Below are 57671 nucleotides of genomic sequence, written 5' to 3'. Positions count from 1 at the left end.
TGGAACAGCGCGTAGGTGAGCACGTCCTCGACCTCGTGGTCGCCGAACTTCAGGTTCTTCTCCTTGGAGAGGGCGCGCAGTTCTTCGGTGAGCTTGTCCATCTCGGCGGTGAGAAGATCGGCCGGGCGGCAGGTGATCGGCTCGGCGCCGGCCAGCACCTTCTGCTGCAGCTCCTTGTTGACCGGGGCCGAGGTCGCGCCGTACTCCCCTTTGAGGACGGCGGCGGTCTCCTTGGTCATCGACTTGTAGCGCTCGCCGGTCAGGACGTTGATGACGGCCTGGGTGCCGACGATCTGAGAGGTCGGGGTGACCAGCGGGATCATGCCCAGGTCCTCGCGGACTTTCGGGATCTCGGCCAGCACCAGGTCCATCTTGTGCCCGGCGTTCTGCTCCTTCAACTGGCTCTCCATGTTGGTGAGCATGCCGCCCGGAACTTGGGCTGTAATGATGCGGGCGTCGACCCCTTTGAGGGAGCCCTCGAACTTGGCGTATTTCTTACGCACCACGGTGAAGTAGTCGGCGATTTCCTGCAGGAGCACCGTGTCGAGGCCGGTGGACTTGTCGGTGTCGGCGAAGATGGCGGCCAGGGTCTCGGTGGGGGAATGACCGTAGGTCATGCTCATGGAGGAGATGGAGGTGTCGACGTTCTCCACCCCCGCCTCGATCGCCTTCACGTAGGCCGCCGTGGACATGCCGGTGGTCGCGTGGCACTGCATGTGGATGGGGATCTTGATCGCCTTCTTGAGCGCCTTGACCAGGTCGTAGGCGGCGTAGGGGGCCATGAGGCCGGCCATGTCCTTGATGCAGAGCGAGTGCGCCCCCATGTCCTCGATTTTCCTGGCGAGATCCACCCATTTCGGGATGGTGTCCACCGGGCTGACCGTGTAGGAGAGCGTCCCCTGGGCGTGCTTGCCCTGCTTGATGACCGCCTTGATGGCGGTGTCCAGGTTGCGCGGGTCGTTCATGGCGTCGAAGACGCGGAAGACGTCGATGCCGTTCACCGCGGAGCGCTCCACGAACTTCTCGACCACGTCGTCTGCGTAATGGCGGTAGCCCAGGATGTTCTGCCCCCGGAACAGCATCTGCTGCGGCGTGTTGGGCATCGCCTTCTTCAGTTCGCGCAGGCGCTCCCACGGGTCCTCGCCCAGGAAGCGGATGCAGGAGTCGAAGGTGGCTCCGCCCCACATCTCGATCGACCAGTAGCCGACCTGGTCCAGCTTGGCGGCGATGGGAAGCATGTCGTCCAGGCGCAGGCGGGTCGCGAACAAGGACTGGTGGGCGTCCCTGAGGACGACTTCGGTGATCCCTAACGGTTTCGTTGTCTTGGCCATCTTCGTCTCCGTAATTATCGTGAAGTTAAGCTGCTGAAGTGTATGTTTGATCTCGTTCCCAAGGTCCACCTTGGGAACGCAAAGCCTCTCCGAAGCTCCGATTTCCATCGAATGCAAAGCTGGAGCTTGGGAACCAGGGGGGATGTCATTGCTCCTCCCCCCGGAGGGGGGAGGTCGGGAGGGGGGAAACTTTCAGGCGTCCCCCCTCCCTAACCCTCCCCCTCCGGGGGAGGGAACCAGGATCGTTACCCCCTGATGATCCTCGGCAGGAGCATCTGGTGCACCGGGGTGATCGACTTCGGATTCTGATAGTTGGCGCCGGTGAAGGCCTGGATGTACCTGCGCAGGTCGGGGAGCTCGACGATCTCGTCGACAAAGCCGCTGATGGCGCAGTAGGCCGGGCGCGACTTCTCCTGGTAGTCCTGGATCATCTGGTTCATCTTGCCGATGACCGGGGCCAGATCGTTGCCGGAATCCTGCTCCTTCACCAGGCGGCGCGCGTAGGACGCGGCGGCCGCGGTCTCACCGTGCATGACGTAGATCTCGGTGAGCGGGGTGCCCAGGGTGAAGGCGTTGTTGTTGTTCGCCTGCGGGCCGCACATGATGTAGTGGGCCGCCGCGGTCCCCTTCCTGAGCACGACGCACATCATGGAGAGATCGGTCTGCTCGATGGAGTAGACCAGCGACTGCCCCAGCGCCAGGAGCTCGGCTTCCTCGGCCAGGTCACCCACGTCGATGCCGGTGGTGTCCTGGAGCCAGACGATGGGGAGGTTGTCGCGACCGCACAGCGTCACGAACTCGGCCTGCTTGATGAGCCCCTCGCGGTAATGCTTGCCGCCCACGGCCGGGTAGGCCCCCTTGGCATACTCGGGATACCCCGGGAATACCCCCTGGCGGTTGCCGATGAAGGCGACGGGGAAGCCGTCCACCTTGGCGATGCCGGTGTAGACCTCGCGCCCGTAGTCGGGGCGGTATTCCATGAACTCGCTGTTGTCGGTCAGGCGCGCCAGGATCTGGATGGCGTCGTAGGGGCGCTTCTGGTTGGCCGGCAGGATCATGTTGAGATCCTCTACCGGGAAGCGGGGCGCGGCAGGCGCCGCGACGCGGAACATGGCCGGGTCGTAGGCCGGCATCATGCGCATGTAATCCTTGATGCCGTCCAGCACCCCGGTCTCGGTGTCGTGCACTTCGCGGAAGTAGGCGGTCTGGTCGAAATGGGTCTCGACGCGGCCGGGATCCTTCGCCTTGAAATTGCGGGTGGCGTCGATGAGCGCCTGCGCGGCCTCCACGTCGATGTGTCCCTTGGGGTTCATGCCGCCGACGATGCCGGCGCCGCCTACCGCGATGTTGGCGCCGTCATGGGCAAGCAGGATGGTCGGGCTGATCCCCTGGTAGCCGCCGCCGGCCGGGTTGGTGCCGTAGATGCCGTTGAGGATAGGGATGCCGAGGTGGTTGAGATCGGCGTGGCGGTAGAAGGGAGCGCCGCTGGAGCGGCGTCCGGCGTAGACCGTCTCCTGCTCCATGAGCTTCACGCCGGAACAGTTGGTGAGCCAGACCAGCGGGACGTTGAGGCGCTTGGCCATGTCGGTGACCATGAGGATGTTCTCGGACTGCCCGGCGATCCAGGCACCCGCCATCACCTTGTTGTCGAAGCCGATGATGACCGCCCACTTGCCTTCGATGCGCCCGATGCCGTTCACGACCCCGGTGCACCCCTCCTCGTTGTCCTTGGGGTTGTAGAGAGTGTGCAGGGGCGCCCAGGTCCCGGCGTCGACGAGGTAGTCGAGGCGGTCGTAGATGGTCATCCCGCCGCGCTCGTGGACCTTCTTGGCCGGGATGCCGGCGTTTTTCACGCGCTCGGTCTCCCGGGCGATTACCTGCACCTGCTCCTTGACCAGCTCCACGTTTTCCTGCGAACGTTTAACCTCCGCATCGCTGAGCGCCTTGCCGATGTCCGCCATCTTCTCGAAATACGGGCGCAGCGGTGTCTGCTTTCGTGCCATGGTGGGTTCCTTTCATTGAATTTGATGAGCAAACCTTCTGTCAGCGCTCCTCCCCCCGGAGGGGGGAGGCTGGGAGGGGGGTATCTTCAGGCTTCCCCCTCTTCTCTTTCCTTCTCCTTCCCCCTCCCTAACCCTCCCCCTCCGGGGGAGGGGATTTTTAGCGAGGGACCACCTAGCGGGTGACCACCTAGCGGGTGACCACCTAGCGGTTGATCACGTCGCCCAGGGCGAAGCCGGCGATGATGGTCTTCTGGATGTTGCTGGTCCCCTCGACGGTCCGCAGCGACATGGAGTCGCGCAGCCAGCGCTCTGCGGGGTACTCGGTGGAGAAGCCGTAGCTGCCGAAGATCTTCATGGTCTCGGTCGCCGCGTGCACCGCCGCCTCGGAGGCGAACAGCTTGGCCATGGAGGTCTGGTACTGGTTGGGAAGCCCCTGGTCCTTGAGCCAGGCCGCCTGGTACACCAGCAGCCGCGCCGCCTCGTGCTCGGCGACCATCTCGGCGATGGAGGCCTGGATCATCTGGTAGGAGCCGATCTTCTTGCCGAACTGGGTCCGCTCGTTGGCGTAGCCGATGGCCGCCTCGATGGCGCCGGCGCCGATGCCGAGAGCCCCCGCCGCGCAGCTGATGCGGGTGTTGTTCAACTGCCACATGCAGATCTGGAAGCCCTGCCCCACTTCGCCCAGCACCGAGTCCTTGGGGATCTTTGCCTGGTTGAAGGAGATCTCGCCGGTCGGGGCGCAGTGGAGACCCACCTTGCTCTCGATGGCGGCGGTGATGATCCCCTCGTTCCCCTTCAGGTTGATGATGAAGCAGGTGAGCCCCTTGTGCTTGGCGGCACGGTCCGTGACGGCGTAGAGGAGACCCCAGTCACCCACGTGGGCGTTGGAGATCCACATCTTCTGGCCGTTGATCTCCCAGTGGTCGCCGCGGTCGGTGGCGGTGGTCCCCATGCTCACCACGTCCGAGCCGGAGTTGGGCTCCGTGATGGCGAAAAAGCCGAAGGATTCCGCGCTGACCCAGTCCGGGATGAAGCGCTCCTTCTGCTCCTTGGTGCCGAACCTGTTCACGGTGAGGGCGGGGCCGATGTTCTGCATGTTGAGGGGAAGCCTGGAGGAGCCGCTCACGGTGGCGAGCTGTTCCGCCAGGATCACCGACTCGAGGAAGCCGCAGCCGTTGCCGCCGTATTCCTCCGGCAAACCGCAGCCGAAGAACCCGAGGGAGGCCATCTTTTTCACCAGTTCGGGACGGAAGGTGTGGTTGGCCTCGTCCTCTTTCAGGGTGGGAAGGATCTCCTTCTGGGCGAAGTCCCTCGCCATCTCCTGCATCATTTTCTGTTCATCCGTTAATCCGAACCGCATGACGACCTCCTTGGTTATTAAGTTTCTTGCTTGACTAGAATCTTCGACTCAATCCCCTCTCCCTCTGGGAGAGGGTGCCCGAAGGGCGGGTGAGGGAGAAGCCACGAAGTGACATTTTGCCTATTGCAACGCCCTCACCCTGGCCCTCTCCCAGAGGGAGAGGGTAAGTTCCCCGGCCCCTTGCGGGAGGGGGTCAGGGGGTCGGGGTAGATGCTACCGGAATTGCTCATGGCAGCTTCATTTCCCTCGCCTCCGGGGGTGGCCCGAAGGCCGGGTGGGGAGATCGCACCCCAACGAAAAGCACCCACCACCCCCCCGGAAGCAAGAGAAGCCTCGCTTTCCCTTCAGCCCAAATCCTTTAGCCACAGCTTCCCGAGCAGGAGCAGGAGCAGGCGCAACCGGCCTCCGGTGCCGCCTCCTCGGGCGGCGCGGCCAGCGCCTCGGTCAGCACGTAGGCCGCCTGCAGCGCGGAGGTCGGGCAGAGGGGGAAGCATTCCTTGCAGTCCCAGCATTCCTTGCCGGCGACGTCGGGGATGAAGCTGATCTCGCGCCGCGGGCCGCGATCGATGTAGCCGATGGCGTTCTTCTTTTTCACCTCGTTGCAGTACCTGACGCACAGGCCGCACAGGATGCAGAAGGAGGGATCCTTCTCGAAGCGGTCCCGGTCCGCGCCGTACTCCTCGGCCAGTTCCAGGAGCTGCGGCGCGTCCGGTGCGTGGGCCATCATCTGCTCCACCAGCACCTTGCGGATCTTGGCCAGCTTCTCGGTCCTGGTCTGCACCACCATCCCCTTTTCCGCGGGGTAGACGCAGGCCGCCACCAGCTGGTTTCTGCCGTTGGCCTCGGCCTCCACCGTGCAGATCCGGCAGGCGCCGTAGGGCTCCAGCTGGTCGTGGTGGCAAAGGGTCGGGATCCTGATCCCTACGGATTTGGCGGCCTCTACGATGGTCATCCCTTCCCTGGCGGTGACCTCTTTCCCATCTATCTGCAGGACGAATTCGCTCATGATGTGTTCCTTTCAGGGGCCGAAGCTAAGCCAGGGCCCGTTTTTCCTGCGGGACCGGGGCCGGCACCGGCACGCCGGAGAGCTTGTCGATGGCCTGGAAGGCCGCCGGGCAGGCCTCGATGCAGGTGCCGCACTTGGTGCACTTCTCCTGGTCGATGACGTGGATCGTCTTCTTGCCACCCTCGATGGCGTTGGCCGGGCACTTCCTCAAGCAGCTGCCGCACCCCTTGCACTTCTCCGGGGCGATGTGGAAGGCGATCAGCTCCTTGCAGGACAGGGCCGGGCAGCGCTTCTCCTTGATGTGGGCCTCGTACTCCTCGCGGAAGTACTTGAGCGTGGAGAGGACCGGGTTGGGGGCTGTCTTGCCGAGGGCACAGAGGGCCGCGCCCTGGGTCGCCATCGCCATGTTCTCGAGGAGCTCGATGTCCCCTTCCTTCCCTCTTCCCTGGGTGATGTCGGTCATCACCTTGAGCATCTGCCTGATCCCCTCGCGGCAGGGAACGCACTTGCCGCACGACTCGTCGCTCAAGAACTCGAGGAAGTAGCGGGCGATGTCGACGAGGCAGGTGTCCTCGTCCATGACGATCATGCCGCCCGAGCCCATCATGGCGCCCATCTTCATCAGTTCGTCGAAGTCCACCTTGACGTCGAGGAACTCCTCGGGGATGCAGCCGCCCGAAGGGCCGCCGGTCTGTACCGCCTTGAACTTCTTCCCCTTGGGGACGCCGCCGCCGATCTTGTAGATGATGTCGCGCAGCGGGATCCCCATCGGCACCTCGACGAGGCCGGTGTTGTTCACCTTGCCGACCAGCGAGAAGATCTTGGTCCCCTTGCTGCTCTCGGTGCCGACCGACGAGAAGTACTCCGCCCCCTCGTTGATGAGGACCGGGATGTTGGCCCAGGTCTCCACGTTGTTGATGTTGGTCGGCTTGCCCCAAAGCCCCTTGTTGGCCGGGAACGGCGGCCTCGACTTCGGCTCGCCCGGCTTGCCTTCGAGCGACGCCAGCAGCGAAGTCTCCTCGCCGCAGATGAAGGCGCCGGCGCCGCGGTGCACCTTGACGGTGAAGTCGAAGCCCGAGCCCATGATGTTCTTGCCCAGGAGCCCGCGCCTTTCCGCCTCTTTCATCGCGACGGAAAGGTTGTCGACGGCGAGCGGGTACTCCTGACGCACGTAGATGTAACCCTCGGTGGCGCCGATGGCGTAGGCCCCGATCATGAGCCCTTCGAGGACGGTGAAGGGGTTACCTTCCATGAGGGAGCGGTCCATGTACGCGCCCGGGTCGCCCTCGTCGCAGTTGACCACGACGTACTTCTGGTCTCCCGGCGCCTTTCTCGCGAACTCCCATTTCATGCCTGAGGGGAAGCCCGCGCCGCCGCGCCCTCTGAGCTTCGCCGCCTTCACCTCGCCGATCACCTCTTCCGGGGTCATCTCGAAGAGCGCCTTGGTGAGCGCCTTGTATCCCCCGACCGCCATGTAATCCTCCAGGCTCTTCGGGTCGATCTTGCGGTTCAGCCCCAGTATGAGGCGCTGCTGGTTCTTGTAGAAGGGGATGTCATGCTCGTAGCTCGACTTCTCCCCGGTGTTCGGGTCGACGTAGAGGAGCCTCTCGACGAGCTTCTTCTCCTTGAAGGTGTGGGAGACGATCTCGCAGATGTCCTCCGGTTTCACCTTCAGGTAGCAGATCCCCTCCGGGTAGATGACCACGATGGGACCCTGTTCGCAGAAGCCGTGACAACCGGTCCTTCTGATCTCGACCTGATCGGTGAGCCCGTGGTTCTCCAGTTCGGCGACGATGGCGGCCGCCACTTTCTCGCTTCCGGTGGCGTGGCAGGCGCTGCCGGAGCAGAGGGTGATGCAGGGCCTGTCGTCGCTGCGTTTCGACAGGATGCTCCTCCTGAACTCTTCCAATTCCGCTGGCGAATTTATCCTTGGCATAAGCGCCCCTTACTCGTAGTTTTTCAGCACGTCTGCCGCCTGTGCAGGCGCCACGTTGCCGTGATATTCACCGTCCACCACCATGACCGGCCCGAGGGCGCAGCACCCGAGACAGTTCACCGTCTCGAGGCTGAACTTCAGCTCCGCATCGGTCTCCCCCGCCTTGATGCCGGTTGCATCCGAGAGCACGTCCAGGACCTTCTGGGCGCCCCGCACGTGGCAGGCCGTCCCCATGCAGACATGGATCTGGTGGCGCCCCTTGGGAACCTGGCTGAACGCCTTGTAGAAGGTGGTGATGTGCTGGATCCGGTTCATCGGCACATCCAGCTTCTCGGCCACCCGGTCCAGCGCCTGCTTGGGAAGCCAGTGGTGCTCGGCCTGGATGTCCAAAAGGATCTGGATCAGCGAGCTCTGCTCGGCGTTGTGGTCGTCAATGATCTGGTCGATTCTCGTAATATCCATGCACATGGCAGCGGTCCTCTTTACCTTCGTTGTGACTACAGGGCCAGCGCGTAGCGCTTCTCCCCCTCGTCGTACCTCACCAATCCTTTTCGCGACGAATCCTTCAGGTGCCGGGAGACGTCCGCCGGGGCCAGGCCCAGGGCCTGGGCGATCTCCGCGCTGGTGAGCGGATTGTCCCTTAACAGCAGGGTCATCTGGCTTACCGCCAGCTTGTCCACCACCAGGTCCTCGAAGATCCGGTTCAGTTCGTCGCTTTGGAAGAACTGTGCGTACTCCTCCTCGGTCTTGAAGCGCTGCCTGAGCCGCTCGCGCTCGACCAGCTTCACGTAGGGGACCAGCCTGTTGGCGGCCTCCATCCTGATGGTCAGGGCGCCGGGGTCGATCCCCTCACCCTTGCCCAGAGGGCCCAGTTCCTTCAGCACCCGCCCGAAGTCGTTCATCACCTCGGCGTAGCGCATCCCCTCCGAGGCCGAGATCCACTCGAGCCTCAGGCGGTTCGGGTTCACCCCGATCTTCTCGAGGATCTTCTTCGCGATGTGCACGTTCTTCAGCACATCGTAGTTCCCCTCGGTGACGTAGTGGCACTCACCCGGCCAGCAGCCGCCGATGAACACCCCGTCCGCCCCCTTCTGGAAGGCCCGCAGCACGAACCCGATGTCCACGCGGCCGGTACACATCACCCTGATAATCTTGGTCTCTGTCGTATATTGCAGTCTGGAAACTCCAGCCAGGTCGGCAGCGCCGTACGCTCACCACGTGCACAGGAAACCGACGACCCTGGGCTTTTGCTCGATTCCGGTTGTCATTGTTACCTCCTTCCCAGGTTTGCCCTGGAGTTGTTCGTGAGATCTAGCCCCTGGCCGGCGGCAGCGCCGCGTCGATCTGGGCGAAGATCGCGTCGTCGGTGTAGTGCTTCAGGTAGATGGCGCGGGTCGGGCACTTGGCGTTGCACAGGCCGTCCCCCTTGCACAGGATCGGTTCCACGCGGGCCTTCTTCCCCTTGGGGGTGTCGGCGAAGCTGATCGCGCCGTACTTGCAGGCGGTGATGCAGGCGCCGCAGGAGACGCAGCTCGACTCGTCGACATCGCAGACCGAGCCGGAGGCGGTCACCGTCTCCCTGGAGAGGATCCCCACCGCGCGTCCCGCAGCACCCAGCGCCTGGCTGATGGTCTCGGTCAGGTGCTTGGGATAGTGGGCGGTGCCGCAGAGGAAGACGCCGTCGGCGCTGAAATCCACCGGCCTCAGCTTCACGTGGGCCTCCTGGAAGAAGCCGTCCGGGTTGTTGGAGACCTTGAACAGCTTCCCCGCCTCCTGGCTCGCCTCGGACGGGATCACCGCCGCCGCGAGCACCACGAGGTCCGCCTCCAGTTCCATCTTCTGCCCCAGCACCGGGTCGGGGACGGTCACCTTGAAGCCGGCGCCTTCCGCCTCAACCACCGGTTTCCCGTCCGCCTCGTAGCGGATGAACTTCACGTTCTGGTTGGCCGCCTCGCGGTAGTAGACCTCTTTCAGGCCGTAGGTGCGCATGTCGCGGAAGATGACCTGGACCTCCACCTCCGGGTTGATCTGCTTGAGCTTCAGGGCGTTCTTGATGGCCTGGTTGCAGCAGACCCGGCTGCAGTAGTTGCGGTCGGCCTGGCGGCAGCCGACGCACTGGATCATCACCACGCTCTGGGCCGCCTTGACCTTCTCGTCCCCCGCCGCGATGCGCTCTTCCAGTTCGAGCTGGGTCAGCACGTTCTCGCTCTCGCCGTAGAGGTACTCGGTCGGCTTGTACTCGGCGGCGCCGGTGGCGAGCACCGAGACCCCGTGTTTCACCTCGCGCACCCTCCCCTGAGAGAGCACGCGGGTGGTGAAGTTGCCGACGTAGCCGGAGACGTCCTCGATGGTCGCGTCGGTCCAGACGTGGATGGACGGGTGCCGGTACACCTTCTTCACCAGCTCGGCCAGGAAGGGCTGCACCTCGGTCCCCTCCAGGGTGTAGTGGAGGCGCCGCGCCATCCCCCCCAGGTCGTCGTCCTTCTCGACCAGGTAGACCTCGAACCCCTGCTCGGCCATGTTGAGGGAGGCGGTCATCCCCGCGACCCCGCCGCCGACGACCAGCGCGGTGTGGTCGACCGGGAGCTGGAATTCCTGCAAGGGCTCCAGGTGGGCGGCGCGGGCCACCGACATCCTCACGATCTCCTTCGCCTTTTCCGTCGCGTTCTCCTTCTCGCGGGAGTGGACCCAGGAGCAGTGCTCGCGGATGTTGGCGAACTCGAAGAAGTACTGGTTCAGCCCCGCCTCGCGGCAGGTGTCACGGAAGAGCGGCTCGTGCGTCCTAGGGGTGCAGGCGGCGAGCACCACGCGGTTCAGGCCCTTGGCGACGATGGCGTCGGAGATCTGCTTGGCGTTTTCCGTGGAGCAGGCGAAGAGGTTCTCGCCGGCCCAGGAGACGTTGGGGAGGGTCGCCGCGTACTCGATCACCTCGGGGATGTTGACCACGCGCCCGATGTTGGCGCCGCAGTAGCAGACCACGACCCCGATCTTCAGCTCCTCCTGCGAGACGTCCTTCTCGACCGGGTAGACCCTCTCGCGCTCCAGCTTGTGGCGCCGGTTGGAGAGGAGTTGGCCGACCAGGGCGTCGGCGCCGCTCGCGGTCACGACCGACTCCGGGATGTCCAGCGGCCCCTGGAAGGCGCCGGAGACGAAGATCCCCTTCCTGGAGGTCTCGATGGGGTTGTACGGGTTGTTCTTGCAGAACTTCTGGTCGGTGAGCTCGATGCCGAACTTCGCGGCCAGCGCCTCCACGTCCTTGGGCGGGTTCAGGCCCACCGAGAGGACCACCATGTCGAACTCCTCCTCCTTGACCCCCTGGTCGACGGTGGAGTAGCGGATGGTGACGTTCTTGCTGCTCTCGATCTCCCTCCCCACCGTGACGTAGCTCCTTATGAAGCGCACGTCGGAGAGCTTCTCGGCCCGCTGGTGGAAGCGCTCGAAATCCTTGCCGTAGGCGCGGACGTCGTTATGGAAGATGGTGGCCTGCAGGGTCGGGCTGTGGTCCTTGGCGAGGATCACCTGCTTCTGCGAGTAGGCGCAGCAGACGGCGGAGCAGTAGTTGTTGCCGCCCGGGGTGACCTGGCGCGAGCCGACGCACTGGATCCAGGCGATCTTGTGCGGGTGCTTCTTGTCGGAGGGGCGTAGCACCTCCCCTTCGTAGGGGCCGGTGGCGCAGAGGATCCTCTCGAAGTCGAGGCTGGTCACCACGTTCTGCATCCTGCCGTAGCCGAAGTCGCCCCTAAGTTTCGGGTCGAAGGTCGAGTAGCCGGGGGAGAGCAGGATGGCGCCCACCTCGATCTGGAAGGTCTCGGGCTTCTGGTGCAGGTCGATCGCGTTGGTCTTGCAGGCGCCGACGCAGATCTGGCACTTCCCTTCCTTCAGGTACAGGCAGGTCTCCGGGTCGACGTAGGTGACCAGCGGCACCGCCTGCGAGAAGTAGATGTGCACCGCCTTGTTCTCGGAGAGGTTCTGGTTGAACGGGTCCGGGATCTTGACCGGGCAGTAGTCCACGCAGATGTTGCACCCGGTGCACTTCTCCTCCGAGATGTACCTGGGCTTCTTGGTGAGGGTCACCTTGAAGTCGCCGGCCTCGCCTTCGACGCGGTCGACCTCGGTGTAGGTGATGATCTCGATGTTCGGGTTCCTCGAGCACTCGATGAACTTGGGGGACTCGATGCACATGGAACAGTCGTTGGTAGGGAAGGTCTTGTCCAGCTGGGACATCTTGCCGCCGAGCGCCGGGGACTTGTCCACCAGGAAGACCCTGAATCCTGAGTTGGCGAGATCGAGGGCGGCCTGAATGCCGCTGATCCCTCCGCCCACGATGAGTACGTCACCTATATTTCTCTCTGCGCTATTCATAGAAGTATCCTTCCCGTCAGGGTTTCTTGCCTCAGATCACCTCGGCGATGATCTCCGTCAGGTCCTTTACCTCCACCTTCTCGTGGTCGGCCAGGTCGAGGCTCGAGTCGGTGAAGTTGGTGATGCAGTAGGGACAGGAGGTGGCCAGCACCTCGGCCCCGGCCTGGACCGCCTGCCTGAGCCTTAAGTCGGCGAAGCGCTCCTCCTTGGGGGTCTCCATCCAGATCCTGCCGCCGCCACCGCCGCAGCAAAGCGCGGACTCGCGGTTGTCGGCCATCTCGGTGAACTCGAGCCCGGGGACCTTTTTCAGCACGTTCCTCGGTTCGTCGTAGACGCCGTTGTGGCGCCCGAGGTAGCAGGGGTCGTGGTAGGTGACCTTTTTGGCGAACTCGCCCTTGATGGTGAGCCTCCCGGTCTCGATCAGCTCCTCGATGAACTGGGAGATGAAGACCACCTCGAAGTTCACCATGAACTCCGGGTACTCGTTCTTGAAGGTGTGGTAGCAGTGCGGCGAGGAAACGATCACCTTCTTGACGCCGTTGTCGATGAAGGTCCTGATGTTTTCCTTGGCGAGTTTCTTGAAAAGCTCCTCGTTGCCGGTCTTTCTGATGCTTTCCCCGCAGCAGCTCTCCTTGGTGCCGAGGATGCCGAAGTTCACCCCCGCCTTGTTGAGGATGGTCGCGGTGGCCTGGGCCACCCTCCTCATCCTGGGGTCGTAGCTTAGGTAGCAGCCGGTGAAGTAGAGGGCTTCCATCCCCTCCTGGTACGGCTTCACCGGGAGGTCCTTCGCCCAGTCCCCCCTCTTGGCACGCTCACCGCCGATGGAGTTACCCTCGCTGGTGAGGCTCGCCACCACGTTCCTGATCGTGGCCACGTGACCGGGGTAGACGTCGTACTCGGCGCCCATGGCCCTGAGCGCCACCCCCGCCTCGATCTGGTTCACCCCCCTGGGGCAGCGGGAGGGACAGGTCCCGCAGGTGCTGCAGCGCCAGATCTCCTCCTGCTCGATCTCGGTGAGCCCGAAGACCCCCTGCCGCACCACCTTGCGCATGCTGAACTGCCGCACCCGGTTCCAGGGGCAGACCGAGTCGCACAGTCCGCACTGGTAGCAGTACTTGAGCGAGTCCCCCCCCTTCTCCTTGATGACATCTATGATCTCTTTGAATGGAGTCACGGTTTCCACGATGCACCGTCCTTTCGCGTCAGCGTCCTTTGGTAATCTGGGCAACGGTATCAAGGAGCTTGTCGGCGCCGAACCTTCTCGCCAGCGACTCCAGGCCTATCTCCAGTTCGCCCCGCTTGGTCTCCTCCGCGGGCTCCTCCACCTCCCTCTCCGTCACGGAGAGGGCCCCGACCAGGCACCACTTGACGCACAGGGGCTCGGGTTCGCCGTCGCAGAGGTCGCACTTCAGGGGGAGGCCGGAATCCGGTTCCCTAAACAGGTCGCGCGAGGGGCAGGAGGTCCGGCAGAAGCCGCACTCGTCGTACTCCTTGCCGTCGATGATGAACTTGTCGCGCCCCATGCACTCGCTCTCGGTGTAGTCGCCGGCGTAGAGCGGGATGTAGATGTCGCGCAGCGGATCGCGCACCACGCGCACCCGGGAGCGTGCCGGGTTGTTGCTGCTGTACCTGGGCGCCGCGTGGAAGGAGGAGCAGATCACCTCGCAGGCACGGCAGCCGTTGCATTTGTCCGCGTCGATGTTGATGGTCTTTACGGTTCTCTTCTTGGTCTCGGTGCTCACGGCTGTACCCCCCCGACGTTAAGTGTCTCCTGCTGGCGCGGCGCGCTGGCCGGCTGGGCTGAAGAGCCGCCGTACACGCCGGTCCGTTCAAACTCGGCGGCGACGTAGCCAAGCCCCAGATCCTCCAGGGTCTCCCTGGTCGGGATGCCGTCCTCGTTCCACCCTTTCAGCTGGTAGTACGAATCGAGGAGATTCTTCTCCAGCTCCGGGAACCTGTTCTTCCAGTGGTTCGCCGGCGGCTGCTCGTCCACCCTTCTCATGCCGCGGCGGATGTTGATCGCCCGCACCAGGGTGCGGTAGCGCTTGGCGGCCTTGGTGAGCTTCTCCTTGTCCATCTCGATGCCGGCCCCGGCGGAGATGAACTTCGGGTAGTTGTGGATGTGGTACGGCGGTTTGAGCGGGAAGGAGGAGAGCCCGGCGCACTGGCCGAGGGCGTCGTCGATGTAGTGCATCATCTCCTGCCAGTCGACGATGTCGCAGCACATGTCCACGGTCGGGAAGTTGGGCATCGACTTTTCGCCGCGCGGCTCCCACTGCAGGAAGATGTCCTTGAACTTGTCGTCCGGGACCTGGATCCAGTCCTTCACGAAGGCCTCGCGCTGCTCCACCGTCGGGTAGGGCGCCTGCGGGAACTGACCCTCGATCTGGGTGATGTTGATCTTCTCCCCGGTGCAGTACATCAGGTAGTAGATGGGGTTCAGCATGGAGAGCTTCAGCGGAAGCTGCTCGTGCTTCTTGATGTTGTTGTGGGCGAAGTCGTGGGCGCCGTTGCCGATCTTCTCGGCCGCCCAGTAGGTGCCGTCGGCCAGGATGTCGCCGATGCCGTCGCGGTTGACGATCTTGTCCAGGAGGTAGAAGAACTTACCCTCGTTGTCCTCGGGCATGCCGGGGAAGTCGCTCTGCTTCAGGATCCCCTTTTCCAGGAGCTCCAGGGCGAAGGCCATCACCTGCGGGGCGGAGAAGCCGTCCAAGCCGTACTCGGTCGCCTTCTGCGCGATCCTCAGGCCGAAGTCGAGGTCGGAGTAGGCGGCCATGGTGTAGGTGAGCTTGGTGAAGCACTTCATCATGTAGGTGGGAAGCCCCTCCATGGAGATGGTGGCGCCGCACTTCATGGGACAGTTGTAGCAGCTGATGAGCCTGGTCCTCGCCTTCTCCATGGTCTCGGCCCAGGCGTGGTCCACCTCCTCGGTCCAGAAGTCCTTGCGGCGGGTGCGGGCGTTGCCCCAGTTGAAGTTCTCGGTGTGCCACTTCTCGTCGTGGACCTTCATCTCCTGCGGGCTCCCCAGTCCGGCCAGGATCGGCATCACGTCCGGAATCGGGTTCTCCTCGCGGTGCTTGATGTAGTCGAGCACGTCGCTGCAGAGGTCCATGTACTCCTGGGGTTTGGCGACCACGACGTCCTTGGTGCCGCGCACCACCACCGCCTTGACCCTCTTGTCCCCCATCACCGCGCCGATGCCGCCGCGCGAGGCGGAGGAGCGACCCTGCTCGATGGAGGCGTAGAAGACCCGGTTCTCACCGGCCAGGCCGATGGCGGCCACCTGGGCCCGGGGCTCGTTCAGCTCCTTCTTGATGATCTCCGCGGTCTCGATGGCCCCCTTCCCCTTCAGGTGGGAGGCGTCGCGGATCTCGACCTTGTCGTTGTTGATGTAGAGATAGACGAGCTTTTCCGACTTGCCGCGCAGCACCACCTTGTCGTACCCCGCGTACTTCAGTTCCGGCGCCCAGAAGCCCCCCATCATCGAGAAGGCCATCAGCCTCGTCTGCGGGGAGATGGTGGAGACGATGGTGCGGTTGCAGCCGGTGGCCGGCGTCCCGCACAGAAGGCCGGCGGCGAAGATCAGAAGGTTGTCCGGCGAAAAGGGCTCGACATCGGCGGGGACCCTGTCCCACAGCATCTTGGCGTTGGTGCCCAGACCGCCGAGGTAGAGCTCGGTATCCCTCGGGTCGGTCGCCACCCTCTCGATGTTCCCCTTAGTAAGGTCGACTTCCAGCACATATCCTGTCTCTGCGTACCTCATAGTGTTACCCCTTGGTTATTGTCTTGAGTTCGGACTCCGACGTTCGGGACCGGTGCTGCCGGGCCTTTCCTACCTGGCCGCCTGCGGCATGAGGCTGTCGACCAGTTCCTCGGTCCACGGCGTGCCGACGGCGAGGCCCTGGCGCAGCTTGACGAAGTCGATCTCGCGGCCGGTCTCCTTGGTCCCCTCGTTGAAGGCCCTGAAGCCGGTCCTCGCCTCGTTCATCATGTTGAGCGCGAGCCACGCCCTGGAGTTCTCCTTGTTCTGGTTCCAGGCGTTCAGCTTGGGCTTTCTCAGCTCCTCGAGGCTCTTGGTCATGCACTCGGGGAAGGTGTCCAGCAGCTTCGCGCAGAGTTCCTCGACCTTCTGGTCCAGCAGGGAGAGATCGATCTCGCCTTCCTTGATCATCGCCTGCCCTTCCTTGAACTGGGTGCCGGTCCTGAACTCGCCGTGGACGACGCGGCCGTACTCGTCGAGGAAGCGGTCGGTGACGACGGTCGGGTTGGCGACGAACTTGCCGCCTACCTTGAGCGCCGGGACCACGTCGGCGATGATGCCCAGGCGCGCCGCCTTGTGCGCCGAGAACGGCTCGCACAGCGTTCCGGAGACCATGGCCTGCTCGCAGCCGATCATGACCGGGAGGAAGTCGGTGGCGCCGCCGATGGCCGCCGAGCCGTGCTTGGGACCGGCCTGGCCGAAGTTGGCCAGGTCGTGCGCGACGGAGAAGTCGCAGGCCATGCCGATCTCCTGGCCGCCGCCGATCCTCATGCCGTTGACGCGGCAGATGACCGGCTTGTCACAGCCGAGGATCGCGGAAACCATGTCGTTGAAAAGGCGCATGTACTGGCGGTATTCCTGCGGGTTGCCGGCGTAGTACTCGGCGTACTCCTTGGTGTTGCCGCCGGTGCAGAACGCCTTCTCCCCCACCCCGGTGAAGACCACCGCGTTCACCTGGCGGTCGGCGGAGGCGCGGCGGAAGGCGAGGATGGTGGCCTTGACCATGTCGGTGGTGTAGGAGTTGAACTGCTTGGGGTTGTTGAAGATGATCCAGGCGTTGTAGAGGCCGTCCACCGTGCTGCCGTCGCGACGCTTGGCGGGCCTTTTCTCGTACTGCACCATGCCGTCGCACAGGCTCTCCACCTCGCGGTCGATGAGGTTGTGGTCGATGAGATGGGACGGTGCGGTTCTCTTTATGATTTCGTCTGTAGTTGCCACGGCTTCCCCCTTTGCTTGTCTGTTTGTGGGCTTCCGCCCTTTTGTTGTATTACGGTACTGTAATACGATTATTGGGTTAAAAAAAAGAATCGGTGTTTTAAGAAAAGACGATATTGTCCAGATCGATGTAACCGGCGTGGTCAACCACCACACCCGGAGCGCCTGCCTTGAGCATCTCGCGCACGTCTTGCGGGATCCCCTTCTTCTCCATGGTCTGGGCGTCGACCAGGACCCGGACCGTGTCCGCCGAGGCGATCACATCGGGTGAGCCCGCGATGCGGAAGTCGGTCGTTATGGTGACCGAGCTGCGACCGAGCTGCTTCACGGCCACCGACACCTCCAGCACCTCGTCGTAGCGGGCCGGCGCATGCCACTTCATTTCCTGCTTGACCACCTTGTAATCGAGGTCCCCGTGCAGCAGGTCCCTCCCCTCCAGGGCGCGGAGGAATTCGGTGGTGGCCACGCTGACGTAGTTGCCATAGGTCGCGTTATAGACCACCTTCTGCGCATCGCACTCGTAGTAGCGCACCCTCATGTAGTAACGGAACATGTCGTTCATGGGAAACCTCCCTCTGCCGCCCTCCCGGTTACGGGAGCTTCGGCAGCGGCGCCACCTGCAAGCCGGCGGCGTCTACCATTTAACAGAACAGCGTTACATGGCTAAATTGGTATCACTATACCGATTTAGTGTCAACACTTTTTTAGCATCGGGCCGTTATTATTTTCCAGCACTTGCCAGACTGCGGCATTTATGGTACTAATTTACCACTTTAACAGTCCCCGTACCCTGGGGCCCATTTACCCGAGCGGCGTCCGGCTTGGCCATAGAGCCGGCGGCCTGCGCGAGCGAGAACAACATGAATCAGCAGATCACCATCGAGGACGCGGTCCAGGGGGACCTGGAAGCGGTCATCGCCCTGGACCGGGCGGGACTCAAGGAAGACAAGATCGGCTACTGGCGCGGCGTATTCCAGCGCTATGTCGAGAGCGGACGCACCGACCGGGTGTTCCTGGTCGCCAAACAGGGGGGCACGCCGGTAGGTTTCATTATCGGCGAGGTCCGTGCCTGGGAGTTCGGTTCCCCTCCCTGTGGCTGGGTCTTCGCCCTCACCGTTTCCCCTTCCGTCCGCGAAGGAGGCATCGGCAAGAAGATGTTCGACGAGATCTGTCAGAGGCTCAAACAAGCCGGCGTCTCCACCGTCCGTACCATGGTGGACATCGACAGCAAGCTCACCCTCTCCTTCTTCCGCGGCATGGGGATGCGCACCGGCCGCTACATCGAACTGGAAAAGCAAATCGACTGAGGGGGCCCTGCGCCCTACTGGAGCGAGCACATCATGAAGCTGAACAAGGCAAGCCTCTTCGCGCTGATCTCGGTGCTGGAACTGGCGAGCGAACCCGAGAGGCAACTTTCCACCGCCGATATCGCCGACAAGTACGGCATTTCTTCGCACCACCTGGCCAAGGTGATGCGTAACCTGGTGCACGAAGGTGTGGTGCAGGCGATGCGCGGTGTAGGAGGCGGCTACCGCTTCGCCGGCAACGTCAACCGCACCACCCTCTTGGACATCATCAAGCTCTTCGAGACGATGGAATCCGACCTCGACATGCCGCACTGGAACAAGGCCGCCGATCCCGTCGTCGAGGAGTTGCAGGCGATCACCAACGAGATCGATACCGTCACCCGCGCCATCCTCGACACCATCACCCTCGCAACCGCCCTCAAGAACACCCGCCTGCGCGCCGAACTCGCCGCGCAGAAGGAAGCGCCCAAGGGGTGACGGCCCGTCTACAGACACGCGCTTAACATTACACTCCGCCATTGACCCACGACGTCGAATCAACGAGGACGCGTCCCTCCCCCCGGAGGGGGGAGGCTAGGAGGGGGGAAGCCGGAGAGAGCTGCTCCCCCTCCCTAACCCTCCCCCTCCGGGGGCGGGGACGCGTCGGCACTTCTGAAGATATGCCTTCCTCCAGAAGAGAGATCTCCCACTTCTCCACCGTCCGCTAAATCCTGTTCATCCTCCGCGCCGCCTCCATCAGTTCGCCGCGGAAATCCGGATGCGCCACGTTGATCAGGTTCATCGCGCGCTGCTTGGCGGTCTGCCCGCGCAGCTTCGCCACGCCGAACTCGGTGACCACGTGGTCGACGTCGTTCTTGCTGGTGGTTATCGAGGCCCCCGGGGTGAGCGTCGGCACGATGCAGGAGATGGTGCCGTTCTTCGCGGTCGAGGCCGTGGTGATGAACGCCTTGCCGCCGCGCGAACGGTTGGCGCCGCGGGCGAAGTCCGCCTGGCCGCCGGTCCCGCTCCACTGCAGGTGCCCGAAGGACTCGGAACAGCACTGCCCCAGCAGGTCCACCTGGATGGTGGCGTTGATGGCCACCACGTTGTCGATGGAGCCGATGACGGCCGGGTCGTTCACGTAGTCGACCGGGTGCATCTCGATCATCGGGTTCTCGTTCATGAAGTCGAAGAGCCGCTTGGTCCCCAGGGCGAAGGTCGCCAGCGCCTTGCCGCGATGGATGTTCTTCCTGGAGTTGTTCACGGCACCGGCCAGCATCAGGTCCACGATGCCGTCGGACATGAGTTCGGTGTGGATCCCCAGATCCTTCTTGCTGAGGAGCGCCTTGGTGACCGCGTTGGGGATCCCCCCCCACCCCAGCTGCAGGCACGACCCGTCCGGGATCATCTCGGCGAGATGGGCGCCAATGGCCTCCTCGACCGGGGAGATCTCCGGTATCTGCAGCTCCTTGAGCGGCTCGTTGCACTCCACGATGTGATCCACCTCGGAGATGTGGATGTGGCAGTTGCCGTGGGTGCGCGGGGCGTGCGGATTGACCTGCACCACCACCTTCTGCGCCTTCTTCACCGCCTCCATGGTGTAGCCGACCGAGAGGCTGCAGGTGAAGTAGCCGAACTCGTCCATCGGCGACACCACCGTCCCCGCCACGTCCACCGGCCAGTATTCCCTCAGGAGCTTGGGGACCTCGTGGAAGTGGTTCGGGACGAAATCCGCCCACCCCTTCTGCACCGCCTCGCGCGATACGTGGCTGGTGAACCAGGCGTTCACCTTGATATGCGGCACGGAGTCCTCGGTGAAATAGTCGGGACACAGGTGATGCTGCTGGTTCACCACCACCCCCTCCAGCTCGCGCTTGCGCGCCGCCAGCGCCTTCACGAAGAGGGTCGGCTCGCCGACTCCGAGCGGGAAACACAGGTGATCCCCCGATTTGACAATCGAGGCTGCTTCAGCGGGGGTACAGAGTTTCTGCCGGTATTCCTGTTCAAAATTGCTTTTTGCCAGAGCGATACTCTTCACGGGTGGCTCCTCCATCCTTTAGGGTTGAACGTCCTGACGACAGGCTCGTGTTTGTAGGACAGGTAAAGCAACCCTGATACCAAAAAAGACTTTCTTTTGACAAAAGTCATGGAAGCGCGCGCAAGTATTTGTAAATGATCAAAACACTGTTCTCATTTTCTGGAAAGTCGAAAAGAGACGTCGGGAAGCCCCTGTCAACAACCGTTGACACAAGGAGGCGACACTATCAAATACCTGATAGGATTTCAGCCGCTTAGCAACTGACGCGTAGCGTATACAAAGTGTTTACAGTGGTGTGACAACAACGCTCGCCCAAATGGTGCCCGCTGAACCAATCCCTGGCAAAGGAAGTTCACCGGGCCCTAGCAAAACATCGTTAACGTGAAGCGGGCGATAATGGCGTGAAACGAACGAGCAAAAGATGAAGGGAAGGATGTAGGAAGAACAGGGAAGGATGCAGGAAAATCAGGTATCTTCGCCGGGGCCGGATTCGTACTTGTGCAGTTTCTTGTAGAGCCACTGCCGGGAAATGCCCAGCAGGTCGGCGGCATGGAGCTTGTTCCCCTTGCTCACCTCCAGGGCTGTTTCCAACAGGAGGTGCTCGAACTCGTCCACTATCTCGGCCAGGGACTTGGCCCCCAAGCGCTGGTGAATGTAACCGCCTATGTCCTGTGCGGCGGATGCCTCGGCGGCCGAGGAGTCGTGCATCCGAGATAGCTGTTCGGGGAGATGATCACGCAGGATGAGAGGGCCGGTGACCAGGTTGAACGCGCTTTCGATGACGTTGCGCAGTTCCCGGACGTTGCCGGGCCAGTCATAGCGCATGATGATTTCCCTCGCCTCGAGGCTCAGCGCCTGCACCTCCAGGCCGAATTCCTCGTTGAACTGGTGGATGAAGTTCATGACCAGGGGACGAATGTCCTCCTTGCGCTCCCTGAGCGAGGGGATGCTGAGCGTCACCACCTTCAGGCGGTAGTACAGGTCCTGCCGGAACTTCCCCTCGCGGACCAGGTGCTCAAGGTTGCAGTTGGTCGCGGCGACCACCCTGACGTCGACCATCTTGGGAGCACCCCCGCCAAGCGGCGTGAGTTCCCTCTCCTGCAGAACGCGCAGCATCTTCGCCTGCATGTAGAGCGGCATGTCGCCGATCTCGTCCAGGAAGATCGTTCCCAGGTGCGCCTGCTCGAATTTTCCAAGCTGCCCACCCTTGCGGGCCCCGGTGAAGGCCCCCTCGGAATAGCCGAACAGCTCCGATTCCAGCAGGTGTTCCGGGATGGCGGCGCAGTTCACCTTGACGAACTGGGCGTAGCGCCGGTTGCTGGCGGCGTGGATGGCATGGGCGAAGAGCTCCTTGCCGGTGCCGCTTTCCCCCAGCAGAAGAACATTTGAATTCTTCCCGGCGACGCGCAGCAGGGATTCCTTCAGGTCGAGGATCTTCTTGCTCTGCCCGACGATGCTGTTGACGTCGTAGCGCGAACTCGTTTCTTTCCTGGTGACGCTCCCGGCCAGGGCCCGCGTCTCGGGTGCCGTCTGCAGCCGGTTCGCGATCAGGGTGATCTCGCGGATGTCCTTGAAGAGGATCTTGCCGATCCCCCCCACCACCTTCCCGTTCTTCTGGATCGGGTAGAGGGAGGCGTACACCTGTTTGCCGTTGATGTAGTGGGTGATGCCGACCTGCGGGGTCTCGGTCTCCATCACGGCGGGAAGGCGCGAGGGTTGCGAGTTGAGGTAGGCCTCGTTCAGGTGTTTGCCGATCATGGCGTGGGGGGTGGTGTCGAGGAGATCTGCGAATGCCTGATTGACCATGACGATGATGCCGGCGCGGTCGCAGATGACGATGCCGTCGTAGTTGAGATCGAGGTAGGCGCCGGCGGACTGCAGCAATTCCTTCAGGTCGACCTGGCAGTCAAGGGCCTCGGGTAGAACGCGCTGCAGCGAGAGTACGCCTCCAACGACCTGGTCCGATTCCACGGTAGGGAGGTAGTCACACAGGATCCGACGACCGCTGACTTCAATCGGTTGCCCGTTGAAGACAGTGCCGCTCTTCATGTAGGCGCCCAACTCCGCCAGGTCGGCGATCTCGTCCAGCCTCCGCCCCAGGAGCGTATGCGGAGCCGCCCCGAGAAGGGTCCCGGCGGCCTCGTCCAGGGAGACGATGCAGAGTTCGGCGTCCAGATGCAGGATCCCCGAAGAGTTCCCGTCGTTCGCGGCCTTCACTGCTGCCGGTCCGGCTATTTCTGTGGCCTGGTCCATGGTCTCACCTTTCGCTTGTGCCCCCGGGAAGATGAAAGGTCAGCCGTCGTCGCGGAAACCGCATCGGTCAACCCCGGTTGATTGTGTATACGAGATATCTTCAACCGCTGTCAACCTTCTTGATGTTACGGGGTTTCCGATCCCACCACGTCCAGACGGTCCGGATGAGAATAAACCTCGAACCGCTCGGCCTTCACGTACCCTATAAGCGTGATCCCCGCCTCCCCGGCCATTTGCACCGCGGTTGAGGTCGGAGAAGTGCGCGAGGCGACCAGGCCGATACCGAGCAGCGCAGCCTTCGCCACCAGTTCGGTCGAGATCCGTCCCGAGGTGACCAGCATCATCCCCGCCAGGTCGATCCCCTTGAGGAGGGCCTCGCCGGCGATCCTGTCGATGGTGTTGTGCCTCCCGAGGTCCTCGGAGAAAAGCGCCACACCGCCGTGCCCCACGGCGGCCGAGTGGATGCCGCCATGGGTTGCGTAGCCATCCGCCTTTTGCGCCAGCGCATCCATCATGGTAAAGACATCCGCCGGGAGGTAGCCTTTGGTGCGGGTCTGGTCCGGGCGCATGCGGCGGGCCTGGGGGATGGTGAAGCTGATTCCCGTGCCGCACCCCGACGTCAGCACCGGTTTGAGGCTCTCCGGCAGTTCCCCCTTGATCTGCACCTTGGCCATGCCGAAGTCGTTGCAGACCGAGAGAAGGTAAAAATCCTCCGCCCGCTCAACCAGCCCCTGCATGCGCAGGAACCCCGCCACCAGGAACCGGAGGTCGTGCGGAGAAGCGATCAAGGTTGCCAGTTCCCTGCCGTTCACGTTGAGAACCACCGGGACCTCCTCGACCACCTCGCGCTCCCGTGCCGACAACGTTCCCTTTTCATACCTGTAGACCCAGCTCATGACTCCTCCGCTCCAGTTTTTCCTGGTTGCCGTCTTCAGCCGCCTATGCCTGACATGTGGAAGGAGGCGGGGGGAAATGCCGCCCTCCCCTTCATCTCGTGCCCTGCGGGCTTCGCCTGCACGATATTCCGTATCTCCTGCCTGAGCAGGGTGTCGTCCCCGGCGGCCAAAAGCGGCCTCAGGTCCACCCCGTCCCCAGAGAAGAGACACCCCCGCGCCATTCCCGCAGCGGTGACCCTCAGGCGGTTGCAACTGCCGCAGAAGTGCCCGGTCATGGCGGAGATGATCCCAAGCGACCCTTGCGCCCCCCGCACCCGGAAGTTACTGGCAGGACCGGAATGCTCGCCCGGGGCCAGTTTCTCGATGAGGTAGCGCTCCGCGATCCGCTCCAGAACTTCCGAGCCCGGGATGGAGAAGGCGCGCCAGTTGCCCGAGTGGGTGGGCATGTACTCGATGAAGCGGACGTTGTAAGGGCGCTCCCGGGTCAGTTCCACGAAGTCCATGATCTCGCCGTCGTTGACGCCGCGCATCAGCACCACGTTGATCTTGTGCGGCGGAAAACCGGCTTTTTCCGCCGCCTCGATGCCGGAGAGCGCATCTGAGAGCTTCCCGCCGCGGGTGATCCTGGAAAAGGTTTCCGGCTTCAGCGAATCGAGGCTGATATTGAGCCGCTGCACTCCCGCATCCTTAAGCCCCCTGGCCATCTCTCCGAGCAGGATGCCGTTGGTGGTCAGCACCAGTTCCTGCAAGCCGGGGAGTCGCCCCAGCCGCGCCAGGAAAGGGAGTATCCCCCTGCGTACCAGCGGTTCACCGCCGGTGACCCGAATCTTGCGGATGCCGGCGGCAACCGCCTGCTCGGCGACCCTCAGCAGGTCCTCGAAAGAGAGGATCTCGTGGTGAGGGAGCATCTGTGCTCCCTTGGCCGGCATGCAGTAGCGGCAGCGCAGGTTGCAGCGGTCCGTCACCGAAAGCCGAAGGTAGTTGATGCGTCTGCCGTAGGAATCAATCAGAGACATGGTCCGCTCCTTGTAGCGAAAGTGGCTTCTTCACTTCGGAATGATCCGCCACTCCTCCGGCCCACTCCTCCCCCCGGAGGGGGGAGGTCGGGAGGGGGTGCTCCTAACCTCCCCCTCCCTAACCCTCCCCCTCCGGGGGAGGGGATTTACAACTTGAGGATGCGGGCCGCATTCCCCCCGAGGATCGCGGCGACACCTTCCGGCGGCAGCGGCAGTCCCGCTATCGCCTCCATGTTGTGGCGGATGCGCGGCATTCCGGGCCAGTCGCTGCCGAAAATTGTCTTGTCCGTATTGCGCGCCAGTTCGGGGAAGTAGGTCAAAAGCTTCGCGGGAGGAAGCCCGGAAAGCTCCATATAGACGTTTTTATGCAGTTTTGAGAGGAAGAAGGCGCGGTCGTACCAGAAGCCGCGTCCGGAGTGGGCCATGACAAGGTTCAACGAGGGGAAGTCGACCGCCACGTCGTCGAGGTGCAGGGGGTTGGCGTATTTCAGCCTGGTTCCCTTGAAGACCGAGGAACCGGTGTGGATGAGGACGGGGATGCCGAGTTCCTCCGCAGCCTGGTACAGGGGGTACATCCTCGGCTCGTTGAGGTAGTAGTGCTGGTAGCTGGGATAGAGCTTGATGCCCCGGAACCCTTCGCTTTCGACCTTACGGCGCAGTTCAGCGCCCAGGTCCGTATGCAGGTAGGGGTTCAGGTCGCAGAAGGGGATCAGCTTCTTCCTGCCGCGACAGAAATCACGCACCGAGTCGTTGCTGCACATGCCGGTGGTGACCGGGTTCAACTCGGCGAGGATGCAGGCATAATCCACCCCTTCTTCTTCAAGCAGCGCCTCGAAGGCGCCGGGGTCGTTGTAGCGGGCGACGTATTCCTCGTAGCCTCCCGGATGGGACTGCCGTATCCACTCCACGACCCAAGGGTGCATCGAGCCGTCGTACGACGCGAGGTGCACGTGGAAATCGATCCTCAAAGGTCGCGGTTTCTGCTCGCCCGGCACCGGCATGACGTTTCTCCCTTTCCTTTCAGACCCGCTCCACAATGGTCGCGATCCCCTGCCCAAGGCCTATACAAAGCGAGACGAGCCCGTAGCGCGAGCCGCGCCTTCTCATCTCGTGCACGAGCGTTGCGGTGATGCGGGCGCCGGTGGAACCCAGGGGGTGCCCGATGGCGATGGAGCCGCCGTTCACGTTGACCCTTTCCGGATCGATGCCGAGTTCCCTGATGCAGGGGATGGCCTGGGCCGCGAAGGCCTCGTTCAGCTCGAAGAGATCGATGTCGCCGATGGTAAGGCGCGCGCGCTCCAGGGCCTTCCTGATGGCGGGAATGGGCCCGAGCCCCATGTAGGAAGGATCGCAGCCGGCCACGGCGCTGGACACCACCCGGACCAGTGGCCGGTAGCCCAGCAGGCGCGCGCGTTCCGCTTCCATGAGCAGTACCGCGGCGGCGCCGTCGTTGATGCCGCTCGAGTTGCCGGCGGTGACGGTGCCGTCCTTTTTGAAGGCAGCGGGGAGCTTGCCGAGCTGTTCCATGGTGACGCCGGGGCGCGGGAACTCGTCCATGTCCACCAGAAGCGGCTCACCCTTTTTTTGCGGCACCCGAACCGGCACCAGCTCGTCGGCGAACTTTCCCGCCTCGTGGGCGGCGCTCCATTTCCTCTGGGTGGCGAGGGCGAATTCGTCCTGCTCCTGGCGCGTGATCCCGTAGCGCTGCGCCACGTTCTCCGCCGTGTCCCCCATCCCCTCCTTCGCGTACGGCTCTGTCATCCTGGGGTTGGTGAAGCGCCAGCCGATGGTCGAGTCGAAGACCTTCATGTCGCGGGAGAACGGGGAATCGGCCTTGGCGAAGACGAAGGGGGCGCGGGTCATAGATTCGGTGCCCCCGGCAATGAAGACGTCCCCCTCCCCCACCTTGATGGCGAGCGCCGCGGCGTTGATCGCGTTCAGCCCCGATCCGCAGAGGCGGTTGATGGTCTGGCCGCCGACGCTGTGCGGCAGGCCCGCGAGCAGCGCGGCCATGCGCGCCACGTTGCGGTTGTCCTCGCCCGCTTGGTTGGTGCAGCCGAGGATGACGTCCTCAATCAGGGAGGCGTCGAGCCGGTTGCGCTGGACCAGTTCCGAGATGCACAGCGCCACCAGGTCGTCCGGCCTCACCTTTCCCAGCGCACCGCCGAACTTCCCCACCGGGGTCCTCACCGCATCGATAATCACCGCTTCACGCACATGAACCTCCATGCCTGCTGGAGTTCGCTCCGGCAGGGCCAGCTTTTAATCCGTTCATTCCAGTTATGTCCGCAAGTCCCATCGCCCCACCGGCGTCCATCCCCTCTCCCGCCGGGAGAGGGTGCCCGAAGGGCGGGTGAGGGCGCTGGCCAAAGCAACATCCTGCTACCTTGCGACGCCCTCCCCCCTGCCCCTCTCCCACGGGGAGAGGGGTGGCGGACGTTTAGATGTACTGCCCCGAATCCACCCGTATCACCTCGCCGGTGATCTTTCCGGCCGCGTCCGAAAGGAGGAAGGCGACAGCATTGGCGATGTCCTCGGGCTTCGCGAGGTCCGGCAGCAGGCACTCGTTCCTCGCCTTGTCGAGGATCTCCGCGGGGAGGGCGAGCGCCATGTCGGTCAGTACCATGCCCGGCGCCACCGCGTTCACAGTCACCCCCTTGGGCCCCAGCTCGCGCGCCAACGTCTTGGTAAGCCCGATGAGTCCCGCCTTGGAGGCCGAGTAGTTGGCCTGCCCGAACTTGCCGCGGATGCCGTTAATCGAGGTGATGTTCACGATGCGGCCGTAGCCGGCGTCCCTCATCCCCGGAGCGAAGGCCCTGACTACGTTGAAGGCTCCGGTCAGGTTCACCCCGAGCACGGACTGCCACTCGTCGTCCGACATCTTGAAGACGCTGCGGTCGCGGGTGATGCCGGCGTTGTTGACCAGAAGGGTCACCTGGTCCGGGATGGCGGCCACGGCGGCCGAGACGCTGGCGGGGTCCGTGATGTCGACCTTGTGGAACTGGTAGTCCCCTCCCGCTTCACCCTCGGCCACATCGAAAACGTGCACCTTGGCGCCGTGTTGCAAAAGCGTGCGGGTGATGGAAAGGCCAAGTCCGCGCGCGCCTCCGGTAACCACCGCGGTCCGTCCCTTGAAATTCAGAAAGCTGCTCATGTCGCCCCCTATAAAGCTGTAGGATAGGACTCCCCAGCCAGGCGTGTTCCCTCGAAGGGACCAAGCACGGCATCACGTCCCCCCCTTTGCGAAGGGGGGACAGGGGGGATTTAGGTCTGTGTACTATTTTGGACTCCGGGGGATTGCCGCCTGTCCGAGAGAACGGCAATCCCCCGTCCCCCTTGCGGGGGTGGAGTTCCTTAGCGCACGGCTAACGGTCGAGCCAGGTCGGCTGGCGTTTCTCTACGAAGGCCATCAAGCCTTCGACCGAATCGTGCGTCTTCATCATCTCTTCCAGGTAAAGCTTCTCAACAAACTCGATCTTAGCCCGCACCCGCTGCGCGAACTGGCTGCGGGCGGCCTTGACGGCGAACCTCAGGGTGCTCGCGCTCACCGGAGCCAGGTGCTTGTCGAAGTAGTCGTAGGCGGCCTGGTCCGGGTCCTCCGCGACCACCGACACGAGCCCCATGAGCAGCGCCTCTTCCGCGCTCACGCTGCGGCCGGAGAACAGGAGGTCCTCCGCCTGCGCCTGCCCGATCCGCTCCGGCAAGAGGCAGGAGGCCGCGGGGGCGAAGACGGCAAGCTTTATCTCCGGCTGCCCGAGCTGCGCATTGGGAGCGGCGAAGATGAAGTTCCCGGCCGCGACGACCTCGAGCCCCCCACCCAGGCACTGCCCGCGCACCGCCACCAGGACGGGCACCGGGCTCTCCACGAGCTTCAGCACCAGTGCGTGCAGCGATTTGAGCATCTGGGCGCAGGAGTCGGGCATGTGCTCGTCGACGCTGGCGCCGAAGCTGAAATGCGGCCCCTCAGCGGTCAGCAGGACGCCCCTCAGCTCCGGGCGGACAAGGTACTCGTCCAGGGCGGCTTGCAAGGCGGCGATCATGGCCGCATCGACGATGTTCGCCTTGGGACGCGCCAGGGTGAGTTTCAACAGCCGGCCGTCGCGCTCGAGGCTCACCTTGAGCGGGGACTCGGCCGGCGCCGTCATGGTCTGTGCGGCTGCGGCGGCCTGGCTCATTGCACACCTCCCTGCGCGCCGGGGACCAGGATGGCGCGCCTGGTGAGCTTGTGCGCGTGCGCGGAGGCGAAGACCTCGTTGATGTTGTCCAGCGGATGCTTCTCGATGAAGGGGACCAGGTTGACCTTGCCGTCGAGGACCAGGTCGAGCGCGGCCGGGTAGAGCTCCGTGAGACAGCCCCAGTTGCCAAGGGCCCGGGCATGGAAGGCCATCAGGTTGGAGAGGCGCAGCTCGATCTTGTCCATGGTGAAGCCGACAACGGAGAGGGTGGCGCCGTAGGTGAGCAGACCAAAGGCGGTGTCCTGCCCGGGTGCGCTCCCGGAGCACTCGAAGATCTTCCAGCAGGTCTCCTTGAGCCCCTTCTCCTTGACGAAGGCGTTGATGGCCTTCTTGAGCTCCTTGCCGGCGATCTCGCGGGAATTGAGGGTGAGCGCGGCGCCGTGCTGCGCCATGTTGTCCAGCTTCACCTGGTCGACGTCGATGGCGATCACCGTCGCGCCGAGCGCGTTGGCCACCTGGACCGCGTAGCCGCCTACCCCGCCGACGCCGATGACGATGGCGACATCCCCCGGCTGCACCTCGGCCTGGACCGCCGCCTGGTACGGCGTGGTCACCGCGTCGGCGACGACGGAGATGTCGGCGAGGGTGAGACCGGAGGCGGCGAGACGCTTCTCGTCCACCGGGCAGAGGGTCTTGGCCGGGACCACGATGTGCGAAGCGAAGCCGCCGTGGATGTCGTTGCCCGGCATCTGCTGCGCGCGGCAGATGGTGCCGTGGCTGGAGAGGCAGAGGTCGCACTCGCCGCAGGGCATGACCGCCGGGATGAGGACCGCCTTGCCCATCCAGTTGCCGGCGCCGGCACCGGTAGCCACGACGCGGCCGGAGATTTCGTGCCCCAGCGTGAGCGGCGCGGGATGGTTGAAACGGACTCCGCTGTAGTAAAAGCCGAGGTCGGTGTGGCAGACGCCGCAGCCGGCAACCTCGACCACGACCTCACCGGCTCCCGGGGTCGGGGTGAATTCGCTCTTCGCCATAGGTTCACCAACGGCCATCATAGACCAGCGATACGCTTGCTTGGACATAAAACCTCCTCTTTCAGTAGTGGCTGTCCGGTGGTATACGGATCAGCAAAACTTTGTTTTGTGTAAATAGGTACCACAATACCAATTTAGGTGTCAAGCCGATTTCTGCAAATATTTTTCCGATACCGGCGCCGGCAGGGGCGGTGGCATTAAATTACTGAGTAGCGACAATCTTCCGCTAATGCCCTCTCCCTCTGGGAGAGGGTGCCCGAAGGGCGGGTGAGGGAGGTGCCACGAAGCGGGATCATCGCCTATTGCAGCGCCCTCACCCCAGCCCTCTCCCGGAGGGAGAGGGGGACGGGCATCTTGGCGGTAGATCATCGTTTCTGAGAAAGTTGCTCAAGCGTCCCCGCCCTCCGGAGGGGAGGGCTCTTTCTCACCGACAAAACACCACTGCAGGCGGGGTCGGGGGCTAATCAGGTTAAATTATTGATCTACTGAGGGTATGAGGCAGCGATTGGAGGGACGAGAAGAGCGGACAGCTGTTTTTTGAGGACTTCCACCCTCACCCTTCGAAACGGTATTCCATGTGGAAGTAGCCGCTTTCCTGGGAGAAGACGAGCGAGTGCCCGAGCTCGCGGTGGTAGCGGAGCATCGCCTCGTTGTTCGGCAGTATCTCGGCCTGGAACCCCTCAACGCCGCGCGATCTTGCGTACAACTCGAGCCGGCGCATGAGATGGCGGGTGATCCCAAGGCGGCGATAATCCTCGTGCACGACTACGGCCGTTTCAGCCATGGCTGTGCGCGGATTCACCGCGTAGCGCGCGACGGCCACCATTCTCTCGATCCCCTCTTGGCGGTCGAACACCGCCAGCGCCATGCGGCTGTCGTAGTCGATGCATACGAGCTTCGCCGCCTCACGGTGCGCCATCTGCACCTTGCTGCCGAAGAACCGGTTGTACACGCTCTCGGGGTCGAGGCTGTAGAAGAACTCCTGCAGCAGGCGCTCATCGACGGCCTTGAGCGGGCGCAACTGCAGCTCCCTTCCCGCGAAGCTCCGGGTCTCTTCGCACTCCCTCGGGTAACGGTCCAGCGCCTGCTGCCACACCTGTTCGTCCTCGTAGACGTAGTGCTTGTTCTTGACGAATTCCAGCAGCTCACGCCGATAGTCGGGGTGAGCGATGGAGATGAGGGCAAGGGCCCGCTCCCGTATCGTCTTGCCGTGCAGGTAGGCGATGCCGTACTCGGACACGACGTAGTGGGCGTCGCCACGGCTGGTCACCACCCCGGTGCCGTCGTCGATGCGCGGCACGATGCGGCTCGCGCCGTTGTCCCTCCCCCGGCTCCGGATCGCGATCACCGGTTTGCCGCCGCGGCTCATGGCTGCGCCACGGGTGAAATCGACCTGCCCGCCGATGCCGCTGTAGAACTTGTAGCCGATGCTGTCCGCGCAGATCTGCCCGGTGAGGTCTACCTGCAGGGCCGAGTTGATGGCGACCACGCGGTCGTTGGCGCTGATCACACGAGGGTCGTTGACGTAGTCGGAGGGATGAAACTCGACCCCGGGGTTGCCGTCCACAAAGTCGTAGAGGGCGTGGCTGCCGATCACGAAGCTCGCCACGCTCTTGCCGGGATGGACCTTCTTCAGGCGGTTGGTGATGGTCCCCTGCTCGATGAGCGGCAAAAGCTGTTCGCTGAACATCTCGGTGTGGATGCCCAGGTCGCGCTTGTCGGCGATGAACTTGAGGACGGTACCGGGGATGGCGCCGATGCCGATCTGCAGGCAGCTGCCGTTTTCCACGAGCCTCGAGATGTGGTAGCCGATCTGCAGTTCCACCTCGTCGGGTTCCTTGGGCTCGGAGACGAGGATGGGGACGTCGGACTCCACGATGAGATCGATGCTGTCGAGATGAACGGCGCTGTCGCCGAAGGTGCGCGGCATGCGCGGGTTGATCTCGGCGATGACCAGCTTGGCCCGGTCCAGGGCGGCACGCTGAATGTCCACGTTGATCCCCATGCTGCAGTAGCCGTGACGGTCCGGGGGAGACAGCTGCAGCAGGGCGACCTGGTTCCCCCGCTGCCCCGAGCGGATCAGCTCCGGGATTTCGCTCAAAAATATCGGCGTGTAGTCGGCGCGGCCGTCACAGACCGCCTCACGGATCTGGCTGCTGATGAAGAATGAGTTGTGCCGCAGGTGCCCTGCATGATGCTTGGTGAAGTAGTCGGCGGTGCCGAAGGCGAGGAGCTGGATCAGCTCCAGGTCGTGAAAAGAACCGGCGTGTTTCACCAGCGCGGCCAGAAGCGTCTGCGGCACCGCGCAGCCGGACCCCAGAAAGATGCGCCACCCGGACTGGATATGCCGCACCGCCTCGTCGGCCGTGGTCAGCTTGTGCCGGTACTGCTCCATGAGTCGTGCCTCCATGCGCCCCTCCTTCCCCTTCAAACCTTTACAACCACCCCTCAGTTCGTTACACGGCAGCCGCGCCTTACATTAAAAATTAACGGCGTTAGTCCAGCACCAATCACAAATTATCCATATCTTTCAAAGCGATATAAGTTTTAACAAATCGCTACGACCAGTTGGCCCACCTACTGCAAAACATCATTTTACAAAAATCACACCCGCACCAAAAGGAGGCCACCATGCCGTACAGTCTGAACCTGCCGGATGCTTTCAACGCCGCCGATCATTTCGTCGACCGCAACGTGCGCGAAGGTAGAGGGGAAAAAGTGGCCGTACTCTGCGAGGACCGCTCCTTCACCTACGCCGACATTCAGGCCGGGATGAACCGGTTCGGCAACGCCCTCAAGTCACTCGGGGTCCGTATGGAAGAGCGCGTTTCCCTCCTGCTTCTCGACACCGAGGTGTACCCGCAGGCCTTCTTCGGGGCCATCAAGGCGGGGGCGGTCCCGGTCTGCCTGAACACCATGAACCGCACACAGGATTTCCAGTTCTACCTGAACGATTCGAGGAGCCGCGTGTTGGTGGTGGATGCGCCCCTTCTGGAACAGATCGAACCGATCCGCGGCAGCCTCCCCTTCCTCGAGCACGTCATCGTGGTCGGCCAGCGCCAAGGCGGGGGGCAGCACACCCCGCACGCTGCCAGCTCTGCCGTCCAGACGCTGCGCCCGGCGGACCTCGACTTCGACGAGCTCCTGGCAGCCCATTCCGACCGGCTCGACACCGCTCCCACGTGCCGCGACGACGCCTGCTTCTGGCTCTACAGTTCCGGGTCGACGGGTTCCCCGAAGGGGACGGTACACCTGCAGCACGACATGGTGTACGCCGCCAGCACCTACGGGATAAAGGTCCTCGACATCAGGGAGGACGACGTCTTCTTCTCGGCCGCCAAACTCTTCTTCGCCTACGGGCTCGGCAACGGCATCTACTTCCCGTTCCACGTCGGCGCCACCGCCGTCTACCTCCCCCAGAGGCCGACTCCTGAACAGGTTTATGCCACGGTGCGCCGGCACCGCCCCACCCTCTTCTTCGGGGTCCCCACCCTGTACGGGCAGATGCTGGAACAGGAAGGGACCATGCCGGGCGTACGCCTTTGCGTCTCAGCCGGAGAGGCGCTCCCCCCCGCCTACCTGCACCGCTGGAAGGCCCGTTTCCAACTCGACATCCTGGACGGCATCGGCTCGACCGAAATGGCGCACATCTTCGTCTCCAACCGCCCCGGCGAGATCACCCCGGGAAGCTCCGGGAAGGTGGTTCCGGGTTACGAGGCGCGCATCGTCGATGAGAGCATGCACGACGTCTCCCCCGGCGAGATCGGGACCCTGCTGGTCAAGGGGGACAGCGCCGCGGCCTATTACTGGAACAAGCACGGCAAGACCAGCGAGACCATGATGGGGCAGTGGCTGAACACCGGCGACAAGTATTACTGCGACCATCAGGGGTACTTCTTCTGCGCCGGCCGCTCCGACGACATGCTGAAGGTGGGGGGCATCTGGGTCTCTCCCAACGAGGTGGAGGCGTGCCTCATCGAGCACCCCGACGTCCTTGAATGCGCCGTCATCGGCGCCTGCGACGAGGACGACCTGGTGAAGCCGATGGCCTTCGTGGTGCTGGGCCCGGCCAAGGAGCCCTCGGAACAGGTGGAGACGGAACTGAAGGAATTCGTCAAGTCGTCCCTCGCCCTTTACAAGTACCCACGCTGGATCCGTTTCATGGACGAGCTCCCGAAGACCGCCACCGGCAAGATCAAGCGCTTCGAGCTGCGCAACCTGCTGCAGCAACAACAGGCCGCCTGAGAGCGGCTGCCAACCAAAAGGAGGGCCACGTGCTCCAGAAAAGAATTCTGTTACCTGCAATGCTGCTTCTGGCCGCCCCGGCACTGGGGCAGGAACTCGCCCCGGCGGCGGTACCCGGCTACAACTGCGACTTCAACCCCTCCTGCGAGGTGGCCCCCGGCTTCTACGGAAAGATGGCCTCCCCGGTGCTGAGCAAGTTCAACATGAGCTTCGGCGGTATGGTGAAGCTCGACTACGTCCACAACTCGGTGAACCTCGGCTCCAACGGCGCCCTGGCGACCCTGCAGCAGGGTGGCATTCCCAAATCGAGCTCGCCCGCAGGGCAGCAGGACCAGTCCATCTTCACTGCGCGCCAGTCGCGCCTGTGGTTCAAGGTAGCGGGCCCGCCGGTGCTGGGCGCCAAGACCTCGGCGCTGGTGGAGGTCGACTTCTACGGCGCCAACGGCACCAACGAATCCGGAAACCTGAGGATGCGCCACGCCTACGGGACCATGGACTGGGACAACACCCAGCTTCTGTTCGGCCAGTACTGGGACAACTTCGGCGTCGCCTCCGCCTCCACCCTCGACTTCGGCCTGGGGGCCACCGCCGGCAACCCGCAGCAGCCGCGCGTGGCGCAGATAAGGGTCACGCAGAAGGTGAAGCTTTCCGAACAGGACCTCCTGAAGCTGAGCCTCTCCGTGCAAAACCCGGTGCAGGACTCCAACCAGCAGACCGGCACCGCCACTGACAGTTGGGGAGGGATGGTGAACGGCGCCGGGCAGGCCATGCTGGTGAGTAAACGTCTCGGCGTCGCCCCGGGCTTCTGGGGGCTCTCCATGAACCCGCTGCAGACCGGTTTCTTCGGCCTGTACGGCCGGGAGGACGTGGGTGGCAACAGCCGGAGCCTCGACTCCTGGGGGTACGGCGGCTACCTGTTCGTGCCGGTACTGCCCTCGAAGGACGGCAAAAGCCGCGCCAAGACGGCGAGCTTCGAGGCCCAGGCGTACCAGGCGGCCAACATGTCCTTCAACTACGCCACCGCCACGCCCCTCACCGGCCCCGCCGGGGACAAGAGACCCGCCAAGGGGTACGGCTTGTTCGGGCAGGGGATCTTCTATCCCACCCAGGACCTGGGCGTCACCGCCGGCTACGGCAGGCGCAGCGCCTACGACAACGACAGCTACGCCGGGATTGCCAACTACCAGAAGTCGAGCTCGCAACTCTTTGCCAACGTATCCTACGACATCAACGCCGCCATCCGCTTCGGCGCCGAATACCAGCACCTCGACACCCGTTACGGCAACAACACGGCGGGGAGCTCCGACACCGGAATGGCCAACGTCTACCGCCTCTCCGCCTTCTACTTCTTCTAATTCACGCCCTAAAAAGGAGAATCCCATGGAGCAGTACACGACAAAGAGGCTGTTCAAAAGCCAGCTCGGGACCGGCGCCGCCGCCCTCGCGCTCAGTTTTACCGTGGCCATGCTGATCTGGCCCGCCTGGTCCCTCACGATCAAGGCTCTTTACCTGGATCTCGCCGCGGAGGGGCTCGCCGCCGCCGACCCCAAAACCGCCGGCAACCTGATCGGCGCCGTTGCTCGGGGCACCTTCTTCTGGATGGTGATCAACACCTGGATCTGGCTTACCCTGGTCATGGGAAATCACGGCAAGAGCGCCCTCACCACGCGGCAGCCCTGGACCGGGATCGGCTACACCCTGGTGGCCTGGAGCGCGGGAGTGGCCGGCTTCACCGCCCTGATCGGCTTTCTCGGGATCTGGTGGAAACCATTCAGTTTCGCCATCATGTTCACCCCGGGATCCGCACAGGAAGTGCACCTGGCCGTCGAGGCATGGGAAGCCTCAAACTTCTATGCGCTGGCCGTGATCGTGGCCCAGATCCCGCTGGTCTCGCTGTTCCAGAAGTGGCCCTTCGCCGGCAGGGGTGAAAAGCCCTTCGAGAGCTGGGCGACCCTTGCCCTGGGTACCGCCCTTACCTGGATCGCCTGGATGGCGATGATCGTCCCGAGCTGGATGAAGCTCGCCATCGGCCCGGAGCAGATCGTCACTCCGCCCTTTGGCACCTGGCCCGCCTTCGCCGCCTTCTGCCAGGCCTACGTCATCTTCGCCATCATGCCGGTGGAGGGGGGCGAGCTCTACCCGATGAAGCTGTTGGCGAAGAAGCAGCCCCTCATGGGGATCTGCGGCTTCGCCATCGCCCTGGCCGCGGGGTTTGTCATGCCGCCCCTCATCAAGAGCATCATCGTGCCGCTCAACCTGGCGCCGGGGCTCCCCGCCGACGTCGTCGTCGCGTCGCTGGAGCTCTCCGTGATCGTCTTCATGCTGGCCTGGCATCACCTCTTCGACGACTACCCAAGCGCCGCGCTGGTACCGGGGACCGGTGCCAGGATACTGTGCCGCATGGCGGCCTGGTTCGGCGGCGGGACGCTGTACGGGGTCGCCTGGCTGAAGAGCTTCAAGCTGATACCTTACGGTGCCAACGATCTCGGCATGGGGATCCCCCCGCTGGGGGTACTGGCCGGGCAGTTCGCCCTGCTCATGACCCTGCTTTTCCTGAACACCTTCTTCGACAAGTGGCCGCTGGTGCGAAAGGTGCCCGAGCCGGCCTTGTCTCCCGCCGCAGTAGCAGGAGGAGAACCGGCCCAGCAGGGGAACTGCTGACCTATCTCCCGCGGTCAAGTCCCCCTTTGCGAAGGGGGATTTAGGGGGATTTGATTTTCGTCTCAGGAACAAAATCCCCCCTGTCCCCCCTTCGCAAAGGGGAGAACGTGGTAGGGGCATACCGCAGTTATTTACGCCGCCGGCTCTTCCAGACCGTACTCCTTGAGCCGCCGGTCCAGGGTCGGCCGGGATATCCCCAGTATCTCGGCCGCCCTTTTCTTCTCGTAGTTGGTGTACATAAGGACGTTCTCGATATGCTCCCGCTCCACCACGTGGAGAGGCTTCATCACCAGGGCAAGCCTCCCCTCTTCCCGTCCCCCCCAAAGGTGCAGCGATTCCGGCAATAAAACGTTGCTGCGGGACAAAAGTACGGCCCGGCGCAGCGCGTTCTCCAGCTCGCGCACGTTGCCTGGCCAGGAATGGGCCAGGATCAGGCCGAGCGTCTCCTGCGGTACCACATCCACGTTCTTCCCCGTCTCCTGCCTGATCTTGCCGAGAAAGAACCTGACCAGCAGCAGGATGTCGTCCTTGCGCTCCCGAAGCGGGGGCAGGTCGAGGCTCACCACGTTGAGGCGGTAGTAGAGGTCCTGGCGGAATTCGCCTGCCGCTACCAGTCCGGCGAGACCCTTGTTGGTCGCGGCCACCACGCGCACGTCGGCCTTGATGGTCTCCACCCCCCCGACCCGCTCGAATTCCCTTTCCTGGAGAAACCGCAACAGCTTCACCTGGATCTCATGGCTCACCTCCGAGATCTCGTCGAGAAAAAGCGTCCCCCCCTGGGCCAGCTCGAATTTGCCCGGCTTGGTGCGGTAGGCGCCGGTGAAGGCCCCTTTCTCGTGACCGAAGAGTTCGCTCTCCAAAACGGTCGGCGCCAGCGATGAACAGGCCACCGCGACGAAGGGGCGGTTGCGGAAGCTGCTGTTGAAGTGAAGCGCGCGGGCCACCATCTCCTTCCCGGTCCCGCTCTCGCCCTGGATCAGCACGGTGGCCCGCGAATCCGCCACCGCCCCGATCACCTTGTAGACCTCCTTCATGGCCAGCGAGCGCCCCACCATGATGTTCGGTTCGAAAGGGGGATCGGGCGAATCGCAGAAGGCGACGCCGCTTTTGGAGAGCGCACTCATCTGGAAGATGCGGGCGATGACCTTGTCCAGCAGGTCGAGGTCCACCGGCTTACCCAGGTGGTCGATGGCGCCCAGACGTATCGCCTCGATCGCAGTCTGCATGTCGTCGTAGGCCGTCACCATCACCACCGGCAATTCCGCCCTGCGTTCCTTCATGAGCCTAAGCGCCTCGAAGCCGTCCACTCCTCCCAGGCGCAGGTCTAAAAGGACCAGGTCGATCCGGCTCTCTGCCGCGATCTCCACGGCCAGGCGGCCGTTTGCCGCTGTGACCACCGAGAAGCCTTCCTCGCCAAGGTGCAGCTCCAGGGTCCGCCTGATGGCTGCATCATCGTCCGCAATCAGAATGGTTTTCACGTGATGTCTCCGTTTGACGATGCAGTGCCTGCCGGGAGGGTTATGGTGAAGGTAGCTCCTTCGCCGGCTTCACTACGGACAGAAACCACGCCGCCATGGTTCACCACGATGGTCTGCAGGATAGAGAGCCCGAGCCCCCCGCCGGAAGGCTTGGTGGTGTAGAAGGGATCGAAGAGCTGCTCGCACTTGTCGCGCGTGATCCCGGGGCCGGAGTCCTTCACCTCGATCACGGTCTGCCCACCTCTGCCCAGGGCCGTTATCTGAAGGGAGCGCACATCGCATCCCTCCATCGCCTCCATGGCGTTCAGCACGAGGTTCAGCAGCACCTGGTGGATCTGCTCCGGGTCGCAAACCAGGTGCAAATCCGGCTCGACATTGGTGACCACGCCGATACCGCGGTCGTTGAGGCGCTGCGACATCAGTTGCAAGAGACGGCCTACCAGTTCCGCCACCGCTACCGGTTGCAGCCTGAGCGGCCGCGGCCGGGCGAAGTCCAGCACATCCTTGAGCAGGCGGTTCAGGCGCTTGATCTCCCCTTCCACGATGGAGAAGTTCTCGTACATGACCCCGGTCGGCTCGATCCTCTTGCGGATCATCTGCATGTTCATCCTGATCGCAGAGAGGGGATTGCGGATCTCGTGGGCGAGTCCCAGGGCGAGGTGCCCCGTCGCCGCCACCTTTTTCACCACCAGGAGCTCGTCGAAAGTGGACTTCAAGCGGGCGTGCGCCTCGCTGAGCGCACTGGTGTGCAGGCCGATCTGGGCGGCAAGGGTGCGGTTCCAGTAGTAAAACAGGGCGAGCAGGAGCGCCGCCACCGCAAGTATGGTCACCAGCAGCGTCATCGACATCGCCTCCTGGCGTTGCAGAAACGACGAGAGGAGCGCCGCCACCTCCCGCTCCGGGGTAGTCACCCCCACGATCCAGAGGCGGTTTTCCAGGCGCACCGGATGGTAGCTGACCAGCTTGCGGACCTGCAAGCGCGGGTCGGCAGGGTCCTCGAAGTCGTACCAGCCGCTGCCGGGTTTCCCCCCACCGGCGCGCCGCAGCAGGTCGTAGAGCCGCGGCCACCTGCGGCGCAGCGCCTGGTCAAAGGTCTGTCCGGCGATCCTGCCATTGGGGTCCACCAGCACGGTCCTCGTGGTGCTGTCCATGAGCCAGGCCTGGCCGTGCCTGCCTATTCGCACCGAGAGCACGTGCTTTCGGGCGAGCTTGTCGAAATCCACGGTGCAGGCGACTACGCCCTTGAATTCACCCCGGCGGCCGTAGATTCCCCGCGCGACCAGGAGTTCCTTTACGCCGCGGTTTCGTCCCCCCTCCATCCGCATGAACGGCGAGATGTAGAGCCGCCCCGGCTCCCGCTGTTCTCTCGCCCAGCGGTAGTACTCCCGCCAGGCATAGTTCCGCCCCAGCGTGAAGTGGTCCTGCGGTTCTATGGCCACGGCCACCCCGGTGCTGTCGAAAACCACCAGGTCGATGACCGGGGTGTCGAGCAGCGAGCCGTAGATCTTGCCCAGGCTGCTTTTGACCCGTTGCGCCCGCCCCTGGTCGACGCAGCCGCCCTCGAACAGGCCGGCTACCAACTCCAGGTTGCGGCGGAAGGTGGCGAACATCTCATCGAGGGAGTGCGCCGTGAGTTCGGCGACCAGGTACTGCTGCCGGTTGTACTGTTCGAAGAACCTGGCCCGCGCCTCGGCGCGGATCTCCTCGTTGGAGCGGCGGATGGTCACCAAGGCGCAGACCGTCAGACCTGCGATGAGCACGAGGACAGCCGTGGCCTTGAATCTGCGCAGAAAGGTCATCATGAAGGAAACCCTCTTGTAGCCGGGGGGGGCGGCCGTTACCAGCTGCGACCTAGTACAACCCCCTTCTCATCCGCTCCTGCATCATCTCGTGCATCCGCTCATCGACGTTCCCGGCGGTGATCCCAGCTTGGCGGCAGGTCTCCCGCACCGGTGCGACCCGTTCAGGGTGCTGGAGATCATCGAGCCGCTGCAGGTGCCCTGTCCTTTTCCCCACCTGATACAGCACTCGCTGTTCCGGCTCCAGCTCCATGAACTTCACGGGCACCGCGACCATGCGCTCCTTGCCCCCTGGAAAGGCGCCATTGATCTCCTGGAACAAGTTGAAGCCGTGGTCGCTTCTTACCGCGCTGGTGATGCCGTCAAGCCTTTCCAGGAAGGTGCGGATCTCCCGCGCCAGCACCAGGTCCGGCGCGGGACGGAAGCGTATGTGGCCGCCGTCCGGGAAAAGGTCCAAGCCGTCCCGTATGTGCAGTGCTCTGAAGCGGATGAAGTCCGGGTTGATGCGGTTGATGACATCGGCGCTCTCCCCGGCGTGCTCGTGGGAAAGCTCGGTCCCCCCGAGGCCGGCCAGGAAATACTCCGACAGTTCGATTCCCGCCCCCTTCACCTTGAGCCCGGCAACGACCTGGTCCTCCTTGGTCACTCCCTTGCGCACCAGTTTAAGCAGCGTCTCCGAGCCGGTCTCCATCCCCACGTGAATCCGGTTCAGCCCCGCCGCGGCGAGTTGCTTCAGGGCGGCATCAGGCGTGCGGGCGAGGCTCGCGGAGCGGGCATAGCAGGTGATCCGCTTAACGAGCGGAAACCTGTCCCGCAGGTGATGGAGGATCCGCAGCAGGTTATCGGGACGATAGGTGAGGCTGTCGGCATCCTGCAGGAACACCGACTCCATGCCGGAGCAGTACCAGCTCCAGGCGGCGAACACTTCCCGGTGCTCCCCCCGCAGGGACTGCGGCGGCGCACCCGCGGCGATCTCTTTGATCAAATGGTGGACGGTGTCGATGTCGCGGATGACATCCTCCACCGGGCGGATGGAGAACTTGCGCTTCTTGTAGAGGGAGCAGAAGGTGCAGCGGTTCCAGGGACAGTTCCGGTTCACGCGGATCAACAGGCTGTCGGCCTCGCTGGGGGGACGGATCGGGCCCTGCTCGAACCCGGTGTATGGTGGCATGGAAACCTCGCGGATTGTGGATTACCTGTTCAGCAACTCGACTGCCTGCCCATTGCCATCTTGTGACGTTCCTCGTTTAATAGCCGAACCTGGCCGAGATATCGGCGGCGCCCTGTTTCAACAGCGGCACCAGCTCCTGTTCCATCCGCTCCAGCGGAAAACGCTGCGAAGGCCCAAGGATGCTGAGAGCGCCTATGACGCGCGAGGTGTAGTCGCGGATGGGCGCCCCGACGCTGGCCACCCCCATGTTCAACTCCTCCATCTCCACCGCGTACCCCTGTTGGGCGATCACCCGCAGTTGGCGCTTCCAGCTTTGAGGATCGACGATGGTGTGCGGGGTATGCTTTTCAAACTTGTTGGTGGAGGCGTATTTGACGATGGCCTCCTCTGCGAAATAGGCCATGAGCGATTTACCCGGCGCGGTGCAGTATGCCGGCAAATGCACACCGAGAGCAGGTATGACGCGCAGGTTGTGATCACACTGCACAGCGTCGAGATTGATGACGCTGTAGTCGGCCATAATGGAGACACAGGCGGTCTCGTTGCAGGCACGCACAACCCGCTCCATCACCGATCTCGACCGTCCCAGCCCTCGCTGCCTGAAGGCGTTCTGGGAGAGTTCCACCGTCTTGGCCCCGAGTTGGAAGCGCTCGGTCACCGCGTCCTTGCTTAGGTAACCGCGCAGTTCCAATGTCGCCAGCAACCGGAATACGTTGTTTTTCGGTAGCTTGAGGCGCCGGCTCAGTTCGGTCAAGCCGACCTCATGATCATCCCCAAGGAACTGCTCCAGAACGTCCAGAGCCCGGCTGACGCTTCGGTTATAGTTCGTCTTTTCTCTAGCCCTTTTCATGATCCCTCTTCCTCTGCACTGCCCTCCGTACCTGTGGCAACCCTAAACTAGCAATATGGTACTTCAATACCACAATAAAATAAAGGTGTCAAATAGGTAGAGCAGGCATCATGCTCCAGGGATCTCGGACCACTATGAGAATCTTTGATACAGAACGGCGACCGAGTGGCGGCGGTAGTAGTGGCTCACGCGCCTGAAACCTTGCGACTCAACCAGTTGATCCAGTTCCAGATGCGAATAGGTCTTGATGCAGTTCGGGCATCTCTTGCCGTGCTCACAACTACTGCTGCAATCAGAAGACGTTTCCCGGCACCTGACTTCCACCAGCAGGTAACCGTCGGGACGCAGGTTGAGCACGATGTTCTTCAGATACCGGCTCTTCGCGGTGCCGTCCGGGATGATGTTCAGCACATAACTGGAGAGCACAAGATCAACGTCCAATAGCCCCCCCGCCAACTCGTCCACATCGAGAATCCCGGCGAGTTTTCTCGCGCTGGCCATTTTCATGATACGGGCTACCTGGACCGGCAGGTCCGCAGCGTAGACTCGAAAACCGGCCTCAGCCATGAAGGCGGAATTGCGCAGGGTGCCGGCACCGTAATCGAGGACCGAGCGCACCTCTTTCTTCCTGAAAAACTCCAGATATTTACTGACACTCAGTGCTGCTGTCGCCATATATGCTCCTGATACGGCGGTGACAGCGGATGTTCCGGTCACGGCCGCGGCTTGAGGGAAAGGGTTTTCCTGATGCGGGGCGGGATCTGTCTTGCACACGGGATGAGGGTGGAACAGTGCCCGCACGAACCGTAGTTCCAGGCGGAGAAGTGCTCCTTGTTGCCGTGAGTCTCGCAGCGCCCCGGTATCTTGCCGGTACTGGTTATCGCTCCCGTCGGGCAGCGCCTGATGCAGGCGTCACAACTCCCGTCGAAAGCGTAAAGACAGTAGTGGTAGACCTCTGTGTAAGGGCGCGGCGTCGGGGTGAGCTTCAGGTCGGTGATGACGCTGCAGAGGCGTCCGAGCGCCCCCTTTTCGGAGATGAAATTCTGGTGCAGTCCGAAGGTGCCCAGGCCCGCGGCGAAGGCGGTGTGCCGCTCGGACCAGAAGGGACGCCAGTCGTCGGAATCGTAGCGCGGATCGATGTTGGGCGCGATCGCCCTCCCCCCGTGGCGCTCGACGAAACGGATCAGGGAGCGGCGCACCACGTTCAGGAACTTCGAGCCGTTCCATTTCCCGGAGGAGAACTCGATGGCCGAGTAGCGCTGATCTTTCGTGTAGTGGTCGGTGATGTGCCCGGTGAAGGGGAGAAAGACGCTGATCACGGAACGAGCGCCGGGGAGCCATTCCTGCGGCAGGCGATGCATCGGCCCCACCACCTCCGGGTCCTGGAAGCGCTCGAAGAGCGGATCTGCGGCAGAGGCGACGCCGATCAAAGGGATGTCCCAGATGGGCGGGTTGTCGCCTTCGGGAAGCGCGTTGCGAAAATCGGTACGGACCAGGTGGGTGACGTGGCCCAGCACCTCCTCCAGCGCGACATCGTCGTTCCCCTCATCCTCCGCCATCGACGGAGCAATCGGGTCGGGAAGGTAGAAACCGGGATTTACGCCGTCGCGCCGGGCCGCATCGCGTGTCACCTGCTCCGGGTTCGCGTGGATAGATCCCTTGACGACAGGGGGATGATCGAAGGGCTTGCGGAATCCGGGAGGCGAGCCCTTGGTGAGATCGTAGGCCACCCAGATGTAGAGCTGCTCGCAGACCTCCTCCAGGAGCCGGGCCGCCAGTTCGGCCGGCGTCTCCCCTTCCTCCAGTTTGGTCGTTCCAGGTATCGCGAAGATCTCGCCCTCGATGAAGTAATAGACCTCCTGCCGCAGCGGTGCCGCAATGTTCCGGAGCGTCGCGGTCCGGTCGCTGGTGCGCACCGCAAGCACCTTGCGGGCATCGGGGCGGTAGCCGCGGTAGTTGACGCCCAGGATGTAATCGGTCAGCGCATCCAGCACCGACTGCCGGTCCAGTTTCCGCGGGTACGGCTCGCCCCACTTGGGGATCTCGTTTTCAAACAGGGACTTGCTGGTGTCGTTGTTAGCGCTCATCGGTTGCCTCGTCAGCGTTTGCCGGTCCAGTGCAGCACGCGGCGCTGCACCAGGTCGAAGATTTCCATGATCAGGATGATGACCAGCGACATGAAGAGCATGCCGGCCAGGACCTTCGGGTAGTCGGAGAAGTCCGCGTTGTACTGGATGAAGTGCCCCATGCCCGACTTGGCGCCGAACATCTCGGCGACGGTCAACAGAATGAAACTGAAGACCAGCGCCATGCCGGCGCCGCTGAAGATCATGGGAAGGGCGCCGGGGAGGATGACTTTGCGATACAGCCGGAAGCCGCCGAGCCCCAAGGTTCTGGCGTTTTCTATGTAGCGCTCCTCCAGATGAACCACGCCGTGAATGGTGCCCATCAGGATCGGCCAGAAGGCACCGGCGAAGATGATGAAGGCGGAGGAGAGCCAGAAGGTCGGCAGCACCGCGATGGCGTACGGGATCAGCATGGTGGGCGGAATCGGGCTCACCCCGCGAAAGACCGGCATGAGCAGCCCGCGCAGAAAGCTCGAGGAGCCCACCACCAGGCCGCCGCCGATGCCCAGCACCAGCGCCAGAAGGTAGCTCGGCGCCAGCATCCCCATGGAGTTGCCAAAGCCGAGAACCAGTTTGGGCAGCGACTTCGCGAACGCCGGCAGGATCTTGGAGAGCCCCGGGAAAAGCACCGGCTCGAGCCAGCCCGACCAGTCGGTGGCTGCCTCGAAGAGCAGCACCAGCAGCAGGATTACCGCCGCCGGTCCGCTGTATCTCTTGATCAGTTGTCCAACCATGACAGTCCGCCTCAGTTCTGGCGATCGAAGCGTTTCTTCGCCTCGCGGTAGAACTTGTCCTTGGGGTTGCGCCGCTGCAGTTCCTTCAGGGCGTCGCGGTAGAGGTCGACGTTCACGTAGCGGTTCAGGTCGATGTCACCTTCCACGTAGTCGATGCTTTTCATGTCGTGCCACATCCGGGTGACCCCCTTGCGGTTCGGGTCGGCATGGGTTTCCTGGTGCGGTTCCAGGGTGAACTCGCGGGCCATCTTGTCGTCGAGGTTCAGGTAGCGCTTGTTGACGTCGACGGCCAGCTCCGGCTTCTCGGTCTTGATCTTCTCGGCCTGCAGGATGGCCCTGAGGAAAGCGCGGTAGGTCTCGGGATCCTCCTTCACCGCCTTCCCCTTGGCCACGATGCGGCAGCAGGGGTGCTGCGGGAAGAAGTAGTTGCTCCAGCCGACCACCGCCACGCCGGACTCCTTGGCTTTCAACAGAATCGAGGAGGCGCCGATGCCGACGTCCGCTTTGCCCGCCTTCACGGCCTCCAGCACGGCTGCCGGGTTCTTCAGTTCGATGATCTTCACGTCCTTCTCGGGATCGAGACCGGCACGCTTCAAGGCGCCGCGCCAGACGATGTCCGCTGTGTAGATGCGCGGCGTGGCCACGGTCTTGCCGCGGAAGTCACCGATGGTCTTGATCTTCTGTGCCTTTTCCGGGAGCGCGATCACCGGGTGGCCACCGGAGAGGTGCCCGCCGATGATGGAGAAGTCGCTCCCCTTTGAGATGAAGGTGAGCGGGCCGGCAGTGCCGAAGGAGATGCCAATGTCGATCTTGCCGCTGTTGAGCGCGTTGAGCCCGTCGGAGGAGCTGGCGAACTGCACCAGTTCCACCTCGACGCCTTCCTTCTCGAACAGCTTCTGGTCCTGTGCCAGGAAGGTGAGCACGCTGCCCCCTCCCGGCGCATAGCCGACTTTCAGCTTGGTCTTGCCAACGGCAGCGTCAGCCTGCGCCGCCAATCCCAGGGCGGCAACAGCCACTACGAACAATCTTTTCCATGTGGATCTCATCTCGCGCTCCTTTTTCCTCTGCGGGAAATAAAAAAGGCCAGGCAGGTCCGGGTGTAATCACCGTACTTGCCTGGCCTCCAGTGTCTCTGGTCAGCCACCACTATTGAACTGTGGTGGCAAACATAACACCGGCTTTAGCTGGAGTCAATAATAAAAATATTAAGCCTATAAATTTTATAGTCTAAGGCTAAAGCCGCTGCCGGCAGTGCTCAAAAGGACAGTGCTTCCACGAAGACTTTGTCGAAATCCTTACAGTTTGCCAGCTCCACCACCTGAACCTGTTCGACCAGATCCCTCATCTCTTCGCGCGAGACGGCATTGAGAAGAAAGGCTTCCCCTCCGCTTTTGGCTGTGTTGCCGACAAAGCCGATGCGCCCGGAGGTCTCGGCCGGCAGCAACCCGATCGTGGTCAGGCTCTCGGCGGTCAGATGGTAGCCAAAAGAGCCGGCTATGAGAACCTGCTGCAGTTCCGCTACCGGTACCGAGGCCTCGTGCAACAGGAACTCCACCCCGGCCCGGATCGCCCCCTTTGCAAGCTGCACCTGGCGCACGTCCTTTTGCGTCAGCCAGACCTTGTCAGTCAGGAGAAAGGCTGGTTTACCGTCCCGCTCCACCAGGCGCTCGGCGAGCTTTTCCGGGATGCCGGCACTGTCGGGCTTGACGAACTTGCCGTTCTTCCCCACCACACCGTGGGCGACCAGTTCGGCGACGATATCCATGAGGCCGGAGCCGCAGATGCCGACGGCCTCGGTCCCGGCGATGGTCCGGATCTCCAGGGAGCCGTCGGGGTGGACGCTGCAGCGCTCGATCGCCCCCTCCCCTGCCCTCATGCCGAAGCGGATGTTCATCCCCTCGAAGGCGGGCCCAGCAGCGGTCGAGGTGGCCCAGATCTTTCCATCACGGCACAAGGCCATCTCGCCGTTGGTGCCGATGTCGACGAAGAGCACGGTTTCCTTGTTTTCGTGCAGCCGGACCGCCTGCAGCCCCGCGGTGATGTCGGCGCCGATGTAGCCTGAGATGATCGGGGGAAGGTAGACGAGCCCCCCGTGGGCGATATCGATGCCTGTTGCCTGCGCGGGAAGCCAGGCGGCGCAGGTGAGCGCAGAGGTGTAGGGATATCTGCCGAGCGGCGCTGGATCGACCCCGGCGGCCAGGTGCAGCATGCAGGTGTTGCCGCTGAAGATCACCTCGTAGATCCGGCTCCGGCTTACCCCTGATGCACCAGCGACCTGGTCGATGAGGGCATTGATCTCCCCGATGACGCCGCGTCTCAACTCCGCCAGCCCGCGCCCTTCCGACCCCATCTTGATGCGCGACAGCACATCCTGGGCGTGGCGGCTTTGCGGATTGAGGGCCGAAGCGGTAGCCAATTGGGTCCCTGACACCAGGTCTACCAACGCGACGACGAGGGTTGTGGTGCCGATATCGACAACCACGCCGTAGCTCTCGCCAGCGGTATCGCCCTCCTCTTCGGTCAACAGTGCTCCGCCGCCCAGCACGCGCGTTACGCCCAGATCCGACAGATACTCCTTGACGATGTGCGGGGCCAGGTCGACCACCGCAGCCTCACCGTGACTGGCAATCTTGAAACTGCGCAGGGAAGGCGCATCGTCAACCACAACCGTGATGTTGCCGTAAACCTCGGCCGCACAGGCCAGCACCTGCCCCCGTGCCCTTTCTCCGGCCGGAAGCTGGTGCGCACCTTTCTCAACCACCCTCTCCAGATCCTCAGAAGCGAGCGTCACCGCACACTTGCCGCAGACGACCGCGCCGTTGCAGGGGGAATCGATGGTCACTCCCGCGGTACGGGCGGCCTCCAGGATGGTGGAACCCTTGGGAACCGTGGCACGTTTATCGTCGGGGAGAAAGTGAATCGTTACCATCCGCGGCCTCCATCCTTCACCGTCTGGGTCATCGCCTGGATGTTCAGGATCGACGAGGCGGTGCTCAGCCCGCAGGCCGGAGAGATGATATCGATGCCGTCGCGCACCAGTCCTGCCGTGTGGCGCGAGACCTTGTCGGGTTCGCCGAGTTCCAGCAGGAAGGTGCTCAGGTTCCCCATGGTGGTGAGCTGCGGATATTCCTCTTTCAGGGCCTTCAAGTTCACGAAGGCGTCGGTGCTGATGGCATCGCTGTGCAGTTGCGGAATGGAGGACTTCACCGCCTTCATTTCGCCGCAGATATGCACCAGGACCGGGACACCGGTGGCGTGAATGCCGTCTATGACCTTGTTCAGGTAGGTCACGGCGTACTCCTGGAACATGCGCGGACCGAGAATCTCACCGGTGGCGGTCGGATCGCCGATGCAGATGGCGCTGGCGCCGCCGTCGACCAACAGGCGGGCGAACGAGATGAGGAAATCGCTCACGTAGTCGAGCACGCGGTGGGAATCTTCCCGCTTTTTATGCAGTTCCTTCAAAAAGTTCATGGGATCGACGATGGAGGCGGCGGTGCTGACCGGACCGGTAATGCTGCCGATGACGGGAACGTCCGGGTTGGAACGGCTCAAAAGGAGGGCCGCTTCGGCCACCTGGCGGATGCGCCCTGAGTCGAGCAGCTTGTCGATGTCGCGGAACTGTACCTGCGCGTTGGTGGCAAAAGGCTCGCGCGCGATCTTAGGCTCACAGGCGAGGGTGCCGAAATCGATCTCGCTCCCGAGGACTTCGGCCTCCACCGTCATGCAGAACGGGATGCCGAAGTTCTCGAACCCGGTGTCCTGGTTGACATCGGTGGCCAGCTCGGCCATCAGGTCTGACCGGAAGTGTCCTTCCGGCAGCGTATGGCCGGTGCGGTTCATCACGTCGACGATGGCAGCGTTCATCATGCCGCCGGTGCAGACGACCGGCGGGCGGTCGACCTTCTTCTTGGCCAGGGTATCGAGCAGCCGCTCTTTGGGGCTGAGGCTCATAGTGGTGCTCCTGTGTTTGTTTTCGAGGCGGTCAAGATTGGTGCTACTTTGCAGCGCCCTCACCCCTGCCCCTCTCCCGGAGGGCGAGGGGATGACTTCCCGCCCCCGGAGGGGGAGGGTCAGGGAGGGGGCGCGCAGCGGCTCGTGCAGGCATCCCCCCTCCCAACCTCCCCCCTCCGGGGGGAGGGGCTTTGGACGACGGAGATCAGCAGCGCACCGGCCAGCCGGCATCCCGCACGGTGTCCAGCATGGCGTGAATGTTGGCGAAGGGGGTCTCGGTGGGGAGGCTGCAGCCGGAAGCAACGATGAACCCTCTCGGCGTGTCTTTGGCCTGGGCTAAACAGGCGAGAGTCGCCCGGCGTACCGTCTCGGGCGTCCCCTGCAGCATGACCTCGGAGGGGTGCACATTGCCCATCAGGCGTACACGATCTCCGACCGCCTCACGCGCTTCGCCCAAGTCGGCGTCGTTGTCGATACTGAGGCAGTCGGCGCCGGCCTCGACCATCGCATCCCAGATGCCGGAGGTCTTGCCGCAGATGTGTAGCGTGACCTTCCTGTCGCGCCCGTGGATGTAGTCGATGAGCCGCTTCAGGTACGGGAAGGAGAATTCCCGGAACTGGCGCGGACTGATTACCGACATCGAGGACATGGCGTCGGTCAGGCTCGGCGTGCAACCGGCATCGATGATGGCGCCGGCATAGGCGATGTTGGTCTGCAGCGAGATCTCGCACAGGTGATGCACCGTTTCCGGCGAACGCATCATGAGACGGGCCAGCTTGTCGGCTCCCACCAGGAAGGAGGCGTTGGTGAAGGGGCAGGTCACCGCACCGGTCACCGCCACCTCGTCCCCTACTTGATCCACCGCGCGGCGCATCGCCTCAAGGTGCTGCGGCAGGTTGCCGTCCCGGTACGGATCGGCCGGCCGCAGGCGGTCAATTTGCGAAAGATCGGCGATGGCGGGGGCGGCCAGAAAGGCGGTCTCGTCTTCGGGATAGCTCACCTTGGCTCCCATCGCCTCGGCATGGGTGTAGAGGTCGGTGAAGATCCTGATGATGTCGTAGCCGAAGAGCCTATACGCCGCCACCTGCGCCTCGGCGATCAACGCTCCGTTGCCACGAAAGTCGCCGACCTTCACGCCGATCACCCGCGCCGCCGTGTTGCCCACAATGGGAACGCAGGGGAGCCGGTCGATGGGGGCGCCGGCGCCGTAGGCCGCCAGGCGCTCGAGCGGTGTCATCTGGTCGCGACGCATCAGGCTGCGGCCTCGGCGGGGGCTACCAACGACCTGGCCAGACGGATGGCGTCCGCAGCATTTACCGCGTAGCCGTCGGCGCCGATGCGGTCGGCAAAGCCCTGCGAGATGGGCCCGCCGCCGACGATGACCTTGAAGCGGTCGCGGATCCCCTCCTCGCTCAACTGACGCACCACGGCGCCCATCCCCTCCATGGTTGTGGTCATCAAGGTGGAGAGGGCGATGATGTTGGCGCCGATCTCCTTGGCGGTTTCCACGAAACGCGCCGGAGGAATGTCGCGTCCCAGGTCGGTGACGTCGAAGCCGGAGGTCTCCAGCATGATCTTCACCAGGTTCTTGCCGATGTCGTGGGTATCCCCCTCGACCACGCCGATAACCACCTTGTGCTTCTCGGAAACACCATCGCTGCGCAGATGCGGCTTGAGAACGTCCATCCCGGCGTACATGGCGTCGGAGCACATGAGCAGCTCCGGAATGAAATATTCCTCCTCGTCGAAGAGCTGCCCGGCCCGCTCCATTCCGGCGGAGAGCCCCAGCTCGATGGCCCGGTAAGCGTCGATGCCGCGCTCGACCACCTCGTTTGCGGCAGCGACCGCCTCGTCCTCGTCCATATCCACAACCGCGTCGGAGAGCCTTTGGAAAAGCTCCTGTTCGATCTGACTCATATCTATTCCTCCATTAGTCCAGAGTTCTGTATGCTACCAATCCAGCGTTTCCCGCTCGAGCACCGCTACCCGGCTTCCCCCCGCCCCTTGCGGGAGGGGGTCAGGGGGCGGGGGAAGGTGCCACCTCTTCCGCTGATGGCAGCCTCACCCACCCCCCAGCCCCCTCCCGTCAAGGGAGGGGGAGCTAAAGCTACCTGTTCGCCACGATCTGGCCGAAGACGTCTTCGGCCAGTCTCAGGCCGCCGCGGAAGCCGGTGTAGCCGCGGTCTAGCACTGCGCGGTTCGCCACCGGGAAGGAGACCGAGAGGTGCGGCGCCCCGATCTGCAGCGCGAACTCGCGCTCCAGGGAGCTCCCCACGACGAAGGCGGGGCTGAAGGCGTTGTAGTATTTCTGCCCGGCGGCACGCGGCCAGACCTGGTTCAGGTGCCCCAGCACCTGGGAAGCGTCGGACTCGAAGACCAGGTTGGTGCTGAATCCGGAGGCCAGTTGCTCAACTCGGGCCGCAAGCGCCGGCTGGCCGTTCTCGTGAATCCTGTCGGTCACGACAGTGAGCACGGGGAGCCAGCCGAGGTCGTCCGCAAGGAAGCGGGTGAGCGCCACGGCGTAGTTGGCATCGCCGACGACCACCGCGTAACGCTGCAGGTCGAGGTCGATATAGCAGTCGGTGAGCGGCTCCAGGATCTGGTAGTAATGCCGCTTTTCCCGCGCTATGACGTTCTGCACCAATTCCGGGTCCAACTCCAGCGCGGCGCCAACCTGGCGCAGGAACGTTTCGGAAGCGGAAACGCCGATGGGAAGCGAGGTCGTGACGAAGGGGGTGCCGTGCTTCTCCTGGAAAAGCGCGGCGGCGCCCTGGCCGTACAGATCCGAGAGCACGATGTTCAACTCGGCCGCGCCCGCTTCCCTGATCCCCTCCAGCGTGTCCGCAGGGGTGAAGAAGGAGTTGACCTCCAGGCCAAGCAACTCCAGGAGGTGACGCGCTCCTTCCAGGTTGCCGCGCCAGAACGGGTCCATGTACGGCACCACGCCCCAGAGGTTCACGCGTCCCTTCACCTTTGCCAGCCCCTTATCCAGGTAGTCCTTGACCAGCGCCTGCAGCACCAGGTCATAGCCCCAATAGGAGTCGCCGCGGAAACCGCCGGTGACTGCACCAATAATGGGGACCCCTTCCTCGCGGAAATCGTTCACCACCGCGAAGATGTCATCGCCGATCACCTCGGGGACGCAGCCGGTGAGGACGACGTAGAGTCCGCCGTCGATCACCTTGAGCGTCGAGGTTATCTGCTCGCGCAAGCGATCCTCGCCGCCGAAGACCACCTCGGTTTCCTGGACGTTGGAGCTGGGGACGGTGAGCCCGCCGCAATAGCCCCCGACCTGCAGGCCGCTGCCGCCGTTCTGGGTCCAGGCGAAGTTACCGGCGCACCCGGAGGCCGAGTGCAGGATGGGAATCCCCCCCGGAAGCGCGGTCACGGTCGCGGCCGCACCGCCCAGCGAGCAGAGGTAGCGGGCCCTTTCTACGAAATTCTCACTCATTGACGCTCCTCCCGCGGGTGTTGAGATAGGAAAACGGCTCGGCCTGGTACCAGGCGTCGCTGTAGGGGAGCCGCAGGTTCTCAGCCAGGTTCCTGTTGTAGGCCGGGTTCGAAAGCTGGCGGTGCAGGCGGCGCGCAAGTTCATAGACGCCGCGGTAGCCGATGTAGGCGAGCCCCGTGTTGTAGATGACGTGGGTGGGGATGCCGAGCTTCGAGGCGGTCATGTTGCCGTTGGCGTGCCCGAGGAAGAGGTCCGGCTTGAGCCGGTTCAAGAGGTTCGCCTCCTCGAAGGGCTGCACGTTGGCGATGTCCACCACGTAATCGGTCTTCGCCTCGCGGGCCAGCTTCTCGTACTCGACCTCGGCGAAATGGTCGTGATGGAAGGAGCGGATGCCGACCACCTCGAGACCGATCTCCTGGAGCAGGCGCGCGGTCGCCAGGGCGCGGAATTCTCCGGCACTGACGAAAACCTTCTTGCCATGGAAGAGCGGCCTGAACTCTTCGAGCGCCTCTTTCAGTTCCGCCTCCTCGGCGGCGATCAGGCGCTCGGCCTGCTCCTCGAAGCCGAAGCGCGCCGCCACGTCACGAAGCCAGAGGCTGGTGTTCTCGATGCCGATGGGCATGTGCTTGATGATGGAGGGGACGTTGAAGCGTTCCTCCAGGTAGCCCAGGAAGTAATCGTCGTGGGTCGGGCAGGTGCTGATGGAAAGCGCCGCCCGGGTCGCCTTCACGAAGGAGTCCGGGTGGGCGAAGACCGGGAAGACGTTGACCTCGAGCCCGAGACTCACCAGCAGCCGCTCCAGTTCCTGCTCATCGACGCGCCCCATGGAGGAGACGTTCATGAGGTTCACGGTGCGCGCCAGGCGCTCCTGCTCGCGGAGCACCTCCAGTTCGTCCTGCGGCGTGTGCTCCGTCACCCCCTTTTCTTCCAGAAGGTTGCGACCGATGGTGTGGTAGACCGCGTCGTAGGCGGTGGCCCAGATCTTGGTTTTGAATCCTTCGCAGTGTACCGGCAACAGCTTCGCGCTCACCTGCGGCTGCAGCCGCTGCGCCACGCCGTCGATGTCGTCGCCGATGATCCCCGGGACGCACCCCGCCACGATGGTGATGCTGGCCGGGCGGTAGCGCCGGTCCGCCTCGATGATGGCGCGCTCCAGCTTGTCTTCGCCGCCGCTGATGACGTCGGTTTCGTCCAGCGCGGTGGATAGCCAGATGCCGTCCTGCGCCTTCCCCCTGCGCGCGTTACTCCCCATGCGGACGTTGGCGTTTTGGGAGTGGGTGCAGGAGCCGCAGCCAAGGGCGCTGTGCAGCAGCACGACGTTGTCCGGCAGCGAGTTCAGCATGGCGAGGGCCGGGAGCAACAGGCAGATGGTCCCCTGGGTGAAGCCGCGCTCGCCGTCGTCGATCAGGCAGCTCTTGCCCCCCTTCCCTTTCCGGGCCAGGCCGCAGATGCTGTCCTGGTGGGCGATCACGGCACTGAGACGGTCCTCACGCTTGGGCGGGACCTTGTTGTCGAAATAACTCATGGTGTGTCAGCTCCTTATGCTTGTTCAGTTGCGCCAGCGCAGCAGGCGGCGCTCCAGGCGCTCGGTCCCCCAGGTGATGACGGTGACCACGATGCTGATGAAGATGATGCCCACCACCACCCGCTGGTAGTCGGCGAAGTCGGCGAAATTCTTCACGTACCAGCCGATACCCGAGTTGGCGCCGATAAGTTCGGCCGCCGTCAGGAGCACCAGGGCGAAGACGAGTCCGAGGGTCGCGCCGGTGCAGATGGAGGGCATGGCGCCGGGGAGGATCACCCTGAAGAGCAGCGTCCGCTCGGAAAGGCTCAGCACCCGGGCCGAGTCGAGCAGCCCCTTGTGGATGTTGAAGACCCCGTTCACGGTGTTGATGAACACCGGCCAGAAGGCACCGATGAAGATGACGAAGATGGATGCGGCACGGAAGCTCGGCAGGAGCGCTATCGCATACGGTATGTACACAATGGGCGGGATCGGCCCCAGCACCTTGGTGAAGGGGTGCACCGCGTTGAAAATCCGAACGCGCCAGCCGACCACCAGCCCCAGCGGAATCGCCGTCGCGAGCGCGATCAGGTAGCCGCTCACCAGCAGGATCAGGGAGTTGACCAGCCCCTTCAGCATGTCGGGAAGCTCGCTGACAAAGAGACGCAGCACCGGTTCCGGCTTGGGAAAGAGCATCTTGTCCAGGAGCACGAACCTGGTGGTGCACAGGTGCCAGGCCAGGAGAATGCCGAAGATGATGGCGGCGATGTCCCCGGCTCCCGCGAGCCCCTTGCCGCCGCGACCAAGGCTTACGCGCACCAGGTAGACCAGCTCCACCGCGGCGGTCAGCGCCAGCAGGTAAGCCGGGTATTCCTCCCCCGGCACTGGCCAGAACAGTTCCGCGAGGAGCAGGACGAAGACGACGCTTGCCGGCGATAGGATCAGGCGTTTGGCGATACTGGCCCGCTCGATGCGGGCTCCCGCTGATAGCACGGCTTCCATGGCGACCTCAGTGTTTCTTAATGTGCAGCGTCGGGTCACCGTCGCGGAAATCCCGGTCCAGGCTGGCCCAGAGCTTCTCCTTGGGCTCGCGCCTGGACAGGTCCGTCAGGGCCTGCGCGTAAAGGGTGGTGTTGATGTGCGGCTCGATGGCTTCCTTGGACTTGACGTAGTCGGCTTTCTTCATGAAGTCCCAGAACTGCACCACGCTCTCCTTGTGCGGGTCCGGACTTACCAGCAGGTGCCCGCCGTAGATGTCCTTGTTCAGATCCGCCTTGTCGATCTGGACGTACTTGGCCACGATGTCGACGGTTTCCTTGTGGTTCCCCTGGTAGAAGCGGTACGCCTTCAAAAGCGCGACCATGAACTTCTCGAAATCGGCCTGGCGCGCCTTCACCGTGGAGGTGAGCGCCACCTGGCGGCAGCAGGTGTGCGACTTGATGACGTCGCCGGAGTACTTCACCACCGCAAGTCCCTGCTTCTCGGCCATGGTGTAGTAGGGAATCCAGGTGAGGCCGGCGTCGACCGCTCCCTTTTTCACCGCCTCCTGCACCGCCGCCGGCGAATCGAACTCCTTGATGGTCAGGTCCTTGCGCCAGTCGAGTCCCGCCTGGTGCAGCGCGGCGCGAAAGACGACGTCGCCGGTGGCGAGTCGGATGGCACCGATGGTGGCGCCGCGATAGTTCTTCAGGTCCTTGAAGCGCGCGGCGTTCTCCGGCTTGGCGATCAGGGCGTGCCCCTCTCCCATCTGTCCGCCGAAGATGGTGAAGTCGGCGCCGTTGGCGATGAAGGATAAGGGCGCCGAGGTGCCAAAGGAGCCGATATCGAGCTTGCCGCTCTTGATGGCGGTCAGCCCCTCGCCGGAGTTGGTGAAGCGGAACAGTTCCACGTCGAGCCCTTCCTGCTGGAAGAACCCTTTTTCCTTGGCAACGAAGTAGAGCAGGTGCCCGGAGGTGGGGAGATGGCCCACCTTGAGCTTGTGCAGCTCGGCCGCTCCCGCGGTCACGCCCCCGAGGGCGAGCAGCGCGAGAGAAAGGATGATGGTGAAGATGCGTTTCATGGTATGGCTCCTTGTGCGCCGAAGGGCGCGGATCAATTGTTCTTTTTGTAGAAGGTGAGCATCTGCTGGTACACCTTGTCCTTGGGCTCACGCTTCACGACCGAGTCGAGCGCCTGCTTGTAGAGGGCCGTGTTGATGTGCTGGTCGATCGGGTAGTCCTGGGTGATGTAGCCCGCGTCCCGAATGTGCTGCCAGAAGTCGAGGATTCCCTTCCTGAGCGGATCCGGGTTCGATTCCGCCACCCGTTTCACGTAGGTTTCGTTGCGGATGATGTCCTCGTCGATCTTCAGCGCGCGGGTGTAGATCTTCACCGTCTCGTCTGGATTGGTCTTGTAGAAACGGTAGGCGCGGATCAGCGCGGCAAGGAAGCGCTTGTAGGTGTCCGGATTCGCCTTCACCAGGTTGGTGGGGGCGACGATGCGGCAGCAGGTGTAGTCGGGATAGAACTCCTCGATGTAGTGGGCCACCTTCAGGCCATGGTTCTTCTCGGCCAGTGAAAAGTGCGGCGGGAAGACGAGGCCGGCATCGACCGCACCCTTCTTGACCGCCTCGACGACCGCCGCCACACTGCCGAACTCGACGAAGTTGACGTCCTTTTTGTAGTCGATCCCGGCTTTCTTGAGGGCGCCCTTGAAGACGACGTCGCCGGTGGAGAGCTTGACCAGGCCGATCTTCTTCCCCTTGTAGACCTTCAGGTCCTTGCCCGAAAGCTCACCGAGCCGCTCGGGACGCGTGATGATGGCCTGTCCGCCGATCATCATGCCGCCGATGAAGGTGAACTCGCTTCCCTTGCTGATGAAGACCAAGGGAGCCGTGGTGCCGAATGTGCCGACGTCGAGCTTGTCCGCCTTGAGGGCCGCCATGCCTTCAGCCGCGCTGCCGAACTGGTACAGGTCGACGTCGACGCCCTCCTCTTTGAAGAACCCTTTTTCCTTGGCCACGAAATAGAGCCCGTGGGCCGGTTCAGGCACGTACCCCACCCTCAGCTTGGGGAGCGCGGCGCCGTAGGCGCTGCCGGCCAAAAGGGCGATCATGAGAACCAGTGCAAATATTCTTTTCATTGAGAACCTCCTTTATCGTTGCGTTTCTTTTTGCCGGTCGGGCAGCAGTCGGGAGGACAGACCGCCTTGTCAGCCAGTTTCTTCAACACGGGATCAGCCTCCCCCTCCCCTTCTCGCAGGTCGTGGAGAGCGTCACAGTAGATCTCGTCGTAGACGTGGTCGGCGAGGAAGCTGCGCTCCATGTTCGGGGCCTGCAGGTCGAGCCGTTTCCAGATCCCTGCCAGTCGATAGTAATCAGGATCGGGGTCGAAGCTGAAATTCCGCCCCTCAGCGGGGCGATGGCGGGCAATGCTGCTCCAGGCTCGGTCCGGATGGTTGTGCAGCAGCAGGTCCGCCTTGATCAGGGTGCTGACCAGTTTGGCCAGCGTCTCCTTGTCCGGCGCTCCGGGCAGGTCCGACAAGATCACCACGATGCCGCGATCCTCGCGCTCCAGGCGGGCCGAGGCATCGACCTCATCCAGAAGCGACCCGGTGCGGTCGGTACCGCCGCCGGCGATGATCCGCAGCCGGTCCCCCCTGGCTATCGCCATCAAGGTCTCCCGTACCGCAAAGGCCCCGACGTCCACCTTCCCGGCGGCCAGTGAGGCAAGACCGCCGGCGCTGTCCTTGAAGCGAACCGGCTTGACCTCGAGCCCCTCTTCCTTGAACAGGTTTCCGGCATCGGCCAGAAGAACCAGGGCGCTGCCGGGATCATCAAGGTATCCCAGCCTGATCACCGCGGCGGCTCGGGCGGAGTCCGGCCTCACACCAACGGCGAGGAGCGCTAGCGACAGGATCAGCAAGAGGGAGCCCAAGCGGCGCATGCTCAGATCGCCTCCCCGGCACTTTGCACCGTCCGGCCGCCCTCCAGTTCCTGGAGCACGTCGGCGTTCAGCTCCCGGATCAGCTGGTCCCGCAGCCTGGTGAA

47 protein-coding genes (2 of these 47 cut by a window edge) are annotated in these 57671 nt (G+C 63.4%); 5 read left to right on the top strand and 42 right to left on the bottom strand.

Annotated elements, in window-relative coordinates; all coding sequences use genetic code 11:
- The 13 genes from oadA to JFN91_RS04810 form a co-directional block, all read right to left on the bottom strand.
- Nucleotides 1-1331, bottom strand: the 5' portion of a protein-coding gene (oadA, locus tag JFN91_RS04870; RefSeq protein WP_199388072.1) for a sodium-extruding oxaloacetate decarboxylase subunit alpha. It extends 742 nt beyond the left edge of the window; only the first 1331 of its 2073 coding nucleotides appear in the window; the start codon lies at nt 1329-1331; the stop codon falls past the left edge of the window.
- A gap of 245 nt (nt 1332-1576) precedes the next feature.
- Nucleotides 1577-3334 (bottom strand): acyl-CoA carboxylase subunit beta, encoded by a 1758-nt coding sequence (locus JFN91_RS04865; RefSeq protein WP_199388071.1) that lies wholly within the window; start codon nt 3332-3334, stop codon nt 1577-1579.
- 202 nt (nt 3335-3536) lie between these two features.
- Nucleotides 3537-4694: an acyl-CoA dehydrogenase family protein gene (locus tag JFN91_RS04860; protein WP_199388070.1), complete on the bottom strand. Its 1158-nt coding sequence runs from the start codon at nt 4692-4694 to the stop codon at nt 3537-3539.
- Nucleotides 4695-5052: 358 nt separating this feature from the next.
- A complete protein-coding gene (locus JFN91_RS04855) occupies nt 5053-5700 on the bottom strand; it encodes a 2Fe-2S iron-sulfur cluster-binding protein (RefSeq protein ID WP_199388069.1) in 648 nt (215 codons plus the stop codon).
- A gap of 25 nt (nt 5701-5725) precedes the next feature.
- The gene (nuoF, locus tag JFN91_RS04850; protein WP_199388068.1) at nt 5726-7636 is read right to left on the bottom strand and encodes an NADH-quinone oxidoreductase subunit NuoF; all 1911 of its coding nucleotides are present in this window, start codon (nt 7634-7636) and stop codon (nt 5726-5728) included.
- 9 nt (nt 7637-7645) lie between these two features.
- Nucleotides 7646-8098 (bottom strand): complex I 24 kDa subunit family protein, encoded by a 453-nt coding sequence (locus JFN91_RS04845; RefSeq protein ID WP_199388067.1) that lies wholly within the window; start codon nt 8096-8098, stop codon nt 7646-7648.
- Between the two features lie 35 nt (nt 8099-8133).
- Nucleotides 8134-8904 (bottom strand): hydrogenase iron-sulfur subunit, encoded by a 771-nt coding sequence (locus JFN91_RS04840; protein WP_199388066.1) that lies wholly within the window; start codon nt 8902-8904, stop codon nt 8134-8136.
- A gap of 43 nt (nt 8905-8947) precedes the next feature.
- Nucleotides 8948-11998 (bottom strand): CoB--CoM heterodisulfide reductase iron-sulfur subunit A family protein, encoded by a 3051-nt coding sequence (locus JFN91_RS04835; RefSeq protein WP_199388065.1) that lies wholly within the window; start codon nt 11996-11998, stop codon nt 8948-8950.
- 31 nt (nt 11999-12029) lie between these two features.
- Nucleotides 12030-13181: a (Fe-S)-binding protein gene (locus tag JFN91_RS04830; RefSeq protein ID WP_199388064.1), complete on the bottom strand. Its 1152-nt coding sequence runs from the start codon at nt 13179-13181 to the stop codon at nt 12030-12032.
- 19 nt (nt 13182-13200) lie between these two features.
- Entirely contained in the window at nt 13201-13740 is a 540-nt protein-coding gene (locus tag JFN91_RS04825; RefSeq protein WP_199388063.1) for a 4Fe-4S dicluster domain-containing protein, read from the bottom strand.
- On the bottom strand, nt 13737-15761 hold the full coding sequence (locus JFN91_RS04820) for an aldehyde ferredoxin oxidoreductase family protein (protein ID WP_199388062.1): 2025 nt from the start codon (nt 15759-15761) through the stop codon (nt 13737-13739). Before JFN91_RS04820 ends, JFN91_RS04825 begins: the two co-directional genes overlap by 4 nt.
- Before the next feature lie 69 nt (nt 15762-15830).
- A complete protein-coding gene (oah, locus tag JFN91_RS04815) occupies nt 15831-16976 on the bottom strand; it encodes a 6-oxocyclohex-1-ene-1-carbonyl-CoA hydratase (protein ID WP_199388061.1) in 1146 nt (381 codons plus the stop codon).
- 97 nt (nt 16977-17073) lie between these two features.
- Nucleotides 17074-17535: an acyl-CoA thioesterase gene (locus JFN91_RS04810; RefSeq protein ID WP_199388060.1), complete on the bottom strand. Its 462-nt coding sequence runs from the start codon at nt 17533-17535 to the stop codon at nt 17074-17076.
- 298 nt (nt 17536-17833) lie between these two features.
- On the opposite strand from JFN91_RS04810, the gene JFN91_RS04805 reads away from it, so the two are divergent.
- Together JFN91_RS04805 and JFN91_RS04800 are read left to right on the top strand one after the other, a co-directional pair.
- Entirely contained in the window at nt 17834-18280 is a 447-nt protein-coding gene (locus JFN91_RS04805; RefSeq protein ID WP_199388059.1) for a GNAT family N-acetyltransferase, read from the top strand.
- A 33-nt stretch (nt 18281-18313) separates the two neighbouring features.
- A complete protein-coding gene (locus JFN91_RS04800; RefSeq protein ID WP_199388058.1) occupies nt 18314-18757 on the top strand; it encodes an Rrf2 family transcriptional regulator in 444 nt (147 codons plus the stop codon).
- A gap of 226 nt (nt 18758-18983) precedes the next feature.
- Here JFN91_RS04800 and JFN91_RS04795 read toward each other — a convergent pair whose 3' ends face one another.
- The 10 genes from JFN91_RS04795 to JFN91_RS04750 form a co-directional block, all read right to left on the bottom strand.
- Nucleotides 18984-20297, bottom strand: coding sequence for an acetyl-CoA hydrolase/transferase family protein (locus JFN91_RS04795; protein WP_199388057.1), 1314 nt, complete (start codon nt 20295-20297; stop codon nt 18984-18986).
- 465 nt (nt 20298-20762) lie between these two features.
- On the bottom strand, nt 20763-22550 hold the full coding sequence (locus JFN91_RS04790) for a sigma-54 interaction domain-containing protein (RefSeq protein WP_199388056.1): 1788 nt from the start codon (nt 22548-22550) through the stop codon (nt 20763-20765).
- Nucleotides 22551-22675: 125 nt separating this feature from the next.
- On the bottom strand, nt 22676-23446 hold the full coding sequence (gene fdhD, locus JFN91_RS04785) for a formate dehydrogenase accessory sulfurtransferase FdhD (RefSeq protein WP_199388055.1): 771 nt from the start codon (nt 23444-23446) through the stop codon (nt 22676-22678).
- Nucleotides 23447-23481: 35 nt separating this feature from the next.
- Nucleotides 23482-24462, bottom strand: a complete 981-nt coding sequence (gene moaA / locus JFN91_RS04780) for a GTP 3',8-cyclase MoaA (protein WP_199388054.1) — start codon at nt 24460-24462, stop codon at nt 23482-23484.
- Nucleotides 24463-24608: 146 nt separating this feature from the next.
- Nucleotides 24609-25463, bottom strand: a complete 855-nt coding sequence (locus JFN91_RS04775) for an amidohydrolase family protein (protein ID WP_199388053.1) — start codon at nt 25461-25463, stop codon at nt 24609-24611.
- A 19-nt stretch (nt 25464-25482) separates the two neighbouring features.
- A complete protein-coding gene (locus JFN91_RS04770) occupies nt 25483-26679 on the bottom strand; it encodes a thiolase family protein (RefSeq protein WP_199388052.1) in 1197 nt (398 codons plus the stop codon).
- A 223-nt stretch (nt 26680-26902) separates the two neighbouring features.
- Nucleotides 26903-27616: a 3-oxoacyl-ACP reductase FabG gene (fabG, locus tag JFN91_RS04765; RefSeq protein ID WP_199388051.1), complete on the bottom strand. Its 714-nt coding sequence runs from the start codon at nt 27614-27616 to the stop codon at nt 26903-26905.
- Nucleotides 27617-27827: 211 nt separating this feature from the next.
- Nucleotides 27828-28637: a cyclohexa-1,5-dienecarbonyl-CoA hydratase gene (locus JFN91_RS04760; RefSeq protein ID WP_199388050.1), complete on the bottom strand. Its 810-nt coding sequence runs from the start codon at nt 28635-28637 to the stop codon at nt 27828-27830.
- On the bottom strand, nt 28634-29719 hold the full coding sequence (gene had, locus JFN91_RS04755; protein ID WP_199388049.1) for a 6-hydroxycyclohex-1-ene-1-carbonyl-CoA dehydrogenase: 1086 nt from the start codon (nt 29717-29719) through the stop codon (nt 28634-28636). The genes JFN91_RS04760 and had overlap by 4 nt, the downstream gene beginning before the upstream one ends.
- A 505-nt stretch (nt 29720-30224) precedes the next feature.
- Nucleotides 30225-32081, bottom strand: coding sequence for a bifunctional acetyl-CoA hydrolase/transferase family protein/GNAT family N-acetyltransferase (locus tag JFN91_RS04750; RefSeq protein ID WP_199388048.1), 1857 nt, complete (start codon nt 32079-32081; stop codon nt 30225-30227).
- Between the two features lie 221 nt (nt 32082-32302).
- Here JFN91_RS04750 and JFN91_RS04745 point away from each other — a divergent pair, with 221 nt between their 5' ends.
- The 3 genes from JFN91_RS04745 to JFN91_RS04735 are packed head-to-tail and all read left to right on the top strand — an operon-like array spanning nt 32303 to nt 36577.
- Nucleotides 32303-33916, top strand: coding sequence for a benzoate-CoA ligase family protein (locus tag JFN91_RS04745; protein ID WP_199388047.1), 1614 nt, complete (start codon nt 32303-32305; stop codon nt 33914-33916).
- A gap of 59 nt (nt 33917-33975) precedes the next feature.
- A complete protein-coding gene (locus JFN91_RS04740; protein ID WP_199388368.1) occupies nt 33976-35271 on the top strand; it encodes a hypothetical protein in 1296 nt (431 codons plus the stop codon).
- A gap of 25 nt (nt 35272-35296) precedes the next feature.
- Nucleotides 35297-36577 carry a hypothetical protein gene (locus JFN91_RS04735; RefSeq protein WP_199388046.1) on the top strand — a complete coding sequence of 427 codons (1281 nt, stop codon included), beginning with the start codon at nt 35297-35299 and terminating at the stop codon, nt 36575-36577.
- A 131-nt stretch (nt 36578-36708) separates the two neighbouring features.
- Here JFN91_RS04735 and JFN91_RS04730 read toward each other — a convergent pair whose 3' ends face one another.
- The 19 genes from JFN91_RS04730 to JFN91_RS04640 all read right to left on the bottom strand — a co-directional run.
- Entirely contained in the window at nt 36709-38055 is a 1347-nt protein-coding gene (locus tag JFN91_RS04730) for a sigma-54-dependent transcriptional regulator (protein WP_199388045.1), read from the bottom strand.
- A complete protein-coding gene (locus tag JFN91_RS04725) occupies nt 38052-39857 on the bottom strand; it encodes a sensor histidine kinase (protein WP_236014963.1) in 1806 nt (601 codons plus the stop codon). The genes JFN91_RS04730 and JFN91_RS04725 overlap by 4 nt, the downstream gene beginning before the upstream one ends.
- Nucleotides 39858-39906: 49 nt before the next feature.
- The gene (locus tag JFN91_RS04720; RefSeq protein ID WP_199388044.1) at nt 39907-41025 is read right to left on the bottom strand and encodes a radical SAM protein; all 1119 of its coding nucleotides are present in this window, start codon (nt 41023-41025) and stop codon (nt 39907-39909) included.
- A 76-nt stretch (nt 41026-41101) separates the two neighbouring features.
- On the bottom strand, nt 41102-41875 hold the full coding sequence (locus tag JFN91_RS04715) for an IclR family transcriptional regulator (protein WP_199388043.1): 774 nt from the start codon (nt 41873-41875) through the stop codon (nt 41102-41104).
- A 132-nt stretch (nt 41876-42007) separates the two neighbouring features.
- On the bottom strand, nt 42008-42550 hold the full coding sequence (locus JFN91_RS04710; RefSeq protein ID WP_199388042.1) for a class I SAM-dependent methyltransferase: 543 nt from the start codon (nt 42548-42550) through the stop codon (nt 42008-42010).
- Nucleotides 42551-42588: 38 nt separating this feature from the next.
- The gene (locus tag JFN91_RS04705) at nt 42589-43962 is read right to left on the bottom strand and encodes an epoxyqueuosine reductase (protein ID WP_199388041.1); all 1374 of its coding nucleotides are present in this window, start codon (nt 43960-43962) and stop codon (nt 42589-42591) included.
- Between the two features lie 11 nt (nt 43963-43973).
- Entirely contained in the window at nt 43974-44735 is a 762-nt protein-coding gene (locus JFN91_RS04700; RefSeq protein WP_199388040.1) for an ABC transporter permease, read from the bottom strand.
- Between the two features lie 11 nt (nt 44736-44746).
- Nucleotides 44747-45781 carry an ABC transporter substrate-binding protein gene (locus tag JFN91_RS04695; RefSeq protein ID WP_199388039.1) on the bottom strand — a complete coding sequence of 345 codons (1035 nt, stop codon included), beginning with the start codon at nt 45779-45781 and terminating at the stop codon, nt 44747-44749.
- Nucleotides 45782-45990: 209 nt separating this feature from the next.
- On the bottom strand, nt 45991-47664 hold the full coding sequence (locus JFN91_RS04690) for an ASKHA domain-containing protein (protein WP_199388038.1): 1674 nt from the start codon (nt 47662-47664) through the stop codon (nt 45991-45993).
- A complete protein-coding gene (locus tag JFN91_RS04685; RefSeq protein ID WP_199388037.1) occupies nt 47658-48689 on the bottom strand; it encodes a uroporphyrinogen decarboxylase family protein in 1032 nt (343 codons plus the stop codon). The genes JFN91_RS04690 and JFN91_RS04685 overlap by 7 nt, the downstream gene beginning before the upstream one ends.
- Before the next feature lie 205 nt (nt 48690-48894).
- The gene (locus JFN91_RS04680; protein ID WP_236014962.1) at nt 48895-49941 is read right to left on the bottom strand and encodes a uroporphyrinogen decarboxylase family protein; all 1047 of its coding nucleotides are present in this window, start codon (nt 49939-49941) and stop codon (nt 48895-48897) included.
- A complete protein-coding gene (locus JFN91_RS04675) occupies nt 49941-50606 on the bottom strand; it encodes a corrinoid protein (protein ID WP_199388036.1) in 666 nt (221 codons plus the stop codon). The genes JFN91_RS04680 and JFN91_RS04675 overlap by 1 nt, the downstream gene beginning before the upstream one ends.
- 190 nt (nt 50607-50796) lie before the next feature.
- Nucleotides 50797-52140 carry a nitrogenase component 1 gene (locus JFN91_RS04670; protein WP_199388035.1) on the bottom strand — a complete coding sequence of 448 codons (1344 nt, stop codon included), beginning with the start codon at nt 52138-52140 and terminating at the stop codon, nt 50797-50799.
- On the bottom strand, nt 52133-53665 hold the full coding sequence (locus JFN91_RS04665) for a nitrogenase component 1 (protein ID WP_199388034.1): 1533 nt from the start codon (nt 53663-53665) through the stop codon (nt 52133-52135). The genes JFN91_RS04670 and JFN91_RS04665 overlap by 8 nt, the downstream gene beginning before the upstream one ends.
- Nucleotides 53666-53689: 24 nt before the next feature.
- Nucleotides 53690-54646, bottom strand: coding sequence for an ABC transporter permease (locus tag JFN91_RS04660; protein ID WP_199388033.1), 957 nt, complete (start codon nt 54644-54646; stop codon nt 53690-53692).
- 7 nt (nt 54647-54653) lie between these two features.
- Nucleotides 54654-55703, bottom strand: a complete 1050-nt coding sequence (locus tag JFN91_RS04655) for an ABC transporter substrate-binding protein (protein WP_199388032.1) — start codon at nt 55701-55703, stop codon at nt 54654-54656.
- Between the two features lie 32 nt (nt 55704-55735).
- Nucleotides 55736-56764 carry an ABC transporter substrate-binding protein gene (locus tag JFN91_RS04650; RefSeq protein WP_199388031.1) on the bottom strand — a complete coding sequence of 343 codons (1029 nt, stop codon included), beginning with the start codon at nt 56762-56764 and terminating at the stop codon, nt 55736-55738.
- On the bottom strand, nt 56761-57567 hold the full coding sequence (locus JFN91_RS04645) for an ABC transporter substrate-binding protein (protein WP_199388030.1): 807 nt from the start codon (nt 57565-57567) through the stop codon (nt 56761-56763). Before JFN91_RS04645 ends, JFN91_RS04650 begins: the two co-directional genes overlap by 4 nt.
- A gap of 2 nt (nt 57568-57569) precedes the next feature.
- A protein-coding gene (locus JFN91_RS04640) for an ABC transporter ATP-binding protein (protein ID WP_199388029.1) crosses the window boundary here: on the bottom strand, nt 57570-57671 show its 3' portion. It continues 714 nt past the right edge of the window; 102 of the gene's 816 nt are visible here — the last part of the coding sequence; the start codon falls outside the window, past its right edge; the stop codon is at nt 57570-57572.

The organism is Geomonas anaerohicana (assembly GCF_016458305.1).
In the GTDB taxonomy this organism is placed as follows: Bacteria; Desulfobacterota; Desulfuromonadia; order Geobacterales; family Geobacteraceae; genus Geomonas; species Geomonas anaerohicana.
Note: the sequence above shows the minus strand (reverse complement) of the source record. Positions and strands in the feature narration are given on the sequence as shown.

Excerpts from the sequence above, each read along its gene's own strand:
- JFN91_RS04865 (WP_199388071.1), bottom strand. The coding sequence starts at position 3,334 with ATGGCACGAAAGCAGACACCGCTGCGCCCGTATTTCGAGAAGATGGCG.
- JFN91_RS04860 (WP_199388070.1), bottom strand. The coding sequence starts at position 4,694 with ATGCGGTTCGGATTAACGGATGAACAGAAAATGATGCAGGAGATGGCG.
- JFN91_RS04855 (WP_199388069.1), bottom strand. The coding sequence starts at position 5,700 with ATGAGCGAATTCGTCCTGCAGATAGATGGGAAAGAGGTCACCGCCAGG.
- nuoF (WP_199388068.1), bottom strand. The coding sequence starts at position 7,636 with ATGCCAAGGATAAATTCGCCAGCGGAATTGGAAGAGTTCAGGAGGAGC.
- JFN91_RS04845 (WP_199388067.1), bottom strand. The coding sequence starts at position 8,098 with ATGGATATTACGAGAATCGACCAGATCATTGACGACCACAACGCCGAG.
- JFN91_RS04835 (WP_199388065.1), bottom strand. The coding sequence starts at position 11,998 with ATGAATAGCGCAGAGAGAAATATAGGTGACGTACTCATCGTGGGCGGA.
- JFN91_RS04820 (WP_199388062.1), bottom strand. The coding sequence starts at position 15,761 with ATGAGGTACGCAGAGACAGGATATGTGCTGGAAGTCGACCTTACTAAG.
- JFN91_RS04810 (WP_199388060.1), bottom strand. The coding sequence starts at position 17,535 with ATGAACGACATGTTCCGTTACTACATGAGGGTGCGCTACTACGAGTGC.
- JFN91_RS04805 (WP_199388059.1), top strand. The coding sequence starts at position 17,834 with ATGAATCAGCAGATCACCATCGAGGACGCGGTCCAGGGGGACCTGGAA.
- JFN91_RS04800 (WP_199388058.1), top strand. The coding sequence starts at position 18,314 with ATGAAGCTGAACAAGGCAAGCCTCTTCGCGCTGATCTCGGTGCTGGAA.
- JFN91_RS04790 (WP_199388056.1), bottom strand. The coding sequence starts at position 22,550 with ATGGACCAGGCCACAGAAATAGCCGGACCGGCAGCAGTGAAGGCCGCG.
- fdhD (WP_199388055.1), bottom strand. The coding sequence starts at position 23,446 with ATGAGCTGGGTCTACAGGTATGAAAAGGGAACGTTGTCGGCACGGGAG.
- moaA (WP_199388054.1), bottom strand. The coding sequence starts at position 24,462 with ATGTCTCTGATTGATTCCTACGGCAGACGCATCAACTACCTTCGGCTT.
- JFN91_RS04775 (WP_199388053.1), bottom strand. The coding sequence starts at position 25,463 with ATGCCGGTGCCGGGCGAGCAGAAACCGCGACCTTTGAGGATCGATTTC.
- fabG (WP_199388051.1), bottom strand. The coding sequence starts at position 27,616 with ATGAGCAGCTTTCTGAATTTCAAGGGACGGACCGCGGTGGTTACCGGA.
- JFN91_RS04760 (WP_199388050.1), bottom strand. The coding sequence starts at position 28,637 with ATGAGCCAGGCCGCCGCAGCCGCACAGACCATGACGGCGCCGGCCGAG.
- had (WP_199388049.1), bottom strand. The coding sequence starts at position 29,719 with ATGTCCAAGCAAGCGTATCGCTGGTCTATGATGGCCGTTGGTGAACCT.
- JFN91_RS04750 (WP_199388048.1), bottom strand. The coding sequence starts at position 32,081 with ATGGAGGCACGACTCATGGAGCAGTACCGGCACAAGCTGACCACGGCC.
- JFN91_RS04745 (WP_199388047.1), top strand. The coding sequence starts at position 32,303 with ATGCCGTACAGTCTGAACCTGCCGGATGCTTTCAACGCCGCCGATCAT.
- JFN91_RS04740 (WP_199388368.1), top strand. The coding sequence starts at position 33,976 with ATGCTGCTTCTGGCCGCCCCGGCACTGGGGCAGGAACTCGCCCCGGCG.
- JFN91_RS04735 (WP_199388046.1), top strand. The coding sequence starts at position 35,297 with ATGGAGCAGTACACGACAAAGAGGCTGTTCAAAAGCCAGCTCGGGACC.
- JFN91_RS04725 (WP_236014963.1), bottom strand. The coding sequence starts at position 39,857 with ATGATGACCTTTCTGCGCAGATTCAAGGCCACGGCTGTCCTCGTGCTC.
- JFN91_RS04720 (WP_199388044.1), bottom strand. The coding sequence starts at position 41,025 with ATGCCACCATACACCGGGTTCGAGCAGGGCCCGATCCGTCCCCCCAGC.
- JFN91_RS04715 (WP_199388043.1), bottom strand. The coding sequence starts at position 41,875 with ATGAAAAGGGCTAGAGAAAAGACGAACTATAACCGAAGCGTCAGCCGG.
- JFN91_RS04710 (WP_199388042.1), bottom strand. The coding sequence starts at position 42,550 with ATGGCGACAGCAGCACTGAGTGTCAGTAAATATCTGGAGTTTTTCAGG.
- JFN91_RS04705 (WP_199388041.1), bottom strand. The coding sequence starts at position 43,962 with ATGAGCGCTAACAACGACACCAGCAAGTCCCTGTTTGAAAACGAGATC.
- JFN91_RS04700 (WP_199388040.1), bottom strand. The coding sequence starts at position 44,735 with ATGGTTGGACAACTGATCAAGAGATACAGCGGACCGGCGGCGGTAATC.
- JFN91_RS04695 (WP_199388039.1), bottom strand. The coding sequence starts at position 45,781 with ATGAGATCCACATGGAAAAGATTGTTCGTAGTGGCTGTTGCCGCCCTG.
- JFN91_RS04690 (WP_199388038.1), bottom strand. The coding sequence starts at position 47,664 with ATGGTAACGATTCACTTTCTCCCCGACGATAAACGTGCCACGGTTCCC.
- JFN91_RS04685 (WP_199388037.1), bottom strand. The coding sequence starts at position 48,689 with ATGAGCCTCAGCCCCAAAGAGCGGCTGCTCGATACCCTGGCCAAGAAG.
- JFN91_RS04680 (WP_236014962.1), bottom strand. The coding sequence starts at position 49,941 with ATGCGTCGCGACCAGATGACACCGCTCGAGCGCCTGGCGGCCTACGGC.
- JFN91_RS04675 (WP_199388036.1), bottom strand. The coding sequence starts at position 50,606 with ATGAGTCAGATCGAACAGGAGCTTTTCCAAAGGCTCTCCGACGCGGTT.
- JFN91_RS04670 (WP_199388035.1), bottom strand. The coding sequence starts at position 52,140 with ATGAGTGAGAATTTCGTAGAAAGGGCCCGCTACCTCTGCTCGCTGGGC.
- JFN91_RS04665 (WP_199388034.1), bottom strand. The coding sequence starts at position 53,665 with ATGAGTTATTTCGACAACAAGGTCCCGCCCAAGCGTGAGGACCGTCTC.
- JFN91_RS04660 (WP_199388033.1), bottom strand. The coding sequence starts at position 54,646 with ATGGAAGCCGTGCTATCAGCGGGAGCCCGCATCGAGCGGGCCAGTATC.
- JFN91_RS04655 (WP_199388032.1), bottom strand. The coding sequence starts at position 55,703 with ATGAAACGCATCTTCACCATCATCCTTTCTCTCGCGCTGCTCGCCCTC.
- JFN91_RS04650 (WP_199388031.1), bottom strand. The coding sequence starts at position 56,764 with ATGAAAAGAATATTTGCACTGGTTCTCATGATCGCCCTTTTGGCCGGC.
- JFN91_RS04645 (WP_199388030.1), bottom strand. The coding sequence starts at position 57,567 with ATGCGCCGCTTGGGCTCCCTCTTGCTGATCCTGTCGCTAGCGCTCCTC.